Here is a 57135-nt window from a genome sequence, read left to right on the forward strand (position 1 = left end):
CCGAGCTTTTCACCCGATACCCATCCAGGGATGTATTTCTTCTTCTGCTCTTCCGTCCCGAACCGGTTGACCGTAACGGCTGGACCGATATTTTGCAGATTGAAGGGCAGCCGCCAGGACGGCGAAACCCTGGCCAGCTGTTCGGTCATGAGCACCGATTCCACATAGCCCATGCCATTGCCACCGTATTCTTCCGGCAGGCAACAGCCGAAGAACCCCAGGTCCCCCATTTTTTTAACGATCTCGGGTCTGAACCGGTGTTCCTTCTCATCCTCTTCCATGATGGGACGGATTTCGTTTTCGGCAAAACGCTTTGCCTGTTCTTGAACCATTCTTTGTTCTTCGTTCAGCAGAAAGTCCATGACCTCTCTCCTTGATTGTTCTTAAATGCCCTTCAAGTTGACGGTAACCTCTTGTCCTCCGCTCCCGCAGATGGTTCTCAAAGGATCGAAAGTTCCGCGCCGCACCATTTTGTGGACCAGCGTCACCATGATTGCCGCAGCGGGATAGGTGAGGGTGGGATCATAGGTCCCATTCCCCTTGCCACAAAGGTTACAGGGGGATTTCTCGGGCTGCGAGGAGGCGCTGCTTCGCTCCCGCAATCTTTTGACAATGTTGCAACCCAACGAACGGCACGACATCACCGTCAGTTGGTCCTCCATGACTTTCTTTGTCCAGGAAATCTTGCCGCTCTCCGCGGAGTCGTGCATCGTTCCAAGGGAGCCGATATTGTATCGCTTCCAGGATAATTTTTTAATTGAATTTAAAAGTCCCCGTCCTGTGGGCGGGGTCAGAGTTGTTTGGCTTGGCCTGAAATAAACCTGCTGTTACACCTCCATTTGGATTGTCCCCACAATTCAAGATGAAGGAGTAGCGAGTGAGCAGGTTTCGAAAAACATCGCATGTTATCTGGCATTGTCAATACCATATTGTATGGGTTCCGAAGTACCGTTTTCGGGTGTTGACCGGGTTCGTGTGTGGCCCGGCTTTTTAGCTCTCAAAAAGTGGGGACTATGTGGGGACTAAAATCGAGGAAACAAAAAAGGGACTGCATAGAGTCCCCTAAGTCATCGATTTTATTGGAGCCGGCGATGGGATTCGAACCCGCGACCTGCTGATTACGAATCAGCTGCTCTACCCCTGAGCTACGCCGGCCCAAGTGTGATTTGGCTTGTACCATGCGGACCCGGGGGTGTCAAGCGCTCGTCTTCGGATGTCCTGTACGGGCGGGGGGGGGGGGGGTGACAAGACGGCCAAATAGACATCTGCCCGTCTTGAAAGGGCAGTCCCCGGGCAGGCTGCATGATGAAGACAGGACGCTTTTAATGGGCTGTCGGATGTTAGCGGATGGGCCTGAATCGGATGGTTCCCATTCGGACTGCAAGCGCGGACAAAATCCGGGGCGAGGTCCTGGAAGCCGGGATTCTCTCAATACAATTCGAAAAAAGACTCCGTCCCGAGCGTCTTGACGAATCTTCCGAGCAGCTTGTTCAACCTGTCTGCCGCCCCGATGCCGATCCAGTCGTCTATGGACCCTTTAAAACAGTATCGCTCCGGCAAGAAAATCCGGCGTTCCTCATCCACCAGCCTGAACCTCATAACAGCCGTGTAGCTCAGCGATCGGATAATGCTTTCCTCCAGCCGGGACGGGGAAATCAAAATGAAGCTATCCGCGTAACTCGCCTTGAGTCCATCCACATCCTGATCCGATTCGTGAACCGTGATTGTCTTGCCCCTGGCCTGAACCAGATAGCGTCTCGATCTTTTTATACTTTTGACGGCGGTTTCCACCGCCGTCTTCTCGGCATCGGTAATCGATCGTGGTTTACAACGTTGAAGAAAGACTTGTGCTCTGAGCGGTTCCTCGTAGATTTCATAGCCATCTGGCAGCGATTCAACCAGATCCCCCTTGATCTTCATCGAGAAGTAGTATTTGGGTTTGCCGGTCTTTGTTGTTCCCCGGTGGAGATAGTAAGTCTGGCCCTTGCGGTTGACATATTGGAACGGCATGTGGACTGCTCCAGGATTAAGCGAGGTGATTCTCTTCAAGCACTTGCAGAAAACGCTCTTGACCGCCGCGTCTGCGTTTGACCAGGAACCCCGGTCGAGCCATTCTGCCTGGTTCATGGGTTCACTTCCTGATCGGTGGCGCCCACGGCTTCCCAAGCTTCCGTGGCAAAAATCGCTCCGAATCTCATCCTTTTCTTGTCTTGGGGTAAATACATAGCAAAATCTGATAAATCCGTATACCAAGAAACTGCCCATGAGTGTCGTATTTTTTCCGGGACCTTGTGCGACCAGGAAACATTCCTCTCGTCTCACGGGAAGAGGGGAGCCAATGCATTGAAATCGCCAGGGTTGGGCATTGCTCCCGCCCCCCCACGGGGTCAAGTGTGCCTGATCATCTGTTCAAGGAAGCGGGAGTTTGTCGACCGGGACCCTGGAACGTGTTGAGAGCAGCTCCTGCATCGTCGAAAAATGCGACGACCTTCTGCCGCCATCCGTCTTTGCTCTTGTCAATTGTGATTCAATGCGGCAAATAGTCAGGCATGCGTGCGATGATTCTTGCTGCAGGATTGGGGACCCGATTGCGGCCGCTCACTGGGGTCAGGCCGAAAGCCTTGGTTCCGGTGATGGGCATGACGCTCCTCAACTATTGGGTGGAGCGGCTCTACGAATCCGGCTTCGAAGCCGTCGTGGTCAACGCCTTTCATCTTGCCGATAGACTGGTTGGTGCGGTCGAGGAGGCTGACTGGCCCATGCCGGTGGAGGTGCGGGTGGAAAGGGAGCTCCTCGGCACGGCGGGGGGCATTCGCAATGCCCTTGATTTTTTTTCCGACGAGCCCTTTGTCGTGGTGAATGGGGACATTTTGTGCACGGCAGATCTGGCCGGTCTGTATGCGCAACACGTCCAGTCGAATCATTCCGTCAGTCTGCTGTTGCATGATTTTCCCGCGTTCAATAATGTCGCGGCAGAAGACCAGGCCATTGTGGGATTCGGCGGCGAAGCCGCGCAATTGCGCCAGCAGCGCGACGGTGTGCAACTCCTTGCGTTCACCGGGATTCATGTCCTCAGCGCCGGGGTTTTGAGCGGCCTTGAAGCCGGGGTCCCGCATGAAATCATTCCCCTCTACCAGGAGCTCATCCGGTCCGGCCATCCGCCGCATGCCTTGTTCGATAACGGCCTGCGGTGGCGTGAAATAGGCTCTGTGGAAGCGTATCGGGGGCTGCATGAGGAGCTCATCGAGCTGCCGCGGGATGTCTTTTCCCCCATGGAGTCGGGGCAAAGCCTCCGTTTGCATCCAACGGCTGACATCTCGCCGCACGCCGAATTGAGGGGCATGGTCGTGGTTGGCAAAGATGCCCGCATCATGCACGGCGCCATGCTCGAGAACACCATTTTATGGGATAATGTCGAAGTGCGGCCAAAATGTCGCATACGCAACTGCATCGTCGCCGACGGCCTGATCGTCGCAGGTGACCATGAAAACGCAATTCTGGTCGAGAGCCGACGATGAAACCAGTTGATCCCGGGGATAATTGTATCGAGCGGCTGGTCAAGAACTGTATCGAGGCGGGCCTGCTGAAGCCGGAGAAGGCCCAGATCACGGCGCTTCGGGGTGACGCGTCGGACCGCGGATTCTACCGTATCCGGCAGCATTCCGCCCATTTCATCGGCCTCATCTCGCCCCGCAAGGAAGCCGTAGGACTGGATGAAAACGACTCCTATTTTTTTATCGGCAGACACCTTGGAAAGCGCCGCCTGCCCGTTCCCCAAATTCTCTGGGCCGATCTCAAGCGCGGCCATTTCCTGCTGGACGATCTCGGCGATTATCACCTGCAAAGCCATGTAAAGCGAGGTTGCACCGATGTGGGTCACCTGTACCGGCATGCGGTGAGGCTGTTGGTCAGGCTCCACAGGGAGGCCCCCAGAGGTTTTCAGGCAGCCTTCTGTTTTGATACCGATCGATACACGCCGCCCTTTGTATACCACAGGGAACTCGAGTACTTCAGGAAGTCGTTTCTCAACAATTTCTTCGGCATGGACATAGGAGCGGAGGATCTGCGCAGCGATTTTGAGAACATCGCCGAGCAGGCCGGAATACATGGCCAGTCACAGGTGATGCACCGCGATTTTCAAAGTCGCAATCTGATGGTTCACCGCCAGGATCTATGGATTCTGGATTTTCAAGGAATGCGCTTCGGCCCGCCGGCGTATGACCTGGCGGCTCTGTTGCTGGACCCTTACGTTGCACTCCCGACATCGTTGCAGAATCGCCTGCTTGACTATTATTGGACGGGAGCCGGCAAGTTTCTGAGGTGCTCCTACCACCAGTTCTGTGCTTCCTATGAGGTGGTGCGGCTGTGCAGGAATCTTCAGATTCTGGGTGCCTATGGATTTTTGGGAATCACCAGAGGCAAGCGAGAGTTTCTGCAATACATCCCAACGGCCTGGCAGGAGCTCTGCCGTTGGCTGAAGGGGCCGTGCCGGAGACGCTATCCAAAGCTTGAAAGAACCGTTGCGCAGGCCCAAAGAAAGTTTTGCGTGACATCGGGCCGCCAAATTGTTATACGCGGCTTGCACCTTATGGGATGATAAGACTGAGGGGGAGGGCCTTTCCGAACGGGAATTCGCCGACCCCATGGTCAATTTTTTGCTTAGGAGAGGAATCAATGGCATCGAAAACGCAGAAAACCGAAAAAATAAGAAAGCGCAAACACATTTCCAACAAAATCAACCTGAAAAAAAGAGAAGCGTTGATACGCAGAAATCTGGACGTGCTCCAGAAGGTCGCGGCGGGCAGCCAGGAATCCGCCTGAGAGTGGTGGCCCTTTGTCATTCCCACCTGAGTACAGCTCCACACAATAGAGCGCCCGAAATGCAGGGGACTTGCGAGGGTGGTTGGAGTCGTGCGTTGCGCGTGACTCCAACCAAGGACTACGTTAGTCCGCTCGGCCCATGTTGGATAGAGTCACGCGTACCGCATGACGAAACCCAACCGCATGCGGGCATTTGACTGTGTGGCGCCGAGTCAGTCTGCAGCCAATTCTATTGCTTTGACCACATTGGTGGTCCCCGCTACCCCCACGGGAACGCCCGCCGTGATGACCAGCATATCACCAGGCCTTGCCAGTTCGTGTTCTAAAACCCAGGATTTGGCTTTGGCAAACATCTGATCCGTGTCCTCCAGGATCTCTATCTTGATGGGAATGACTCCCCAGGAAAGCGAGAGCTGCCGTTGCGTAGCCGGATTTGCAGTCAAGCCGGCAACAGGGCAGGGGGGGCGAAAGCGTGCAACGAGTCGCGCGGTGCTACCCGAGGAGGTCGTCGCAACGATGGCCGCCGCGTCCAGGTCAAGGGCCAGCCGGCAGGCGGCCCGACCGATGGCGGCGGCGGTCTTGGGCAGGAGCTTTGGGATGGTCCCGTCGGCCGACGCCGTTTCACCCAGGTAGGGCTCGGTGGCGAGAGCGACCCGGTTGAGTATCCGCACCGCCTCTACAGGATAGGATCCTATGGCGGTTTCGTCCGACAGCATCACAGCGTCGGTGCCATCCAGCACGGCGTTGGCCACGTCGGCTGCTTCGGCCCGGGTAGGGCGGGGGTTTTCCATCATGGACCTGAGCATCTGGGTCGCGGTGATGACCGGTTTGCCGGCATCCCGGGAGGCCTTGATGATGCGCTTTTGAATCATGGGCACATCTTCGAGGGGCATCTCCACCCCCAAATCGCCGCGGGCAACCATCACGCCGTCCACTTTGGCCAGGATTTCTTCCAGCCGCTCAACCGCTTGAGGTTTTTCAATCTTGGCGATCACCATGGGGCGCGGCTCGACGGAAGCGAGCACAGCCAGAACCGGATCGACATCGGCCGCTTTACGCACAAAAGAAAGTCCCACAAAATCAACCTGCTGTTCGATTCCGAGGGCGAGATCCCGGCGGTCCTTGTCCGTAAAGGCGGGTATTCTGAGATCGCTCAAAGGCAGGTTAACCCCCTTGTGAGACTGGATGGATCCTCCCACCAGGACCTGGCAATCGATGTGCTGAGAGCCTTTGCCCACCACCAGCAATTCTACGGTCCCGTCGGCCAGCAGGATGCGATCCCCACTTCGCACGTCTTCCATCAGATGAGGATAATTCACTGGAATGGCATCGGAATCCGAAGCCTGAGCAGAGATGAGCGACACCATTTTCCCCGTCTCCAGTTCCCGTTCCTTTACCGGAAGTCGGCCGAGCCGGATCTTGGGACCGCCGAGATCTTGCAGGATGCCGATTTGTTTACCCAATTCGGAAGAAAGGCGGCGAATGTTTCTCAGGGTCTGGCGGTGGGTTGCATGATCTCCATGGGAGAAGTTGAGGCGAGCGACGTCCATGCCCGCTTCGATGAGTGCTTTAAGTTTTTCAGGGGAATCGCTGGCGGGCCCGATGGTGCAGACGATCTTGGTTTTTCGCCGGATTGGACGAGAGTAGTTCATGGTGTCCCTTGTTTGGTCCGTTGGCACTCGTGCGCGCAAAACCCACACAGAGCCGGACAGGGTTGTGAGTTCATTGGTTTTTTCTATGGTGGATTCTGCATTCCGAATCCCCGCTTCCAGTTCAATGCAACGACTGCGGTCACACACCCCATTGTGCCAAGAGCAAGTGACTCCGGCAAAAAAGATCTTTCCCAAAATTGCATGTGCTTTGTTCTGTACGATCGTCGGCCGCCTCACCTGAAAAAAGCTCTATCGGACACAAACATTTTGCCGGGATTCATGATATTTAATGGGTCCAAAGCGCGCTTGATGGTCCACATGGTGTCGAACGCCGCATCCTCGATTTCCCAGCGGAAGAAAGGAGACTTGGCGATGCCTATGCCGTGTTCTCCGGAAAGCGTTCCACCCAGTGCCAGTACCGTCCTGAACAGTTCTTCCACCGCTTTTTCGGCGCGCTGGAGCTCGTCACGGTTTTTCTTGTCAAGCATGATGTTGGTATGGATGTTTCCATCGCCGGCGTGACCAAAGCAGACAATGATCAACTCGTATTTTTCGGCAATCCTGCGGGTGGCTCTGATCAATGCCGGTATTTCGGTGCGCGGCACCGTCACGTCCTCATTGATCTTGCCCGGTCTAATCCGCCCAAGGGCCGGGGACAGGGCGCGGCGCGCCTGCCAGAGGCGTTCGCGATCACTTTCCGTGTGCGCCGTCTCCGTCTCCGACGCTCCCGATTCACGACAAATTTGGTTGATGCGCACCATGTCTTCGCGTACCAGAACTTCGCGGCCGTCCGCCTCAATCAGCAGCAGCGCCTCCGCCTCGGTGGGGAGTCCCATGTGCAGGTGATTTTCCACCGCCCGGATGGAGGCTTGATCCATCAATTCCAGCGTGGAGGGGATGATGCGCTGCTTGATGATTTCAGAAACGGTTCGAGCGGCATCTTCCAGCCTGGGAAAGACGGCCAGGAGGGTCCTGGTGGTTTCCGGCGCCGGAACGACGCGTAACACAATTCTGGTGAATATCCCTAAAGTGCCCTCGGAACCGACCAGCAAACGGGTCAAATCATATCCGACCACGCCCTTCACGGTGCGGGTGCCCGTCCGGATGATCCGTCCGGTGGGCAGCACCGCTTCCAGCCCCAGCACATAATCTCGCGTGACCCCGTATTTGACCGCTCTGGGTCCCCCCGCACACATGGCGACGTTGCCCCCTATGGTGGAAAACTGAAGACTGGCCGGATCGGGCGGATAGAACAAGCCATAATCCAATAGCTCTTTTTGCAGTTGACCCGTCACCACACCCGGCTGCACAACGGCCAGCATGTTATCCGGATCGATTTCCAGGATGCGGTTCAATCGGTTGATGCAGATCACCATGCCCCCGGAGCCGGGCACGGCGGCTCCTACCATGCCGCTGCCGGCTCCGCGGGGATACACCGCCAGGTGCTCGCGATTGGCCAGCTTGACGAGTTGGGCTACCTGGTGCACATCGGCCGGAAAAACCACAAAATCAGGAATTCCCTTGAGGCGGCTGGCGTCATACCCGTAGCTGCATCGATCCTCCAATTGCTCCAACAGGTTCTCTTTACCAACGATATTCGCGATTTGATGCAACAGAACGGATTTTTTCATGCGACTGAACAGTTCAATCTCCAATGATTGCCGACACAAATGCTGCTTCATACCGATCGTGCGCTGTGTTACATTATAGCCGCGGCCGGTTGATTGCGCAATTAAACAACACAAAGACACTTGCACACAACACCGTTTGAGCACGAGGTTCCACGGGGGCAGGCAGTTTGCTGTCAACTGCCGCTACCTTGAAGCCAGAGGCAATGAATGAAACAGTCCAGCCCACATGAAGGCAAACGCATCCTGATCGTTGACGACGATGGGGGAGCGCGTGAGGCCCTTGAGCTCATCCTGGAGGATCATTATGAAGTGGAAACTGCTGAAGACGGACTACGCGCGCTCCATAAAATAAAGAACACCCAATTTGAACTCGTCCTGCTTGATGTCAACATGCCCAAGATTACAGGAATAGAGGTGCTCAAGCGCATCAAAAAATATGACGATTCCATCGACGTGGTCATGGTTTCGGCAGCCGATCGTGCGCGTGAGGCCGCCGATTCCATCAAATGCGGCGCCTATGACTACATCACCAAGCCTTTTGATGCCGAAAAAATAACCGCCTGTGTCGAAAGAGTGATGGCAAAGCGTGCTCTGGAACTGGAGGCGTGTTATTCGGGCTCTGAGATGAGCTGCTGTTTCGGGGATGTCGAAATAGTAGGGCGATCCAAGCCGATGGAACAAGTTTTTCGACTGATCGACAAAGTTGCGAAAACCTCCAGCAGCGTGTTGATCAGTGGAGAGAGCGGTACCGGCAAAGAATTGGTGGCTCGGGCTATCCATGCCAGGAGTGAACGGGTCGAAAAGCCTTTTGTGGCGATCAATTGTGCAGCCATTCCCCAGGAGTTGATTGAGAGCGAACTGTTTGGCCATGAAAAAGGCTCCTTTACCGGAGCCCACGTCAGAGCTATCGGCAAGTTTGAATATGCTGACGGCGGCACACTTTTTCTGGACGAAATCTCCAGCCTCAATCTGCCGCTCCAGGCCAAGTTGCTGCGAGTGCTGCAAGAACGGGAATTTACCCGGGTGGGCAGCCATCGGACCATCTCGGTGGATGTACGGGTCATTGCCGCCACCAATATGTGGCTCAATGAACTGGTCAAGTCGGGAGCGTTTCGGGGCGACCTCTATTTTCGACTCAATGTGATTCCCATTCTGCTCCCCCCTCTGCGCGAGAGGGAGGGGGACGTTCCTTTGCTGTGCAGTTATTTTCTAACCAAATATGACCACCTGCTGAACAAGAAGATCAAGGGCATAAAGGCCAATGCCATGAGTCTTCTGCAGGCCTATCCGTGGCCCGGCAACGTGCGTGAGTTGGAAAACATGGTGGAACGACTTGTCGTTCTGGCGGGTGATGGGCAGCTGATCGATGAGAATGATCTGCCTTTTGGATTTTTGACCAGTGAGGACCAGGCCGAGTGGGGGATTTCGGATCGGCCTTGGGACACCGGTCTCATTGAGGCTCGTCAGACTTTTGAGCGGCACTACATCATGCGGGCGCTGCAGCGCTGTGGCTGGAACCAAACGGATGCAGCCCGCCTTCTAAGAATACACCGCAACACACTCCTGCAAAAAATAAAGGTCTTGAAGATCCGTCCTGATGAGCCATCGCTTTTGTGAAAAACGCCCTTTTTGCCGGGATTTGCACCTCACCCCAGCCCATTTATACTGGTTTAGGATGAAAGGTATCAGTTTGTAGCCGATCGGCCATCTATCTTTGAGTGCACAGGATCGTGTGCACTGCACACGATCCTGTGCAACATGCCTTGATGTACCGTCTAGTGCCGCGTTCCCGGCCTGAGCCCCGATCCAGCGAGCACTGCTCCATGTGCACTGCCCACTCCCGAGCTATTCAAAAATCTTACTCATTCTGGAAATAACTATAAATTTCATCCACTTGTCAATATATCACGGGTACAGAATAGTTTGGTATGGAGCTTGCCTTGATGTATTGCACACATGAGAACTGTGAGAAACGCTTTCTGCAGCACAAAAATACAATTTATTCGATGATATTTCATTATGTTATGGTGTTAATCCGACGCTTTGAAGGGAGACGGGAATGAAGAAGATTGCTGTGCAACTGTTTGTGTGGGCTGCCGTGATTGCAACTTATGCACTGCCTGTTTTGGCTTGCGGAGGTGGAGGCAGGTAACAGGGCTTACACCTGCTGTTCCACAAAAATTGAAACAGGGTAAGAAAAAGCGCTGATCGGGTGATTTGCGCTTTTTCTTTTTATCAAAACAGGTTTTAAGGTATTAATGATCTGGTTGCGGGAGGTAAGGACTCGATTTTTACGTTGACCTAGAGAGTGATACGATGGAGCGTCGCCTTGTAGCGGTGGTGTGGCTTGTGGCGTTTTGCATGGGGGCCGGCCTGGGTTGCTCGAACAGTCATGCCGAAGAGACATCCCCGCGCTATGGCGGTTCCTATCGAGTGCCTTTGCTCAACAATCCACCCACCCTCGACCCCGCTTATGTGCAGGATATGTACGGGGTAGCAGTGGTCCAACAGCTTTTCGACGGATTGGTTCGCTTTGGTCCTGACTTGTATGTCGTTCCTGCACTCGCAGAAAACTGGCAGGTAAAGGACAAAGGGAAGACCTACCGCTTCTTTCTCCGCAAAGATGCGCAGTTCCACGACGGTCGACCGGTTACGGCGAAAGATGCGGCATTTTCCATCACTCGCTTGTTCAGAACCGATCCCAAACCCACTATTCTGCCTCATTTGCTCAAAATTTCCGGCGCTGCTGAGTATAGAGATGGAACAGCTAATCAGGTCTCCGGGTTGGAGGTCGAGAACGATAGCACGCTCAGCATACATCTCATAGAGCCCTACGCTCCCTTTTTGGTTGCTCTGGGCATGTACCAGGCGAAAGTGGTGCCGCAGGAAGTTGTCCACAGAGATGCTAAAGCCTTTGGACAGAGGCCTGTGGGCAATGGTGCATTTAGATTCGTGGATTGGCGGCCGAACAAGAATATTCGTCTGCAGGGCTTTGACCGTTATTATGGGGGGAAGCCATTTCTCGATGAGATTAATTATATCATTTACCCTGGGATAAATATCGAGGCGGTTTTTCAAGATTTTACCCAGGGCAGGCTGGAAGAAATGGAGGTTTACGGAGAGTTTCTTGAAGCTCTCAAGAAGCAAAAGGACCTCAAGTGGGTTCACCGTCCATCATTGAGCCTTCAATTTTACGGCATCAACTGCCAACATCCAAGATTGCGCAGCCGGGAGCTGAGGCTGGCTCTTACCAAGTCCATCGACAGAAAAGAGTTGATGACCCAGGTCTATGGCAACCTGGACGAACCTGCAAACCAGATTTTACCGCCCGGTCTTCCCGGCTACAACCCGTTGCAAGAGGGGGTGGTTGTGAATGTTGAAGCGTCGCGAAAGCACCTGGAAGAAGCTGCAGGGGAATCCGACAGCCGCGCACCGCTCGAGATCATTTCCAACAGTCAGTCGCAATACGCACAGGCCGAATTGAAGTTTGTGCAAGAAGCATGGGGCGCCTTGGGGATAGAGGCGGAACCGAAGTTCCTGCCCGATTGGAGTGAGTTTGAGCAATTTATTCAATCGGAATCCGTGCAACTGTACCGCTACGTGTGGTTTGCGGATCTGCCGGACCCGGACGACTTTCTAAGGTCCCTTTTTGCTTCGGATTCTCAATTCAATTACATGGGATATCACGATGAGCAGGTAGACCAGCTGCTCCAGACGGCCGTTGCAGAAATTGATCCCGTCAGGCGTGCCTCCATGTACAACGATATTCAGGCAAAAATTCTGGAAACGGCGCCGCTCATACCCATATCCCATTTCAGCATCAATATGGTATACCAGCCGCTCGTCAATGACGTGGAGGTAAGTGCACTGGGAGCCCATACGACCCTTTACCACCGAGTTTGGCTGCAGAAAAATCCCCCTCAATAATCCCCGGATCATCTCTTTCGCATGAAGAACTTGGCCGATAACGCTGATCTGGGGAAGAGACCTCGTTTTATCCCCCTCAAATACCGCTTTATCCTCATCAGTTCTCTGCTCCTGATTGTGCTGTTGGGGGCCATAGCGGTGATTCTCAGTATCTATCAGAGCGCCACCATTCGGAACATGGTTGAGCGGCGCGGCATTGCCATAGCACAAAGTCTGGCTGCCACTTCCAAGGCGGCCTTGGCAACCTACAATTACATCGCCATCGAACAGACGGTGAACCAGGCGGTACAGGATCCCGATACCCTGTATGTAATCATTCACGACAAGGAGGACCGGGTCGCCGGGTACAGCAGACGCCCCGACCTGCAGGGCGAATATCTGACAGACGCCGTCACCGAGAGGGCGCTTGCCGCTGCCGCGGCCCACTCGATTCAAAGAGGGACCTGGGGGGCTGAAAACATACCTGTGCTGGATGTCTCCGTTCCCGTCTTTCTGCCCGGGTCGGAGCTCAGATGGGGGACGATTCGAGTGGGAGTCTCCTTGCAGCCCATGTATCGCCAAATTCACCAGACCTGGTTGATCATTGCCCTGTTGGGTCTGGTGGCGCTGGCAGGCGGAGTATTGCTGTCGATTTGGGCGGCCGGCAGGATCACCCGGCCTCTGAATGCGCTGGTGCGAGCAACGGTGCAGGCAGCTCGAGGCAATTTGCAGCAGCGCATTGAGATTAGAACCAGAGATGAAGTGGAGGTACTGGCAGATAATTTCAACGCAATGATTGGAGAGATTCTCGCCCAGAGAGAGCAATTGAAAGAGCAACTGATAGAAATCAGGAGATTGCAGCGCTACACGGAGCAGCTGTTGAACACCATGAGTGACGGGCTTCTGTCCGTTACCAGAACGGGCAAAATTGCCACCATGAATCCTGCTGCTCGTTGCATGTCCGGCCTCGATGGCGAAGTCGCAAAGGAGCTCCATATCTCCCATCTGCAGGCACAGACTCCGGCGTTGTCGGATTATGTCAACGAATTGTTGCAGGAATCCTTCGGCAGCCGTCAGCAAGAGATCCACATCCGCGGGGTATCGCACCCCCGGGTGATTCTTGCCAGTTCCAGCGTGCTGCGCGATGCCGACGGCAACTTCGCCGAGCTCATCGTCAATCTCCACGACATAACAGAGCTCAAAAAGCTTGAAGCGCGCGTTCGGCAAACGGAGCGACTGGCCGCTTTGGGCACCCTTGCAGCCGGCATGGCCCATGAAATCAGGAACCCATTGTCGGCCATCAAGACCTTCGTTCAACTACTGCCAAGAAAGCTTGAGCGACCTGGGTTTTTGGAGAAATTCAACCGAACGGTCCCGCGGGAACTGGACCGCATCAATCGGCTCATCGAAGATCTTCTTCAGTTGGCCAGAGAGCCCAGGTACCATTTTGTTCCGGTCCATGTGCAGAGTCTTCTAAAACAATGTGTGGAGTTGTTTGACGAGGATCTAAAAAAGACCGAGATCCGTTGCCGCACGCAATTTCCTCAAACAGATTCAGGAGTGATTCTGGCGGATTCGGATCAACTCATCAAGGCCTTCCATAATCTGGTTCGGAATGCTGTTCAAGCCATGCCGGACGGCGGTGAATTGACCATTGAAGTTGCCCGGCGGGAAACCGTTCCGTTTGAAACGGTCATGAACGCCAATCAACAGGGTTGGATTCAGATTTCCTTCAAGGACACCGGGGCGGGCATCTCTGCTGAAGACGCCAGGAACATCTTCAACCCTTTCTTCACCACCAAGGACACCGGGACCGGACTGGGCCTGGCCATCACCCACAAGGTCATCACCGAGCACGGGGGTCAGATTGACGTGCAAACTATCAATGAGGAAGGAACCTGTTTCATCATCTATTTACCCGCCCTCAAGCGCTGATGCGCACGCCGTGGGTTGCTCCGCTTCTGCAGCCGAGCCGGCAAACTCCTCCTGCCCGGACGGTTGTGCAAAAAAACCTCACACCGCGTCAAATGATCGAGTCAAGAGCTCCTGGAGTACGAGTTTTGCATGATCTTGGAAGAAAACTGTGCAACCCCCCACCCCGACCTTTTTCCCCAAAGGAGAAGGGGTTTCAGGATGCAAGCGAACTCGACTCGATCAGAAAGGGAGAAACACCATGAGAGATCTGCAGAATCAAGTGATTTATGTGGTCGATGATGATCAGGGTATTCTGGATTCATTTGATGCAATGCTGGGGGATGACTACCCGGTGGTGATGTTCAACAGTGGAACCAAGGCGCTCGACGTGTTACAGGAAAAAACCCCGACTTTGCTTTTCCTGGACATCAAGATGCCCGGAATCAACGGGATCGAGCTTTTGAAATCTATTCATGAGAAAGGGATGTGCACCAAGGTAGTGATCGTGACGGCACTGCCCCAGGACAGCTATGAACAAATGGCGCGTCAATATGGTGTCTACAAGTATCTCAAGAAGCCGCTTGATGTGGACGAAGTGGAAGGCATTACCAGGAACGTGCTGCATTGAGCTTTCGCTCGACAACCGGCAGGAACGTTTTCCGGAAATCGCCGCAGCGCCCTGCAGCGAAGCCGCACCGTGTACTGTGGCGGCCAACCGTTGGCATTTGCCGCAGGTGTATTTGTTGTAAATTCTCAGGATAAAGTCTATTCTAAGCACGATGCTTTGGAGAGGGGCTTGCATATGGCTGTTACGCCCATATTGATCATTGATGACGAACCGGGAGTTGTTGAAGGGATCAAGTTCTTCCTGGAGGACGAAGGATACGACGTGCACGAGGCTCTCAAGGCTAAGGACGGGCTTGAGATCTTCCGCTCGGTCAACCCGGATGTAGTCGTAACCGACTTGCGTATGCCCGAAATGTCGGGAATCGAACTGATCAGTGAAATCAAAAAGCTGAATGCCGCCACGCCAATCATTGTCATCACCGGCTACGGTACCTACGATTCCGCTGTGGACGCACTGAAACTGCACGTATTCGACTTTATTAAAAAGCCGATTGACATCGATGTTCTCAAAACCGCCCTGGAAAAGGCCAAGGCGGAAGCATCTCAAGAAGCTGAAATCAGGCGTGAAATTGCTCAACTGAAAGAGCAGCTCGAGCTCTTTCGAGGCCAATGGCATGAGATGCTCACCAGGTTTTCCCAGTTTGAGCCCTTGATCCATACGGGAAGATCAATGGCGAGCATTCTGCACAACCTGAATAATCCGCTCACGAGCATTATGACTCAGTCGGAGCTGCTGCAAATATTTCATCCAGAAGTGCGCGATATTACCACGATTCATCAACAGGCGGTGAGGATGATGAAGATTGTCTCCACCGTCATGAGGAAGATGAAGGAGTGCAAAGAGACCATAGCTTCCTGGCTGCAGCTGAACGACATCCTGAAGGAGGAGATGTCCTTTCTCGAGTTGCATCCGTCTTACAAACTGCAGATTGATATCAAATGGAATTTGGCCGAAAATCTTCCTCTCTTTAAAGGGATAGCAAGTGATTTCAATCAGATTTTTGGCAACATCCTGCGAAACGCCGTGGAAGCCATGGAGGACTTGCCGAATCCTAAATTGCTGATTTCCACCTGGTATAATGACACGTCGATCATTGTGAGCATCGGGGACACTGGGCCGGGCATTTCCGCTCATCTGCTGGAGCGTATTTTCCAGCCGTTTTTCAGTACCAAGGCTTCCGGGAGGGAAAACAGGGGTGGCTTGGGAATGGGCATCGGGCTCTACTACTGCAGGGAATTGGTCCGCCAGTACGGGGGGGAAATCAAGGCCCTGAGCAAACCGGGCCGCGGTACAAGCTTTGTGATCAAGCTGCCCAATCACTCACCTTGAGGAGCCGTGTGCGGCATTTGGCCCGGCAGCCGGTAAGGACCTTACTGCGGCAACACAAATGGAGGATAAAGAATTTCGGTTATGGTTCAACTGGGATGCGAGTTATTGGCAAGTCAGCCACCTGCATGGTTGCGGACCCAAAGGCTTGGACTGCTGTCCAACCAGGCATCGGTAACGCACCGTTTTGAGCACGTGGTCGATATCCTTACTGGAGCCGGGGGAAAGCTCCATTGTCTGTTTTCGCCCCAGCACGGCTTTTTCGGCGAGAAACAGGCCAACATGCAGGAATCACCGGATGACTGGGACCGTGCGCTGCAGATTCCCATGGTCAGTTTGTACAGCCATGTGCGCCGGCCGCCTGCTTCCGTTCTGCAGAACATCGATGTGCTGTTGGTCGATCTGCAGGACGTAGGCACCCGGGTCTACACCTACACAACTACGCTGGGCCTGTGTATGGAGGTTGCCGCGGAGGTCGGCGTCAAGGTGGTGATCCTGGACCGCCCCAACCCCATCAACGGTAAGGTGCTGGAAGGGAACCTGTTGAGCCCCGATTGTCGATCGTTTGTCGGGCGCTACCCCGTTCCCATGCGGCATGGGTTGACCATTGGCGAGTTTGCTTTGTTTGTTGCGGGGCACTGCAACATCCCGTGCGACCTTGAGGTGATCCCGATGCGCGGCTGGCACCGCCGCTCCATGTTTTCAGGCACGCAGCTTCCCTGGGTTTTCCCTTCACCGAATATGCCCACCTGGGAGACGGCTCTCCTCTATCCGGGGATGGTCCTGCTGGAAGGAATCAACGTCAGTGAAGGGCGCGGCACAACGCTGCCTTTTCAACTGTTCGGAGCGCCCTTCATTGATCAAAAGAAACTCGTGCGCTCCCTGAATCCTCGTGCCCTGCAAGGCATGGTTCTCAGACCCGTCACCTTCGAGCCCATGTTCGACAAATGGCGGGGGCAAACCTGCTACGGATTTCAGATCCATGTGACCGACCCCGATCGATTTCGTCCGTACCGTTTCGGCGTGGCGCTCCTGCAAAGTCTGATGCGGGAGCATCCGGGCGACTGCCAATGGCTCCCTCCGCCCTATGAATATGAATACGAGAAGCTGCCGATCGATATTATCCTGGGATCTCAACAGGTGCGCAAAGCGATTGAGCAGGGGGTGAGCCTGGACGAGATGGAGCATGGTTGGGCCGGTGACATCGAGGTGTTTCAGGAACTGCGCAAAGATTGTTTGTTGTATGGTGACGGGGACTGAAGGCTCAGCCTTCCATGGTGAGGATGACCGCTTCGGCCACTTCCCGCATCGACTTTCGGGTATTCATGCTGCGCTTTTGCAGCCATCGATAGGCCTCTTCGCCGGGAAGCTGAAACCGTTTCATGAGCAGGTCTTTGGCCCTTTCGATGAGTTTGCGCCGTTCCAGTTCCTCCTGAATGACTTTTGTCTGCACCATCAGTTCCGTCTTTTCAATGGCCACAGCCGCCTGGTTGGCTACCGTGGTCAATACATTCATCTGCAGGTCGCTGAATGCGTGGGGGTGAGACGTGTAACAGTTGATGACGCCGATGACCCGCTCTTTGACCCGCATGGGAACAGACAGCATCGAAACCAGTCCCATTCTCTTGGCCAGGTCCTTCTCCTTGTAGTACGGGTCCGTTAATACGTTGGTTATGACATAGGGCCGGTTCTCCGCCACCACCTTGCCGACCACGCCTTCTCCTACGCGCAGCACCCGGTCTTTCAGGTATTCACTGTCAATGGACTGGGTCGCGCGCAGCCGCATGACGGCTTCCTTTTCGTCCAGCAGCCAGAGCGAACAGACGCTCGAGTTCATCACTTCTGCAGTCACCATGACGATGAGCCGCAGGATGTCTTCAAGGTACTGATCGGAGGTGATCGCTTTGCTGATGAGCGTCAAAGCCTCGATGCTCTTATCGTAGGCTTCCTGCATTTCTTCTGTTGCGGTTTCTTTGACTCCCAGTCCTTCCAGCAGGGACTGATGCAATATGGGCAATTTTTTGTGCAGTGCCTCCTGCTGCGCTTGTTGAATCTTGGTCTGCACATCCCTTGGCACGCGCGCCAGTTCGCCCGTCAGGTAATCCTCCAGCTGCCGCGTCGTGAAGTGTTGCGATGGCTGGGTTGCAGCAGACGGTTTCTGAACAATGAAGTCAGGGAGATCCAGGTGTTTCGCGATAACCTGCAATTCACTCGCCAACAGGTGGACGATTGGAAACAGGTCTGCCGCCCCATCGCCATACTTGGTGAAGTTGCCGATTTCCCAATCGTTTCGGGTCAATGTTCCGAGTACCGCGTAGCCGGCGGCAGCCGCTGACTGGTAAAGCACGGCCATATTGAGCCTGGACAGAAGCTGTCCCTGCGGTGCATCGGGGAAAATGTTGACAAGCTCCTCTGCCGGCCGTCCCAGGTCGATAACCTGATAGCGGAGTTGCAACCGTTTGGCCAACAGGAGCGCGGCTTCGTTCCGTTCGCTTGCATGCCGGGTCAGAAGGATCAGTCCGAGGCTCTTTTCTCCGAATGTTTTTTGGGCAAGCCTGGCGAGCACCATGGAGTTGATTTCCGGCCGCAGCTCAAATACGACTCCTTGAGCCTCCATATAGTCAACACTTTGTGAGAGCCAGCTGGCGATCCTTTCAATTTGTAACTTCGTTTCAATCGGCATGGTGTTCAAACAGTTGGAGGTGGAAACCTGATAAGGAGTCCAAGGCCAAGGAGACTTTCATGTATCTTCGAGGGCAGTGCAGGTGCTGCTTTTTCAATGAAGCCATTTGCCGATCCGATTCCAGCGAATATAGCTCTCGTCGGAATTCAGGGTAAAACTCCCGTCCCTGTTCCACGACCAGTAGATGATGAACGCCTTGCCTTTCAGGGCCGCGATGTCAACGAATTTCCAAAAGCGACCGTCGTAGCTTTCGTCTCTATTATCGCCCATAACAAACAGATGGCGCGGCGGCACCACAATCGGCCCCATGTTGTCCCGGGGACTCACACTGGCGGGAAGAATCTTGTCGTCACTGTGAACGGCGTACGGCTCCTCCACAAGTTGATCGTTGATGTACACCTGCTTATTCTGAATCTTTACGGTATCGCCGGGCAGACCGATCACGCGCTTGATAAAATCCTTGGAAGGATCGACGGGATACTCGAAAACAACAATGTCTCCCCGTTCGGGACTGCCAAAATTCACCAGTTCCTTGTTTGTGAAGGGTATCTTGATGCCGTATGTGAACTTGCTGACCAGGATGTGGTCCCCTATGAGCAAGGTAGGTTTCATCGACCCCGACGGGATCTTGAACGCCTGAATTACAAAGGCCCTGATAACCAGCGCGAGCAGAATGGCGACAATGATCGCTTCGGCATATTCTCTTAGGACGCTCTTGGAGCGGGTTTTTTCAATTTCTCTTTGACCGGTCAATGACAAATTATTCTCCTTGTTGCATGGGGCGATTATCCTGCCCTTGCAGAGGGCGAACGAGACGCAGGGGTCAGGAAATCTGAACAACACCTAAATAGCCTCTTGAAGGCTCAAAAGCAATGGTGGTAAAGTAAAAATCCATGGAAATGTCAATCAAAAATCGATCCCCCTCAGGTGCGGATGCGTCGCTCAATGTTGCGAAAAAAAGAAAACCTCATAGGGCTGGACATCGGCAGCCATTCCATCAAAATGGTCCGATTGAAAGAAAAAAACGGCATCATTCAGCTCCTGAACGCCGGGGTCGTTCCCACGGGCCCAGAGTCTCTGAGCACATCCAAAGGCAACCGGCAGGAGCGTCTGGCTAAGACTATTCAAAAGCTGGCCGCACATTTGAAGGTCAAGGGCAAGCTCATTGCCATGTCGATTTCCGGCTACGAGGTCATGATCAAGAAAATCGAGCTCCCGATGATGACTGAAGAAGAGCTTGAAGATCGCATGCACCTGGAACTGGGCCAATATATTCCGTATAACATCGATGAAGTGGAGGTCGATTACCAGATTCTCGATGTGGCCAAGGATCGACCGAGTTTCATGGAAGTTCTGCTGGTCGCTGCAAAGAAAGAATCCATTAATGATTACATCGACCTGGCCAGAATGGCCGGGTTTGAGCCAACCGTCATCGATGTGGACTTTTTTGCTCTGGGCAACGCCTATGAAGCCAGCTACGGGCTGACCGGCTCAGAAAACATACTGCTCATGGACATTGGCGCGGCCAAAACGGCCATGAATGTACTCCATCACGGTGTACCGATATTCACCAGAGACGTTCCTATCGGCGGCCGACAGATCACCGAGGCGATTCAAGAGAGCGCCGGAATTTCGGAAGAAGCGGCCGAACGTATAAAGCTCGGTGAGCCATCGCCGAAGATTCGGGAGACTTCGGTCCAGGAGGTTTTTGCCGACGTTGTGAGCAATTGGGTGAGCGAGTTCAAGCGGGCGGTCGATTTTTATTATCGAAATTATCCGGACAACCAGATTGAAAAAATATTCTTGAGCGGCGGCTCTTCACGAATTTCCGGACTGGCCGGAGTATTTCGGGAGGGACTGGGAATTCCCGTGGAAATTCTCAATCCATTGAAGGCGGTCAACTACGAAGAAAAGTATTTTGACCCGTCCTACCTCGACTACCTGGGGCCGCAGATGTGCATCGCCTTTGGCCTGGCACTGCGAAAGAATGTGGAAAAATGATTCAGGTAAACCTCTTACCCGTCAGGGCCCAGAAACGAAGAGAACATGTCAGACAGTTCGTGTCCGCCTACTTTTTGAGCATTGTGCTGCTGTTTTCAGTGATGGGCTACCTGTGGCTCTCCTGCCAAAATGAAGTGCAACGATTGGAGCGGCGTTCGAGTCAAGTGTCCAACGAGGTGAATCAGTACAGCAAATACGATGCAATGCTGAAGGAACTGGAGAGCAAGAAGGCCGTCAGTGACAAGAAAAGATCGATCATCCATGATCTGCAAAATGATCGCGACAAGGTGGTGCGGGTCCTGGCACTGCTCAGCGTGGAACTGCCGGCCGATAAGGTGTGGTTCGAGCGCTTGGCAATCTCCGGCAGCAGCATAACCCTCAACGGGGTAGCCTTGAGCAATGAAGCGATTGCGGAATTCATGCGCAATCTCGAATCTTCACCATATACCGTTCAAGGAAGTGTGAACCTGGTGTTGTCCCGGCAGGTGGCGCGAACCAACATGAAACTGCGCGAGTTCCAGCTTGCCTGTCAATTCATGCCGTTTTCCGCAATTCAGGAAAAATTGAAACAGAAGACCACAGAGAGTCCGCCCAAAGCGACTCCCGCTGACAAGACATGAAGCTTAGGCGTGGGGGCGCAGTCGCAGGAGATCGGCACGTACTTCAGCGTGGCCGTCACCCCGGCGAAATGCCTCCGATTCAACGGGATCACCAGCCTCGCTTAGCGCCCACGACCATAACTCATTGCCATGGCGTGGCGAGGGTAGTTTCCAACCATGCAAACACTGGCCGAATGGCAAAATCCCTAAAATCCCTAGACAGAGGATTGATTATCTGCTAGATAGTCTCCGTTCATGGAGTCGGGACGTGGCTCAGCCTGGTAGAGCGCTGCGTTCGGGACGCAGAGGTCGCTGGTTCGAATCCAGTCGTCCCGACCAATTTTTTCAAGTATTTATAGTTCGCCTCTGTTCTCTCTGCTTCATCTTTTTTCCCCAATGGGGATAAATCATGTCCGGTCGTGACACCCGCAGTGCCATCAAGTGGCACCGCTCACGCAACCGGCTATTTGTATGTTTTTAAGAATTCTATCTCCTGCTTGTGCTTTTCCGCCGCAGGACCTCCCTTTTCCAAGAGCTCCAGTAAATCCAGCAGCATTTCCTGCTTCTCCTTACTCAGCTCCACTATTCGAGCTACTTCCTTGTACCCTAAATCTCGTGCCAACATGGCCAGGTCCCCCCCCAAGTGCTTGCACAATGCGCAAACAATTCGACAGCTCAATCCTCTCTCCACGGATTCCATACACCCATCGGTTAACCGCCGATCGGCTCACGTTGATTGGCAACGGCGCCCTGGCTGGTGCGTTCGACCTCGTCCCGCACCAGGCGACGAGATGGTCCCACACCTTCAAATACGTTTCGTTCACATTATCCATAACGGCTCCAACCATAGGTTCCAAACTCGTGAGCCGCGCCATGCCCATCAATTCCTGCACAGTGTCTCATCACAACAAGACACGAATCTAGCACAACGTTTCCACATGGTACAGTTCTGAGAAAAAACCAACATGAACCTCAAGGATTATCTTCGAACTCAACGCATCTCCGCTGCAGCTATTGCAGCCAGGGCAGGAGTGCCTGTCTCCTCTGTAACTCGCTACCTATCCGGCAACCGGGACTCAGTGGCCCCGATCACCGCAGCTAGAATCAGCGCGCCCAAGCAACGGACTTGTGTCCGTCCAGGAGATCATTTTTCCACAGGCTTTAGCCTGTGGAACGATGCACCCAAACTGCGTGTCAGTCAATCAATTCAATGGAATAACAACAACCTTTGTCCCGTTTGATCCAGGTCCCGATACGGCCAAAACCATTTTGTCGGTATCAGTCAACCCGCTATTATCGGTAACGGTTAAGGTAACCTCGTAAAAGCCTTTTTCCAAATTCACCACTGTAGGCTTCATTCCGGTTGCCGTTTGATCAAAGCTCGAATTGGACTCATGCTTAAGTTGCCATTGGTAAGATACGATCACGCCACCCGGATCGTTTGATCCACTGCCATCTAAGGTTACTTTTTCATTGACGACTTGGTCAGGGCCTGCATTGGCAGACAATGGGCAACTATGCGGGGCAACGGTCCAGCTAAACAAAGCATTGCCTCTATAACCCAAGGTGAGTTGACGATCAGCATCAAATACTGGAATTCCCGTTTCTCCAGGGTCCTGGACGAACCGAAGAGTCATCGGGCCATAAATCATCAAATCCTGAGTGTAGATTCGTCCAAGCACATCACAATAGACACCAACATCCGGATTCGAAACGGTTGCTTGTTCTGGCAGACAGCGGTGGGAGTAACGGAGCGAGGACTCGTGCCTGCAAAAAGTATCTGCAGGAACGAATCGCCAATGAACACGGCCTGCAAGTAACCGTATCGCATTACCCAACTGGTGCAAGTAAATGGAATCCTATCGAGCATAGGATGTTCAGCGAGATTAGCAAAAACTGGGCAGGGCATCCTCTCGAAAGCTTTGAAACTCTGATCAATTTTGTCGAAGGCACGAAAACGAAAACCGGACTCCGTATCGCGGCATACCTTGATGATCGTCAATACGAGAAGGGGATAAAGATTCCTGACAGGGAGTTCAAGCGCCTCAACATTACAAAGAATAATGAACTGGCCAATTGGAACTACACGATTAAACCGTCTGTTGAGTCTCCATGAGCGACAAGGTGTCTTGTTGTAGAACATGTGAAGTTATTTTCGAGAGAACCCTTAGCAGTTGCATCGCTCAGAGTTGCTCCTTTCTCATTCCATTCACCATAACCCGCCATTTATTATTTCCTCTGCTTGCCAAATATCCTTTTAGAATGGTCCAGATCCAGGGTTGATACGATCTTTTCGATACGCCTCAAGGTTTCATTCTCTGGCATACGATGCCTCAGACAATTATTCGCATGCCGAACAGCTAAACAATCTCTTTCACAGCGGCTATCAGTTGCTCCTCATCGGGGATGTAGAAGCGCTCAAGAGGCGGACTCACCGGCACCGGGATGTCGGGTCCGGTAACCCGCCTGAACGGTGCCTTGAGGCTCGAGAAGGCCTCCTCTGTGACGAGGGCACAGACTTCACCGGAAAAACCGCCGGTGCGGGTGGCTTCATGAAGCACCACCAGGCGCCCTGTTTTGCGTACCGAAGAAATTATAGTCTCCCTGTCAAGCGGTACCAGAGTGCGCAAATCCACGACCTCTGCTTCAATTCCCTCCTGTGCCAATCCGGCCGCGGCCTTCAGGGCGACACCGAGCATTTTCGACCAGGTCACCACGGTCACATCCCTGCCCTGCCGTTTGACCTCGGCCTTGCCGATGGGAGTCAGGTATTCCTCAGCGGGGACCGGTTCGGGGACAAAGTAAAGCATCATGTCTTCTATGAAAACAACCGGGTTGTCGTCTCGAATGGCTGCTTTGAGCAATCCCTTGGCGTCGGCGGGAGTCGAGGGCATGACCACCTTCAGCCCCGGACAGTGTGCCACCCAGGCCTCCAGGTTGTGTGCGTGCTGGCAGCCCGCCCCAAAACCTGCTCCGGTCTTGATGCGCACGACCAGTGGAAAGGTCGATTTTCCTCCTGAGAGATATCGAAGCTTTGCCGCATGATTGACGATCATATCCGAGGCGAGGGTGAAAAACGGATTGAACATGATCTCCACCACCGGCCTGAGACCTGATACAGCGGCGCCCACCGCCAGCCCGGCAATAGCGGCTTCGGATACTGGCGTGTCCTTAACACGTGCGACACCGAAGTCTTTGAGCAGATCCGCCGTGGGGAGCATCGGATTATCGTGGATGCTCACCCCGACACCTTCCCCGGCAATGAAGACTCTTTCATCTCGCGTCATTTCTTCGCGAAGGGCCTGATTGACGGCTTGTCCCATTCCTAACTGCTGCATGGCGTTGGATTCCTTTCTTTATGATCCTCGACCCTTCAGATCCTACGTCCCACAATATTTGATTTGAACAGTCCCAAGTAATCTGATCCCGCCTATCCCGCTATACCTCGCCATGCTTTTGCACTTTACCCTGCCTACCCCGCGCGCCGGGCGCTAACCGGTCCCAAGACCACGCCGGATAGCGGCTGGGCATCAGCGGGGGCGCCGAAGCACCTCCGGAATGTCAACATTACTGGTTGTCGCAGCGCTACGAACCTCGCCGACCACCTGCAGGCCATGGCTCGGCCGCAAGATCTATTCTGCTGATGACGATGCAGACTCCAGTTCAGAGGCTTTCTTCAGAGCCCATTCAATGGCTTCGTTGTCAAATCCTGGCCTTGAGCGCATAAAAGCGGCCGCCTTTCGGTAGTACTCAGCGGCCATCTTATTCTGCCCCTTGGCTTCATAGACCGTTGCCAGTCTGTCGAGCCCGTCAACATCGTCCGGATATTGCTCCAATAGCTTGTGACACTGAGCTTCCGCTTCGTCCAGTTTCCCGGCTTGGATGAGATCAATGACACTATTCGATAGGTTGTCCAACTCCTCCATTTGGGCATGGATCTGTTTGAAGACATCTGAAGGAGCCTGCGGCGGCCGTGTCGCTGAGACCTGTTCGCGCAACAAACAGCATTTTTTGTACTTCTTTCCACTTCCACAAGGGCAGGGCGCATTGCGGGATATCTTACTCATGGGTAACGCAACTCCTTTGTTGAAAAACCGTTGCCAAACATAGCATCTGGCGCGTCGGGCGCCGGCGGTTTTGCGCTTGCGGGCGGCGCCAGGTTGGAGTAAACGAACGGCTTTTTCGGAAACCTCTTCGATCATGACTATTCGCTCAAGTGGGAGACGCCATGTTTGCTCCATTTACCCGCTCAGATATTAGAAAATACAGCTTGAATGTGCTGCGAAACAAGATCCGCTGCGGTTTGCCCTCCTGCCCCGTCTGCAATACTCAACCGTATTTGTTCAGGCGGCATCAGGCACGCCCCCGCAAATTCCGCATTCTATGCGACGCATTGGTCCAGGTGGTAAAATGCCTTGTCATTCGGTGGAAATGCCCCGGCTGCCATAAGACCTTCACCGAACAGCCTCCTTTCGCGCTTCCCTTCAAGCGTTACACCAGCGACGCGATACTTCATCGCTCGGCAAGCTATCTGGAAGATGAGACGTCGACCTATCGGAAGACAGTCCTGGAAGAAGGCTCGGAGATCTTCCATGCCTCGACGGACGAAGGAAATACGCCGGTCGATAAAGTCCTCTCCCACACAACCCCTTACCGCTGGATCGACACTCTTGGCCGCTTCAAAGAAATCCCGCGCCGCGCTCTGGACCTCATCTTACAGAAGGATCCGGCGACAAAAGTCTACCGGGATCTCGCCGCGCTAACGATCTCCCCCAATAAGTTCGTGAAAACCGCTCGGGAAGAAACCCTCAAACGCTCTCGCCGGCTCGTCCACCTGGAGGCGGTATTCCGAGTTGTTTTTGGTGCTTCAATTTTCCCCTTCTTTGCAACAGGCTGCGCCTGGCAATGATTTATGCTCGCCTCCAACCATAAAACAAAGGAGGCGTTATGAAGCAAAAAGATGAAAAATGGGCCCTGTTCTGGTGCGATCTCCTTCGCCCCGTTCTCTTCGACGAGGTGGAGCCGGAATCGATCCAGGATTTTCTCAAAGAGATCTCTCAAAAGGAGATGGTCTTTCCCGGCGGACGTACCGGCAAGCCCTCCCTTTCCACCCTCAGGCGAAAGCTGAAGCGCTATCGAACCGGAGGATTCGATGCTCTCGCAAGAAAAGACCGCCATGACCGCGGCCATGCCAGGGCCGCACCCGCAGAAATCATTGCAACCGCCATCGAGCTTAAATGCGAGCAGCCCAAGCGCTCCCCTGCCACCATCAACCGATTCCTAAAGGACCTCTATGGCGTTACGCTCTCCCGCTCTACTTTGTATCGCCATCTTAAAGGTGCGGGCGCAACCCGCCTCAAGCTCGGCGTTGTCAAAAACAAGGTGAGAAAACGTTGGACCAGAGACCATACCCATGATCTCTGGGTTGGGGACTTCGAGGAAGGCCCCTATGTTGTTTTCGGCCGGGAGGTCCTGCCCACCTATCTTTCCGCTTTCATCGACTGCCACAGCAGGTATATCGTCGAGGCCCGCTACTACCTGCGCCAAAGCCTCGATATCCTCATCGACTCGCTGCTGCGCGCCCTGGCCAAGCATGGCGCCCCCGGCGAACTCTACCTCGATAACGCCAAGGTCTATCACGCAATCGGCCTCAAGGCTGCCTGCTACCGGCTCCACATCCGGCTTCGCCACCGGCCGGCCGGGGACCCTTCCCCGGGAGGACTCATTGAGCGCTTCTTTGAGACCGCCCAAGACCGGTTTGAATCCGAGGTGCGGGCACAAGATGCCATAAGCCTCGATGATCTCAACCGAGCTCTCAGCGCATGGATCTCGGTGGATTATCATAGCTCCATTCATTCCGAGACCGGCGAGACTCCCAAGGACCGCTATCATACCGGACTTTCCGTCATCCGCCACGTGGAAATGGACCAGGTGCTCGCTTCCTTCCTTAGAAAGGTCACTCGGGTCGTCCACAAGGATTTTTCCGACATTAGCCTCGATAAGCGGCTCTACCGGGTCGATCCAGCTTTAAGGGGAGACAAGGTCTGGGTCCACTACGATCCCTTCTCGTCTTCAGATAGCGTGAAGATCTTTTCCCTGAAAGGCGAATACCAGGGATCGGGCGTGCTCCATCACCGCGAGGCCGAGCAACCGCCCCTTCCCGCACAAGCTCGGGGAAAACCCAAGCATAACCTCATCGATCTCCTCGTTCGCGAGCACCGGGAGCAGCTCGCCGCAAACACTCGCGGCATCGATTACCGCAAGGTCGTCTCCGTGCGGCCGTGGCCGTTTCATGCCTTTGTCAAAGCCTTTGCCCGGCTGCTCGGAAAAGAAGTGGGCATCTCCGCCTTCACGGCACAGGAGCTCGAAACGCTCAAAAAACTCTACAATCAAAACGTTCAGCTCACAGAATCCGTGCTCACGCAGGCCTTTGCCCGAGTGCCTAACAAGTCGTTCCCCCACCTCGTCGGTGAGCTCAAACAAATCCTACAGCAAAAGGAGTAACCACCATGTTCCTCGATCATTTCAAAATGAACAGCCATCCCTTCCAGGAACGCCCTCCCGTGGAATGGATCCTCAACGACCACCGCATCTCCCAGTCCCTGGCCAGACTCGACTACTTTGCCCGGCAAGGGACCCTGGCCCTCCTCATCGGACCAACCGGTGCCGGAAAATCCACACTCTTAAGGCTCTTCATCCATAACCTCTCTAAAAACCGCTACCGCCCCGTTTATCTCCACTTCACCGGAATCCCGTCATCCAGCCTGCTTCGCCTAATCGTGACTCAGTTGGGAGAAGCCCCCCGGCGAGGCAAGGATCATCTCTTTTTACAAATTCTCGATCGCACCGCAAAAGAAGATCTCTCAACGGTGCTTATCATCGACGAAGCCCACCTTATAGATCCGCAAGCTTTGACCGATCTGCGCCTCCTGGTTAGCTCAGCCCTCGATACCGATACTCCCGTAAAGATCGTCCTCAGCGGTCAGGAGCCCCTCGCCAAGCTCCTTGCCCGTGCCTCTCTTAGCGATCTTGTCAACCGAATCACCGTCCGATGTCACCTCGGCGCCTTAACCTCGGACCAGACCACCTCCTATATCGACTCCAGGATGCGTTTCGCGGGGAGCAACGAGAAGGTCTTCGAGCCCGAAGCCAAATCCCTCATCCATGACTATGCCAGCGGCATCCCAAGGCAGATTAATAACATCGCTACCGCCTGCCTCCTCAATGCCGCCGCCCAAAATCTCAACAAGATCAACGAAGCCCTGGTCACCGACACCATGGCCGAATTCCGCCTTCCCTAGGAGAAGACATCATGACAAAGCTCTATTCCAAGCAAAAACTCCGGATACTGCGTAATCAGATCCCCATCTCCCGGCTCATCTCTGATTTTCTGCGCATCCCCTGCAAAGTATCAGACGGGTATTTTCGCTTTCTATGCCCCCTGTGCTCTGAGTTTCAAACCGCCACCAACCCCAAAACCAACCTGGCCCGGTGCTTCCGGTGCCAGAAAAACTTCAATCCCATCGACATGGTCATGGCCGTCAAATGCTGCAACTTCCGTGAGGCTGTTGAAATGATCGACGGCTTACAAGACTGCTAAAATACTCACGTCTTCCCTCACAAGCTCCCACCAACTTGTGGGGGAGGACATCTTCATCTAAACTGGGACTCTCAGAGTCAAATATTGTGAGACTTAGCATCAGAGATCTCGGGAGGAGCTTATACAACAATATCAATTTATCATCTTACGTCATTCCCGCATGCTTCCAGCGGGAATCCATGAAAAAAAACGCCTCTTTAAATTCCCGCTTTCATGGGAGTGAAGATCTGCAGGCATTCTCGGACACCCTCACTAGTCTTTGTCCGGGAACTCCCTCTCCCTTGAGGGAAAGGGCCGGGGTGAGGGTGTAATCAGGCAGTTGGCGTAATGAAATTGCACCTTCTTACCCGACCTCTCCCTCTCAACGGGAAGAGAAATACTGAGTTTCCGGATAAACTTCTAGACAAAAACATCTTCCAATGCCTCTTCCGGTTTGGGATATGGGCTCTCCTCGGCGAAACGCACGGCTTCTTGCACCACCGCACCGATCTCTGCTTCCAGAGCCGACAGTTCTTCTGCGGTGATCAGTCCGAGGGCGAACACTTCATCGCTGAGCCTCGGGATGGGACATTTTTCCTGCCATGCCGCGATCTCATCTTTTGGCTGGTAGAGCTGATGGTCGCTTTCCCCGTGCCCGCGGCAGCGGTAGGTCTTGCATTCGATGAGGGTCGGACCATTGCCTGCAATGGCGCGCTCCCGGGCTGTTCGGGCAGCCTCATAGACCGCCAGCACATCGTTGCCGTCTACGATTTCCCCAGGCATGGCATAGGCTGAGGCCCGGTCCGCAATATCCTTCACCCGGGTGTGCTCCTCATAGCGCTGGGCGCCCGCATACAGATTGTTCTCACAGACAAAAACAATAGGGAGGCTCCAGAGGCTTGCAAGGTTCAACGACTCGTGGAAGGAACCCTCATCGGCCGCCCCGTCTCCAAAAAAGCAGACCGTTACGGCTTTTTCCTTCTTATACTGCTGCGAAAAGGCCACGCCAACGGCTATGGGCAGTCCGCCTCCAACCACGGTCGTGGTGCAGGGCGCATTGACTTCCGGCACGGCTAGGTGCAGAGTACCACTCTTTCCTTTGTTGCAGCCGGTGCTTTTGCCGTAGATTTCGGCCATGATCGCTCTGGGATCCGCCCCCTTGGTCAGAAGATGATTGTGGCTCCGGTGGTTTGAGATAATAACATCCTCCGGGCTGAGCGCCGCGCAAACGCCGGAACCCACCGCCTCCTGCCCGGTGCACAGAATCATCATTCCGGGGATTTTTCCCTCGTTTTTGCACAGCTCCGTCAACGTCTCCTCAAACCGGCGGGTGAGGAGCATTGACCGAAGCATTTCGATTTTCTTCTCTTTCGCTACCTCCATGGGTCCTCCTTGGGGTTCGGGTCCGCTTACCCCCTGTTTGATCGACCTGCTATTTTATGCAAGCATCCCAGCAAGCGCTCCTGACGTTCAAAATCAGATAGATTAAGAACCTGTTTGTTCATGACCCTCAATATCCATTTCTCTTGAATAGCTGTCAAATTCAAAAGATTCTACACATCACGATAGGGAATCGACATCTCTTCCATACGGTGACTTATACAGCTGGCAGATTTGCGCCAGAGCAGACGTCATTAATCCGTGGGAAGCCATTAAGAATAAAACGAATGCATTCAGAAGAAAATGAGCCCTAGATGTGCACAGGGTTCGCGAGCAAGCTCGCTCCTACATTGGTGAGTACCTCTAAGGAGGGGTAGGAGCGAGCTTGCTCGCGAAAGGGTGTGATCTTCTGCCCCGCTGCACCGGAATTCCCACCAGGTGTTGCATTATTGAACATCCATTATTCTCAAACGACTCCGAGAGGCAGACTCGGAAACAGAAAAGAGAGTGGTTTCATCCTGATGCAAAAAGTTGTAAAGTCCATAAATCCAGTTGCGGTTGTTGAATTCTATTGCTCTAACACATTGGCTTATCGATACCGACCATGAACACAGAAGAACTGAAACAGCTTGAAAACGATCTGTGGCGAAGCGCCGATACGCTGCGCGCCAATTCCGACTTGAAATCGACCGAGTATTCCACACCGGTGCTGGGGTTGATCTTCCTAAAATTCGCCGACAACCGCTACCGTCGGTTCGAAAAGGAGATTCTGCGGGAATACACGAAGCTTAAAGGCACCCGGCGGGAAAAACCATTGAGCGATATCGCCATCGAGAAGTGCGGCTTTTATCTGCCGGATCATGCCCGCTACGATCACCTGCTCAACCTTCCCGAAGAAGCGGACCTTGCCAGGGCCATCAAAAAGGCCATGGAAGCCATTGAAGAATATAAGCCGGAACTGCGCGGCGTGTTGCCACAGGACGAATATTTCCGATTGACCCGAACCGATAAGACCATTCCCGCCCAGTTGTTAAAAAATTTCTCCAATATTCCGCGCAATGCCGATGGCGATATGTTCGGCCAGATCTACGAATATTTTCTGGGCAACTTTGCCATGGCCGAAGGCCAGGGCGGCGGCGAGTTCTTCACGCCCCGTTCGGTGGTGCGGCTGATGGTGGAAATCATCGAGCCGTTCGGCGGCACCGTGTTCGATCCGGCTTGCGGTTCCGGCGGCATGTTCGTGCAGTCGGCCAAGTTCATCGCCCGCCACCGGGAAGAACTGGTCAACGGCAGCGGCGGAGATATTTACGTCTACGGTCAGGAAAAGACCCTGGAAACGGTCAAACTGGCCAAGATGAACCTGGCCGTCAACGGCCTGCGCGGCGATATCAAACAGGCCAATACCTATTACGAAAACCCGCACGACAGCTTCGGCCGCTTCGACTATGTGCTCACCAATCCTCCCTTCAACGTCGATGACGTGAGCCTCAGCAGCGTGGAAAAAGACCGGCGCTTCAACACCTACGGCATTCCGCGCAAGACGAGCAAAGCGAAGAAGAGCGAACAGGGCAAGGAGACCGTGCCCAACGCCAACTACCTGTGGATCAATCTCTTTGCCACCTCGCTGAACGAAAAGGGCCGGGCCGCCTTGGTCATGGCCAATTCGGCCTCCGACGCGCGCCATTCCGAAGCCGACATTCGCCGCACCCTGATCGAAAACAATCTCATATGTGGCATGCTGACCCTGCCCTCCAACATGTTCTACACCGTCACGCTGCCAGCCACTTTGTGGTTTTTCGACAAGGCCAAGGAAGATGACCGGATTCTGTTTATCGATGCCCGCAACATCTTCACCCAGATCGACCGGGCTCACCGGGAATTTTCCGAGGAACAGATCAACAACATCGCCATCATCAGCCATCTGCGCCGAGGCAAACGGCACAAATTCGTGCAGCTCATCGACGGCTATTTTGCGCAGGGCATGGCCAAGCTGACTGAAAACAAGGCGCGAGTGGAGCCTGTTTCCGAGCAACTGCTGGAGGTGCTGGAAAACGGCGGCGGTAAGCAGGCGGTGGCCGATCTGCTGGCACAGTGGGCCAAACTCGGGAAACTGCAGGCCCAATACGATGAGTATCTCGCCAAATACGCCGATGAAACATCCATCAGCAAAAAGAATACGGCCCAGCATACTCTGCGGGCAGCCTTCGATCCCTTTTTTACCGCCTTACATGACGGGCTGAAGCAGCTCGGCAAGATCATCCGCCGTCACGAAAAGGAGCAGGCCGAAGCCGCCAAAAAGGCAAATAAGCGGTTGGCCGTGAACCGAAGGACCAAGGCCCTCAAATCCGCCCTGGAAGAACTGCAGGCGGAAGTCAAAAATGCCGAGAGCTTTTTCAAGCACATCCATTGGCTGCAGGAACGCTTCCCCAAAGCGGAGTATGAGGACGTTACCGGTCTGTGCAAACTGGCCACTCTGGAAGAGGTGAAAGAGCAGGACTATTCCCTCAATCCGGGCCGCTATGTGGGTGTGGTGATCGAAGAGGATGGAAAGACCGAGGAGGAGTTTATTGAGGAAATATTGGCTTTGAATGATGAGCTTCTCAGACTCAATGAAGAAGCGCATGATCTCGAAGAAATTATAGCCAATAATGTTCAACAGATTGCAGGGAATCCCTGATGGAATGGCTGCTTGAGACGCTGGGAGAAATTTGCCGAAAAGGTGGTGGTAAAATCCAAACCGGACCTTTTGGCTCCCAATTACATCAGTCTGATTATCGCCGAAATGGAATACCAGTTGTAATGCCGGCAGATATAGTTGGTGGTAAAATCGCCATTACCCGAATTGCCAGAGTATCAGAAACCCAAGTAGAGCGCCTTAAGAAGCACAAGCTTTCCAAAGGCGATATCGTCTATGGCCGTCGCGGTGACATTGGTCGTCAAGCGTTAGTCAGAGAAGAAAATAGCGGCTGGTTGTGCGGAACAGGATGTCTAAAGATTTCACTCGGTGATGGTCCATTGGCTTATGAATACTTGCATCGTTATCTTTCAACCCCAGAGGTTATCGGATGGATTGAAGGACAAGCAGTCGGAGCCACGATGCCAAATCTGAATACAGGGATTTTGGAGCGCATCCCCGTCTTCTATCCGCCAACCAAAGAGTCCCAAAGAAAGATCGCTGCCGTTCTCTCCGCCTATGACGACCTGATCGAAAACAACAAACGCCGTATTGCACTGCTGGAAAAAATGGCCGAGGAAATCTATCGGGAATGGTTTGTGCGCTTTCGTTTTCCCGGCCATGACAAGGTGAAATTCGAGAAGGGTGTGCCGGGGGGATGGGAGGTTCTTCCTTTTTCAAAAGCAGTTCTGATAAACCCAGTAGAGAGAATTTCCAGAGATGTTGAGAAGCCGTACATTAGAATGGAAGACCTTTCTGTATCATCAATGTATTTTCTTTCTAAAGAGATGCGAACAGGAAATGCTGGGTCAAAGTTCAGGAATCATGACGTTCTGCTTCCTCGCATAACCCCCTCGTTGGAAAACGGCAAACGTGGCTATGTGATGACACTTGAAGAAGATCAAGTAGGCATTGGTTCGACGGAATTCATTGTTCTTAGAGAAAAGATATTGACGTCAGAACACATTTACCTCCTTACTTGTTCCTCCGATTTCCGAAAGCATGCGGAGTTGAGCATGGCAGGCGCTTCAGGACGACAACGGGTACAGGAAAATTGTTTTGACTTCTTCCTGGTTAACGTGCCTCCCCAGGAGATAAGGAGCCGGTTCACACAGATCGTAAGACCCTATTTTTCTGGAATTAAAGCTTTATCGAATGAGAACATAAACTTATCGTCAACTAGAGACCTTCTCCTTCCCCGCCTCATCTCCGGCAAACTCTCGGTCGAAAACCTCGACATTCGATTCCCGCCCAGCATGGAGGAAGCCGATGGTGAAGCGTGAAAAGACGGAGGCATCGGTTTTACAGCTGCCAGGGATTGAAGACCTGCGGGTAGGCTTGGAAGTCCTGCACGTTGCGGGTAACGATGGTGAGGCCGTGGCATTGGGCGGTGGCCATGATAAGAGCATCCATGACCGAAATGGGCCATCCGGCAAGCTCGGCTCGGGCGGCGATCTGAGCCCAGGCACGGAGTTCGGCGGTAGCGAGCGGCAGAATACGGCCGGCAAAGCGCTGCTCCACTTTGCCGAGCCAGGCGGTGAGTTTCCGGCTGCGGAGCGGGTCCGTGGCAGCCAGCTTGAGGACTCCCTTCTCGATTTCCCCCAGGCTGATGACGCTTATGAAAAGACTATCCTCGTCTTGTTCGTCCAACCAGGCGATGACGTGCGGCGCGGGGGCCTTCCTGGCGTATTCGGAAAGAACGCAGGTGTCGAGCAGCCAGCTCATAGTTCCAGCTCGCGGCCGGTGTCGCCGCTGCGGGCGAGGTCGAGGTCGTCGATGGCAAGCTCGGGATCGAGCAGTGCGCTGGAAAGCTTTTCCCGGTGGCGGGTGAGGCGGGCGTATTCTTCCACCGAAACCACCACCGCCGTCGGCTTGCCGTGCACCGTCACTACCTGCACTTCACCGGCGGCTGCCCGCTTGATGAGTTTGCTCAGATTGACTTTGGCTTCCTGCAGTTGCCATTCACTTTTCATGGAAACTCCTTTCTATTCTGGTCTGTCTGGTCAGAATATAGCATTGAGCTGATAGGTGGGCAATGGCTAACTTCATTTCCGAAGATCAGATCGAACAGGCTATTTTGCAGAAACTGCAGCGGTTCGGGTTTGCATTGCTGAACTGCTCCACCGTTGATGCAGACGATCTGAGCGACCGATCGAAGCGCACCGACAAGCGCGATGTGATCTTCGTGGATAGGTTGAAGGAGGCGGCGGTCCGACTCAACCCGACCGTTCCTGAAACCGCCATTGATGAGGCGCTCGCGCAACTAATCGACAAACGGCAGGCCATGTCCCCCATCGCAGCCAATCGGGAAATCGATGGTCTGATCCGGGACGGCATTCCGGTGGAATTTGAAAATGCGGACGGCAAAAAGGAGCAGGCACGGGTCCGGGTGATCGATTTCAACCATCCTGAAGCCAACCGCTTCCTCGCCGTATCGCAGCTCTGGATCAAGGGGGAGCTCTACTATCGGCGGCCGGATATTCTGCTCTATGTCAACGGCCTGCCGCTGGTCTTCATCGAACTGAAGAACTCCAACGTCAAACTGAAATCCGCCTATGAAGACAATCTCACCAACTACCAAAAGGACATCCCGCAGCTGTTCCTGACCAACGCCTTCTGCATCCTCTCCAATGCCATCGAGACCAAAGTGGGCAGCTTCACCGCGGGCTGGGAATACTTTTTCAACTGGCTGCGGGTGGAGGAGGAAAAGGAGAAGGTCGACCGGGAAAAGATCAAGCGGGAAGGCACCAGCCTGGAATATGCGGTGGCCGGGCTGTGCGCTCCGGAAAAACTCCTCGATTTCATCGAAAACTTCATCATCTACTACCAGGAGACCCAGAAGATCATCGCCATGAACCACCAGTTCATCGGCGTTAACAATGCCTACCGGGTGTTTCGAGAGCGTGAAGGGCGGCAGGGCAAGCTCGGCGTATTCTGGCACACCCAGGGGTCGGGCAAGAGTTTTTCCATGATCTTCTACGTGCGCAAGATCTTCCGCAAGCTTCCCGGCAATTTCACCTTTGTGGTGATCACCGACCGCGAGGATCTGGACGGGCAGATCTACCGCAATTTCCTCAATACCGGCACGGTCCAAAAACACGAGGCGGCCCAGCCCAAAAACAGCGAGGAAATGCGCAAATTCCTCGGCCAGAACAAGCGCATTGTTTTCACGCTGATTCAGAAATTCCGCTACGAGAAAGGCAAGGATTATCCGTTGCTCTCGGACCGGGACGATATCGTCGTCATTGTCGACGAAGCGCACCGCACTCAGTACAAATCCTTGGCCGAAAACATGCGCCAGGGCCTGCCCAACGCCCAATACCTGGCCTTTACCGGCACGCCGCTGCTGGGGCGCGAACGCAAAACCAATGCCTGGTTCGGCGATTACGTCAGTGAGTACAATTTCCAGCAGTCCATGGATGAAGGGGCCACGGTGCCTCTCTTCTACCAGAAGCGGGTGCCCGAGGTGCTGATTCAAAACGAGGATCTGAGCGACGAGTTTTACCAGATCCTGGAAGACGAAAACCTGGATGAGACTCAGCAGGCCAAGCTGGAAAAGCAATTCGCCCGCGAAATCGAAGTGATCAAGCGGGACGACCGGCTGGAAACCATCGCCCGGGACATCGTTTCTCATTTTCCCCACAGGGGTTACCTGGGCAAAGGCATGATCGTTTCGGTGGACAAGTTCACCGCCGTCAAGATGTACGACAAGATACAAACGCTCTGGAAAAAAGAGATCAAAACGCTGCGGGGGCGCAGAAAGAAATCTACCAACGAACTGGAAAGGCTTCGGCTGAAGAAGATTGTGGACTACATGCGCCAGGTGGAGATGGCGGTGGTGGTCAGCTCCGAGGCCGGCGAAGAAGAAAAATTCAAGGCCCAAGGGTTGGACATCAAGCCGCACCGGACACGCATGGAGCGGGTGGATGAACACGGCCATGATATTGAATACAATTTCAAGGACCCGCAGCATCCGCTGCAGTTGGTCTTTGTCTGCGCCATGTGGCTGACCGGCTTTGACGCGCCGACCGTCTCCACCCTATACCTCGACAAGCCGATGAAGGACCACACCCTGATGCAGGCCATCGCCCGCGCCAACCGGGTGACTTCTTTCCAGATCAACGGGGTGGTGAAGCGAAACGGCGAGATCGTCGATTACTACAATGTTTTCCGCAACATGAAAAAAGCCCTCAAAGATTATGCCCAGGGCGAAGAGGGCCTGGAAGCGGCGCCGGTTCGGGACAAACGGGAACTGTTCCGGCTGCTGGACGACGCCGTCGAACAGAGCACGGCCTTCTGTCGCGGAAGAGAGATAGACATTCCCCGAGTGCTCGAAAACCCCAACGTGTTTAAGAACATCGGGCTTTTCAACGATTATGCCGACATACTGCTCGGCAACGACGAATGGCGCAAAAGCTTCAATGTTTACGAGAATACCATCTCATCGCTCTACGAAGCCTGCAAGCCCGAGATACTCGGACGCGATACGGTGCGACTGGTTGCCGTCTTTCAATACCTGCGCGGGGTGATGGAAAGCATCATCGACCGGCAGGACATCGGTGCGGTGAATCTGCGCATCGGAGAATTGCTCGATGAAAGCGTGGTGGTGGACCAACCGGAGAAATTTATCGCCGCCCACGACAAGCCGGAATACCAGATTGTCCAGACCGGCAAAACCTGGGACCTCAGCAAAATCGATTTTGAAAAGCTCAAGGAAGATTTCCGCCACGCCACGTATAAGAATATTGAAATCGCCGATCTGCGCACCTTCATTGACGGCAAGATCGAACAGATGCTGCAGCAGAATATGACACGGACCGATTTTGCGCAGAAGCTGCAGGAGATCATCAACGCCTATAACTCAGGCGGTTCATCGACCGAGAATTATTACGATGAATTGATGAACCTTGCCAGGGGGTTGAAAGACGAAGAGGAGCGGCACATTCGGGAAGGTTTGAGCGAAGACGAACTGGAGCTCTACGATCTGCTCAAGAAAGACCGAATGACGGAGGAAGAAAAGAAAAAGGTCAAGCTGGCCGCCAAATCCCTGCTGAGAAGACTTCTGGAGGAGCACCCGAAGGTGCTGGTTCAGGACTGGCATCGGGATTCCCAGACCAAATCCATTGTCCGCTCCGCCGTTGAGCGGGTTCTGGATGAAAGATTGCCTCCGAGCTATGATCGTTTGTTGTTCAAGGAAAAATGCGATAATGTCTTCCATATGATGCTGCAATACGCCAACAGCGGCCGCAAGTGGGCCGCTTGAACCGAACAAGGAGGCGCAGCTCATGACCAAACGCATAGCCGATTTGCCGAAGCATGACCGGCCACGGGAAAAAATGCAGAGCAAAGGGGCCATCGCCCTGTCTGATGAGGAACTGGTGGCCATCCTGCTTGGCTTTGGCACCAAAGGCCATGATGTGATGAGCGTAGCCAAAAGGATTGTCAGGCTGGTGGACGACCACCACGGCAGGCCCGACCTGGCTGATCTGCAAAGGCTGGAAGGAGTGGGTCCGGCCAAGGCAACGCTTATCGCAGCGGCCCTGGAATTCGCCCGCCGTCGCATCCGGCCTGAAGGTGTGAAGATCAAGACGCCGCTCGACGTCCTTCCCGAGGTTCGCCATTATGCCGACCGCAAGCAGGAACATTTTCTCTGCATTTCACTGAACGGCGCCCATGAAATCATCGCCACCCGCGTCGTATCGATCGGTCTGGTCAACAAAACACAAGTCCATCCGCGTGAAGTCTTCGCCGACCCTATAACGGACCGGGCTTCGGCGGTTGTCCTTGCCCACAACCATCCTTCCAGCGATCTTACTCCGAGCAAAGAGGACATCCTACTCACTCGGCAGCTTAAGGAGGCCGGTGAAACCCTCGGCATCACCGTGCTGGACCACATCATTTTCAGTCAGAAAGGGCATTACAGTTTCCTGGAAAACGGCTGTTTGTGATGAAAATGGGGAAGGTCGAGATCAATTGCTATTATTTGTTGCTAAATTGTTTTATGAAAGATGGTGCATCGGAGAAAATGATTGGGAAGTATGGTTAGCCTTTTGTATGATATGAGTCGTCACGTCCACATGAAAGAGATCTGATGGAGTTTTGCATGAAAGTTTTTTTGTTGTTTTGTTGCTCACCATATTGATGGGCTGTGCGTCCAGTGATAACGGCAAGGGAACGGATCCACAAATAAAGTACGGCGGGACCATGAGGACGACAATACAGTCCAGGTCCGGCATGTAGGCAAGGCCGGGAGACATGGCGCTAGGAGGTTACCGATGGACCTGTGGCACCAGTCTGGATCGAAAGTGCGCCGGCGTTTCTCAAAATAGTTCTAGCGATTACGCCTTTTTGGTAAAGACGATCCCTCACAGCCGATAGAGTTTTTGCAGGATGGGACTGGTACGGATGGCAGCCCTAATCTCCATACTGTTCGCCGAGCCAATCCGAGATGCTGTTTTCCAAATCATGCAAAGCTTGGTCGATGGTCGTGTATCCTCGTTTACCTTCCCAAATTAGGCCGCCTTCATCCAACGCCAGTACAAATGAGGGCATCCCATCGATTTGCCCAATTTCTATCCAACCATGAGATTTTACCCATTCACTAATGCGCGGGTATGATTCCTCAAAAGAGCCATTCATTGTCTGATCCGAGTTTTGCGGCTGCTTTGCCATGTCATTGCCTCTTCGTGCTCAAATAGGTCACTCTTAGACTCCATATTCATCGAGGCAAGGGTGCTAAAGATCGATATGTTCCCCTTCCCCGGGAAACCTACTATCTGCTCCGCCGATATTGGGTCACCCACCGCAATCCCGTCTTCGTTTTTCCTGCCTTGGGTAGAGGCGGCAACGAAGCCCCCACTGCCCAAAAGCACATAGTTCTCGACAGTCTCCAGGGAGCCTTCAGACGGGCCAAATTCGATGCTGGCATCAATAAACGCAGAGTCTCCGTGCATACCCTCAGGCACTGCTATGCTGCCCACCTGTTGGAAGCGGGAGTGAATCCGAGGGTGGTTCAACGTTACTTGGGGCATAGTCGCATGGAGACCTCTATGGTCTACTTCCATCTCACTCAAAAGGGAACCGAGGAAGCGGTGAATCTGATCAACCAGACCATGAAAGGATTCGCCCATGACTTCGATAAGTGAGATCTTTCAAACCTTCGGCCCAGACTATGTCGAGCGCTTTACCGAGAGCATGCCTCCGGAGCATCGCAAAGCCATCAATGCCATCATGGCATGCCGCACTCAGCAGGCCGGAATCAGCTACTACGAATGTGCCGAATGCGGACACCCCTGTCTGGTTTATCGCTCCTGTGGCAACCGGCATTGCCCCACATGCCAACATCACAAAACCCGCCAATGGCTGGAAGCACAAATCAGCCGGCAGCTGCCGGGACATCATTTCATGATCACCTTCACGGTACCGGAAAAGGTGCGCCGCTTCATCCGCAGCCACCAGCGGCTTGCCTATGCCGCTCTTTTCAAGGCTTCCTCACAAGCACTGAAGAAGCTCTGCCAAGATGAAAGGTACCTGGGCGGTGATCTGCCAGGTTTCTTCGGAGTCCTTCATACCTGGGGGCGGACTCTGGAATACCACCCGCACATCCATTACGTTGTCGCCGGCGGAGTGCTTGCCACCAAAAACGGCCTCTCCTGGCACTCGTCGCGTATCGATTTCTATCTGCCGGTAAGAGCTTTGTCCAAAATCTTTCGTGCCATGTTCCGAGACGAGATGCAAGTCGCCGGGCTCCTCGATGAGGTCCCGCCCGGAGTGTGGCAGGCCGGCTTTAACGTCAACTGCCAGGCGGTCGGGGAGAGCTCGGCCGGCCTCAAGTATCTTGCTCCCTACGTTTTCAAGGTAGCCATCTCCAACAACCGCATTGTCAAAGTGGAGAATGGAGCCGTCACGTTTCGCTATAAAAAGCCCCACAGTGAGCGCTGGAGATACATGACCCTGCAGGTCATGGAATTCATCCGCCGTTTCCTCCAGCACGTATTACCGACAGGATTCATGAAGATGCGCTATTTTGGCTTCCTGAATCCCAACTGCAAAGTGACCATCGAGACCGTCAGCGCCCTCATCGAGCTCTCTTACGAGTTTACCATCGCTTCATCCAAAATGGAGCTGGAGCCGTGGCAGCCGATGTTGTGCCTTCATTGCGGAGGGAAACTTAAACTACAAGCCATCGCCTTAGCCAACGGGATGCTCATCCGGCCGGGATAAGCTCCACCGTTCCAAGCAATTACCTCTCACCGTCGGGCTATTCCCCTTTTGCTTGCCTGAAGGGGCACACTATACTTGCGCTCAGCTGGCGTTCAAGCCCTTGTAAAAACTCTCTGGTACGGGTCGTCCGATGGCAATTGAGCTTCACCCTATAAAGCAACCGTGGTATTCTGGGCTGCTTGAACCCAGGATTGAGGGGAGCAGAAAGGGTTGGAAAAGACTCAGCCCTTCCTGCTCCCCTCAATCCTTATTCGTTAGAGCTGTGACACATGTTGAGACAAAGCGCGTTTCTATCGTTTAACCGTCAGGACTATGACATGACCCCCGCTCCATCGGTAAAGCACCAAAGGGTTGCGGGCGAGGTCTTCCGTCTCATCGTAAACCACCTCAGAGACAAGGGGCTTTGACACGAGGCATTTATCGCGCCGACGGACGTCGTCTTGGCGGATGATCAGGTTGTTCAGCCGCACGTTTTCCTCGTATGCGATGAAAAGAAGATCCAGGATAAAGCCATCTTCGGTGCACCGGACGTGGTGTTTGAAATCCTGTCCGAAAGTTCAGGGAAGAAGGACCGCAGCAAGAAAATCAGGCCTTATCGCGATTGGGTGTTTTGGAGTATTTCCTGGTGGATCCTGAAAACGAGCTGGTCGAAAAGTAGGTGTTTCCTCATTGACCCAGCTTTCTGCCAAGATTGAACGCTTTATCATAGTAGTATTCGGCTCCTCGATGCTCAACCGCCCCTGCATACATATGGCCCACCGTTCTTGCATTGAGCGCATCCCGGATGGTTCCCCTAATGAGCGGTGTAGCTTTATCACAGAATATCCGGTAGATGGGCGGAACAATCCCCGAGACAACAATAATGACGGCTTTTCTCCTTTTATCCGATCGGGGAGAAGGAATCCCTGAAACCGTCAACACTCTTCTCCCGGGCTTGGCAAACGTCCAGCAGATTCTTTCAAGAAACGCCATCAGTATGGCTGTGGCAAATCCCATGTGTACGGGAGTTCCGAAGATAACAGAATCGGATTTGAGAAGGTCCTCGTTCAGATGCTCCATGTCATCCCGAATCTGACATGGAGCAAGGGGGCCTTCTGTCTGACTGTCCCTGCAGGCAAGGCAGTTTTTGCAGTATTTGATGTCGTAATCAATCAGGTTTATTTTCTTTACGGCACAACCGGGGCGTGCCGATTTGACTCCTTCTATTGCCTTGTCAACCAATAGATCGGTGGCTTTCCCCTTGCGCGCACTCCCAACGATTGCAAGAACATTCATGGGATTGTCTACCTTCAAAATTAGGATTTGACCCCGCAACCCTTTGTGTTGCCTAAAAAACCACCCATGGGACCGGCATCCGGCAGGTGAGGCAGACTCACTGGAAGCCGGTGCTCGGCGGAACGACGACGGCAGTTTGGCCCAACAAGGATCGCTGAATTTGAGCCAGGGTGCAATGGTCGTCTGCTTCCCTGAGAGATTCCGTTATCTCCCATGGCATACTGTTCCTCCCACCACTCCATGCATTTAGCAGAGCCGTGGTAACAAAGTCAATTGCTGCGGGGGAGGGTTCGCTGCTTTCAGCGAGCGATGCTTGCAGGTCAAACGGGATGAATGTAGGACTGTTGTGGGGAAAAGGGTTTCAGATCCCACGCGGTTTTCCCGGGAGTCAGGTGGGGGCACCGGCAAGTTCTGTACCGGAGCCCCTCGGGAGCAGGTATTCGTATGGGTTGATCAATGGGGATGTTGCTTTCCTGCGGTGATCTCCTCGATTTGGGTGCTGTAGCCCATGGGAAGCTTCTTGAAACGACCGCCATGGATCACCGGGTCTCCCTGGTACCCCAAGCCTTTGAAGTCGATATAATCTGATGTTCCAACGAGATGACTCACGTCCCTCCCCTTGGAGGCCATGTGGCTGAAGTCGGTGCCTTTCTGAGCAATCTGCTTGAAGTCCACTTCCTTGCTGTCCTGGTGGCAGCGATTGCAGGTGCGCTCGCCCTTGAGGCTTTCGTGGCACTGCACGCAGGATAGCGCCATCTCCGCCGGCATGACTTCGTGCTCGATCCCCCAGTGCATGCGCGTGTCCACCCATTTGAATTTGCCGCTGTAGGGCAGGCCGGATCCTGGCAGTGCATGCACTGAACCTTGACAAAGGTAGGGATGAGCTGGTCGCGCTCGTCGCGACGGCCCGGGTAGTAGCGGTTGATCACCGTATAGGCATGCTCATCCGGCCGCCGTTTTTTGTCAAAAATCGTGAGATCGTCGAAGGGCTGTTGCGGCTGAGGCAGATCGTTGACCGTTTGGCAGGCCTGCTCACACTTGCGGCAACCTATGCAGCGGGTGAGATCGACCAGACATGCAAGCGGGTCCGCCGGTGCCCGCGACTGCCATGCCCCGGCAGGTTGAACGGCTGCGGCAATACCCGCCCCTGCAGCCCCCGCCACGGTAAAAAAACCCCGTCGGCTGAGTTCCATGTGCATTCGCTCCTTGTGATAAAAATCGTTTCTCAGTCATACCAAGAACTGTGCCAAAGGATCTTATCCCGCACCCCCCCGGCTCGCTGTGCTGCTGCAGAAGACGTTTTGCTCAAGGTCCTGCACAAACAATCCAGCTTTTTGCATCCTGAACGACATAGATTTGAACAACTGTCACGAAGGATTTACAGGTGGAGCAATAATTGCACCATCCTGGACACATTTGATCACAAACCATAACTATTGGTTTATACGGCACAAATTTTATGGCTTCGCAGGGCCGTATGAGTCCTGAGTGTTTAGATAATTTAAATAGGTGTCTGAACAAGTGAACAGTTGTCCAGAAGACCTTTTGGGGTCAAAGCGAGCTCATCGGTCTAAAGGAGGCTGATTCTCCATTTCACCCGGAGGACCGGGTGAGAGTCCGGCAAGCTTCCCCATCGAGCCCGTCTGCCGGACAGGGGGGGTGAGGACAAATGCCGGCAGGAAACTCAACTGGGCTGCTGTGGCCTGCTATGATATAGATGACAAGGAAAAATTTGGGGACTCCGAAATGCAAACGGCGGCGAACATTGTTCTGACAACCATAATGACGGGGAGGTGAGCGAATGGAACGGAATCGGTCTGATTTTCTGGAGGCCCTCGGGCATCTGGAGGAGCCCATGGGGATGTTTTATACGGATGTGGAGCCCGCAGAGGGATTCACGCCGAAACAGGGCGCAGCCTTTTCCTATGAGATGGAGCAGCGCGCAGAGGTTGACTGGAGAGTTTTGTGGCAGAACTTCAGCTGCGTTATGGGCAATATTTGGCTGGCCCGCAAAAAGAACAACGCCGCCTATTTCGACGCGCAACATTATGGCTGCGTGGGTGGCTCCTTCTATCTTGGCTTTCACAAACCGCAGCTCGACTTCATTGCTCATTACATCTCCACCGGTTGCGCGGATCAGACTCAAGGCGAACGGTATCTGCGTTCGCCGGATTCGGCCAGGCGGTTTTTTACCGAAATCGATCCGCGACCGGCTCCGGCCCGATTTTGTGTGTTCAAGCCGCTAAGCCGGTTCCAGCAGGGGGAATCGCCTGAAATAGTTACTTTTTTTGTGAGAGGAGAGGCTCTGTCAGGCCTGTGCGTGTTAGCCACGTTTGTCACCGATGACTTTGAAGTGGTGGCGGCTCCGTTTGGTGCCGGCTGCAGCTTCCTTGTGACATGGCCTCTACACTATCTGGCTCAGGGCAAATTTAAGGCCGTTCTGGGCAGTCCTGATCCATCCAACCGCAAGTTTTTAAAAACGGACGAGATGACTTTTTCCGTGCCCTATGAGATGTACCTTCAGATGCTGAGCTCCTGGCGGGAGAGCTTTCTCGCGGGTGCAACCTGGGAGGGAGTCAAGAAAAAGATACGCCGCAGCCGGCAAGTCTGGGGAGAGCTCGATGAGTGACATTCGAAGGAAGCGGCTGAATTTGCTGCAGGAACGGTCATGATAATTTACTATGGGCTTGCCTGGCTGCCGATGGTTGCAATTGCCGTCTTGAACGGTGTTGTGCGCGAGTATGCATACGCAAAGTACCTGTCTGAATTGCGGGCCCATCAGGTTTCCACCTTGTCGGGCCTGTTCTTTTTCGGCGTCTACATGTTCCTGGTAACGCGTGCCTGGCCGTTTGAATCTGCCTCACAGGCAGTGTGGACAGGGTTGATGTGGCTGGTGCTGACCGTCGGGTTTGAATTTGCATTCGGCCATTACGTGATGAAGCACTCCTGGGAAGAGCTTTTTCACGACTACAACATTCTTGCGGGTCGGTTATGGATACTGGTGCTGCTGTGGATATCCACGGCGCCTTATCTGTTCCATCTCCTCCGGACTTGTCAGCGGTCGTGAAGTCGTGCAAAAGACAAAAAATGCTCGATCTTTTCCGCGTTTGAACTTGACAGCAAGGCACTCTATTGGCACAAAGTAACAAGGGCGAAGTAAGGATCCCTTCACCAGAAATCCTCCGCAAGCCTTTCTGTGTTAATGGGAACTTACTTCGCCCGACTGTTTCATAACATCCGTTGCCACTCTTAGCAAACACGAATTGTTGGGGCGATGCCTACCGGTACCTGCCCATCCTGAAAATCCACAGGGAACAATCCGTCGACCGGCACTTTTCAACCTCAACCCGCGAACCGGTCATGCAATCAAGGCACTTTTTCCTGATGGCGCAAAGGCAATCCTTTTGTGCGAACTTCTTGTTCCCGCCGTAACGCAGCTGATAAAATGGACAATTTTTCGAACTGCACTGGATGATTTCCTTGACCTGGTTTGCTGAACACCACAGACAGCGTTCTCTTATGGCACGCAACGGAGAGAATGTGAGCTGTCGGCAATAGTCCTTCATGTCCCTTCGTCTCGCTTGATCTTCCCGAAAATTCAATGGTGCTGTGAACCCCTTTACTACACCTGTTTAGTGCAGCACCACACAATCAAGCGGCCGCATTCCGTAGGTTGGGTAGAATCACGCGGTACGCGTGACGAAACCCAACACGGGCTGGGCGAACTGACGTAGTCGTTGGGTTTTGCTGCGCTCAACCCAACCCTGCGCCCGTGCAGCTCCGCTGCATTCCGGGCACTCTATGGTGTGGCGCTGTACCTGGCGGAGGCCTCGGACAGCGTTCTAATACTGCGGCGTGGTTTCGTCAAACGTTTTGCACAGGCAGACGCTTCCTCTCTGTTGCGGCTCTCACTCGGACCTGTTGAGCCCTGCAGCGAGGATCCGGCAAAGGCAAGAACTCCAGGGTACAGAAAACCATTTCCAGTTGGTCAAAGGATCTTTCGCCGGCCACAAAGTACTTGGAAAAGCTCCCGGGTTTGTTTTTAATATGCGGGTGTTCTCGAAAGCTCTGTCAACCTTCAGACTGATTATGCAGAAAAACGATAAACCATGCACCTCCTCGGTCAACTGTCAAGAATCGCGTGGGGTACAAAGCCCCTGTTTGAAATAAAAGATTTATCCTACCGATATCCCGATGGCCGTCTGGCTCTGCAAAGCATTGACTTGACGATCTACTGCGGCGACCGAATTGCTTTGGTGGGGCACAATGGGGCGGGAAAGACCACTTTGATACAGCACCTCAATGGCCTCAAGCATGGTCAGCAGGGTACGGTGTATTATCGAGAGGCGCCGCTGACAGGGGAAAACCTGAAGCGTGCCAGGCTGGAAGTGGGTATGCTCTTTCAAGATCCTGACGATCAGCTGTTCTGCAATACGCTATATGAGGACATCGCGTTTGGGCCGTACAATCAGGGATTGAATGGAGATGCGGTGGTGGAACGCGTGCGTATGGCCGTCGAGGAGGTTGGATTAACCGAGCTCACCTACAAGCCTCCGCATCATTTGAGTTACGGGCAGAAAAAAAGGGCCGCGTTGGCAACCTTGCTCGCCATGAACCCGGATGTCTTGATACTCGATGAGCCGACCGCCAATCTCGATCCGAAGCAGGAGAAGATCTTCATTGAGCTGCTCGAGAGATTTTCCGGCACACTGGTTTGCATCAGCCATGATCTTCCTTTTCTTTATACGCTCTGTGACAGAGCCGTGGTTTTGGAGAAGGGCAAAATTCATCACGATTACAGCATGAGAGAGCTGGTTTCGCATCCGGCTTACCTGCGCGACCACGGGCTGGATTTCACATTCCGCTTCAGTTGTTGTCAGGAAAATGGCGGACATGACCGTGCGCATTTTCACGGCAAGAGCTCCGATCGGTTCCCGCCAGAGCTTTGTGCCGACGGTCGGGTCGCAGGTGCAGCAAGCGATTGTGAGCCGTTGATTCGTCTGAATGATTTCTCCTGCTTTTACCCCGATGGAACCTGCGGGGTGCGCAACGTGAACCTGCAAGTTCCGGCGGGCTCCAGCGTTGCCGTCGTGGGTGAAAACGGGGCAGGCAAATCCACGCTGGTACGATGTCTTATGGGTATTCTCGACGGGGCCGGCGATTATTTTTTCAACGGCAAACCGGTCACGAGGCGTTCCCGCAAGGAACTGTGGCGACATGTCGGCATGGTCTTTCAGGACCCTGCCGACCAGCTCTTTTGCCCATCCTGCTGGGAAGAAGTGGCGTTCGGCCCGAGACAGTTGAAACTGAGTTCAAAAGAGGTGCGGCATCGGGTGGAGGAGGCGCTTTCTCTGGTGCATCTGAGGGGGTATGAAGAGCGCATTCCCCACCATTTGAGTGCGGGAGAGCGCAAGCGGCTTGCGCTGGCAGCCATATTGAGCATGCGTCCGCAAGTGTTGTTTCTGGATGAACCGAGCGCCAACCTGGATCCCCAGGGCGAGCAGCTTCTGCTCGAAATTCTAGCCCGCATCGATGCGACCAAGATCTTGATAACGCATGATATTTTCCTGGTTTCCAGGCTGTGCGAACGAACCATCGTGATGCATGGAGGGATGGTGATCCGTGATTATCTCACAGAAGAATTTGAACGGGACGACCATCTGATTTCCGTCAATGGCCTGGATTACAAATTCAAGAATGCGTGCTGCCAGGAGATTCTGGATCTGCAGAAAGGGGCGCTAAGTGTTGCCGGCGGTTAGCGTGCCCGCCCCAAAAAACCACATCCGCCGTTTACTTGGCAGAAAACCCTGCACAGGCAGCGCAGCTAATAGAGGCGCAGTTGTTGATTGGAGCGGAAGGCGGCTCCCAGGTGTTCATACGCCAGCCGGGTTGCGACCCTCCCCCGTGGGGTCTTGTTGAGAAACCCCTCCTGGATCAGATAGGGTTCGTAGACATCTTCCAGCGTGCCTTTTTCTTCCGAAACGGCGGCGGCCAGAGTATCAATGCCGACCGGGCCGCCATCGTACTTTTCGATAATGGTCTGCAGAATTTTGCGGTCCATTCGATCAAATCCCTTGTGGTCCACTTCCAGCATGCCGAGGGCGTAGTCCGCCACTTCACGGGTGACCTTCCCGTCGGCGCGTACTTCCGCATAGTCTCTCACGCGCCGCAACAGGCGATTGGCAATGCGCGGAGTGCCGCGCGATCGCCTGGCAATCTCATGGGCACCGCTGGCATCGATGGCAATTCCCAGGATGCGCGCGGAGCGTGTGACGATGGTTTGCAGGTCTGCGACTTCGTAAAACTCCAGGCGCAGCATCACGCCGAAGCGGTCGCGCAAGGGCGGCGAGAGGAGTCCGGCCCGGGTAGTGGCACCGACCAGAGTGAAAGGGGGCAAATCCAGTTTGATGGTGCGGGCGGAAGGGCCTTGTCCGATGATGATGTCGAGCTTGAAATCCTCCATGGCGGGATAGAGGATTTCTTCCACAATGTTGTTGAGTCGGTGAATTTCATCAATAAAAAGGACGTCGCCCCGGTCCAGGTTGGTGAGGATGGCGGCCAGATCACCGGGGCGCTCGATCACCGGCCCGGAGGTGCTGCGCATGTTGACCCCGAGCTCATTGCTCACCACCGTGGCGAGCGATGTTTTGCCGAGTCCCGGATAGCCGTGCAGGAGGACGTGGTCGAGGGGTTCTCCGCGTTGTTTGGCTGCGGCGATGAAGACGGACAAATTCTCCTTGACCGTGTTCTGGCCGATGTACTCATCCAGCCGCTGAGGGCGAAGAGAGTTTTCGATCGGCAGGTCTTCATCCGTCGGTTTGGGTTCAATGACTCGGTCGTCCATCTGCCACTACCTGTATCTGCATGTCTTTCAGTTGCGTGTGCTCGCTCAACGGCATGCCGTTGAGCCGTTGCCGCCAGGGTACCTGCAATTCACTTGACGGAGTCGGAACTGCGTTTCAACCACCTTTTACTATCGTCACGCCAGCACGCGCAAGGCTTCCTTGAGAAGACTTTCCAGTGCTGGAGTGTCTCCGAGTTTTTGTTGGACTCTTTTGAGGGACTTGTCGATTTCGGATGCGCGATAGCCCAGGTTCAGCAGGGCGGAATAAGCATCTGAGAAGACGTCCTGGGTGCCGGCCGGCGGCGCAACCAATTCCTCTTTAGCCGGTTTGATCTTGAGCTTGTCGCGCAATTCCAGAGCAATACGTTCGGCAATCTTTTTGCCGATTCCCGGGATATTTTTCAGGCGTCTGTGGTCTTGCTGCAGAACGGCTGCTCTCAGACCATCGGGCGTAATCCCCGAAAGAATGCCTATGGCCAGCCTCGGTCCCACTCCGTTGATCGCGATGAGATGGAGAAACATCTCCTTTTCGGCCAAAGTTCGGAATCCGTAAAGCTGCAGCATATCCTCACGCACATGGGTGTGGATGTTGAGGCTGATGGTTTCGCCGACGGCCGGCATGTCATAAAAGGTGCTCAAAGGAACATGAACACAGTATCCAACGCCATTGACATCGATAATCAGGTAGTCGGGAGATTTGTGCTTCAGCTTGCCAGCTAGGTACCCGATCATAGAGTTTCTCCGTCGATAGTGCCCCAGGACCGCATCCGAGAATGATGACCTCACGCTCCCCTCGCCCTCACTCGAACCCTCTCCCCTCAAGGGGGGGAACCCAATACATTGGAATCGTTCGGGTTTAGATACTGCGCCCCCGGCACGGGGTCAAGTGTGTCTGACTATCGGCCGCAAGCGGGCGGAGAGGGAGCTGAAGGTCTCGCTGTAGTCCCGGCCGGTGCCGACCATCATTTCTGGCGCGAGTTTACCCAGCGTTTCCGGGATGCGCAGGTATTGAGGTGGCAAATGGCGGCGGCCAGCGCATCGGCCGCGTTGGCATTGAGGGGTCCGTGCAGTCGGAATAAATACTGGATCATCTGCACCACCTGGTCCTTACTGGCCCTGCCATAACCAACAACCGCCTGTTTGATTTGCAGCGCACTGTATTCGTAGATCGGCAGGCCCGAGTTGACGCCTGCCATGATGGCGGCGCCTCGCGCCTGCCCAAGCTTCAAGGCACTCTTGACATTCTTGGCAAAAAAAACATCTTCTATGGCCATGCACTGGGGCCGGCAATCCCGTATGACGGTCGTCAGCTCTTCATATATCATCTTCAGCCGCTCCGGGAAGGAAAGACGTGCCGGCATGCAGACGGTGCCGTTGGAAATATGCTGCAGCTGATTCCCGCTACTTTCCACCACCCCATAGCCGGTGAAGCGCGAACCAGGATCTATGCCGATAACACGGAACATTTTTCAGAAGCCTTTGCCGGCTTAAAGCCTGATTGGTGAATCGAATCACGCAACTTCATTCAACAGCTCATCTGCAATATCGAAATTTGCATAGGCGTTCTGGACGTCCTCACAATCGTCCAGGGCGTTCATCAACTTGAGAAGTTGCTGCGCGGTCTTTTCGTCTTCGATGGCCACGGTGGTTTGAGGCACCATAGTCACTTCGGCCATGTCGTATTGCAGCTGTTTTGCGTCGAAGGCGGCCTTAACCGCTGCAAAATCTTCCCAGGCGGTGACGACCTGGTACTGGTCCTGCTGATCTTCCACATCTTCCGCCCCCGCTTCCAGAGCTGCTTCCATGAGCTCTTCCTCGGATATCCGCTGTTTGTCAAAGACAATGGTACCTTTTTTGCTAAACATCCAGGCGACACAGCCGGCTTCCCCCAGGCTGCCGCCGTTTTTGCTGAAAATAAAGCGGACATCACTCGCTGCCCGGTTTCTGTTGTCCGTCATTACCTCGACCAGTATGGCAACACCTCCCGGGCCGTACCCCTCATAATTGAATTCTTCATAGGCAGTGCCTTCCAGTTCCCCCGTGCCTTTCTTGATGGCCCGGTCAATGTTGTCTTTGGGCATATTTTCTGCCTTTGCTTCAGCAATGGCGGTTCTCAGACGCGAGTTGGCATCCGGATCGCCCCCGCCGAGGCGAGCTGCAATGGTGATTTCTTTGATCAGTTTGGTGAAAATCTTGCCGCGTTTGGCATCGGCAGCGGCTTTTTTGTGGCGGATGGTGCTCCATTTGGAATGTCCAGACATGATGCTACTCCTTATCGATCGGCTTCTTAAAACGCATCGCCAGTATATAAATCTCTTTGCTTATTTTCCTTGACGCATCGGGCTTCACCACTTTCACCCACTCGAACTGCCTTTTGACTTGCTGCAACAGATCGTGGAATTCGGAGCCCTGGAATATTTTAGCAAGAAAGTGGCCCCGCGCTTTCAAAGTGACTGTCGCAAGATTGAATGCTTCCTCGAACAGCAGAGCGGATCGTGCGCTGTCGGCTGTGCGGATGCCGGAAGTGGCCGGAGCCATGTCGCTCAATACAACGTCAAAAGGCGCATAACGTCGTCTTAACGTCTCCCTGAATTCAGAGTCGGCCATATCTTCTTTAAAGGTCACGACATTCTCTGGAAAGGCATGGTGTATTTCCTTGAGGTCTACACCGACAATCAAGCCCATGGGTCCGACCACCTGGCTGGTGAACTGAATCCAGGAACCGGGTGCAGCGCCCAAATCCAGGACGCGATCTCCAACCCTGAGTATTTTGTACTTATTTTGTATTTCCTTCAACTTGAATACCGCGCGAGCAAGATAATGGTGCTTTTTCGCCTGCTGAAAGTAGTGGTCGCGGAATTTGTAGTTCATTTATAACACCTTTAAATAACTTTGTTTTATGACGCATTGCTATATATCACAGAATAGGATTTTTTGTAAACAGCAGGCTGGTGGCCGAACACGCCGGCATGGCCGGTTCGGCGGCGGGCTGCGGCGGGCGAAGCGGAAGGGAGGCGCGTTCCTCATAAAGTTTTGGCATCATCCGCTGGTGACAATACGAGCATCCACCACGAGCGCCCGGTCGGCGTAGGCCATCACCGGATTCATGTCCATCTCTACGATGTCTTCTCGAGCCAGGCTCAACCCTGCCACCTTGTCCATCAAGTCGATCAAGTGGTCGTCACCCACGGGCGGCAGGTTGCGGAAACCCTTTCGCAGTTTCGGCCAGGTTTTCAATTCGTTCAGCATTTCGCAAAAGTCAGACCGGCGGGCGGGCAAAAGCCGAAAACTCACGTCTTTGAAAAGTTCCAAAAATACACCCCCAAGGCCGAGGCTGATTACCAGACCGAAACCGTCATGCCGCTGAACTCCGATATAGAATTCCGCACCGGGAGGTGCCATGGGTTCAACGATGATCGCCGCTTCGCCATGGAGTTTTTGTCGAAGTCTGATCAGTTCGTCATAGGCTCTCGCCACAGCCGACTGATCCTCCAGGTTCAGAAAAACTCCTCCAACTTCGGTTTTATGCGAGTAACGGCTGCTGGAAAGCTTGAGCACCAAAGGGTAGCCCATTTGTTCAGCCGCATCCGCGGCGTCCTGCAGCGAGTCGATTATCCTGGTTGGGACGATCGGTACCTGAGCCTTTTCGAGCAGTTCCTTGGCTTCATGTTCCGGCAGAATCATGCGAATTTCTCCTTGTGCCCAATGTAGTGAGAGCAAGCACGTGCAAATGAGGTCTAACGGTCACACATGCGACGCCGATTGAGCAACGCGTTCAATGCCATGGCGCCGTCTTCGGGCGTGAGGTAGGCGCAGATGCCCTTGGCTGCGCATTCTTCCAAATGCGGCCGTACCTCAAATGGATTGGCCAGCAGCACCAGCACCATGGGTTTGGTTACTGTTCGCTGCAGCTGCTCCAGTTCCGGCAGCGGCAGGCGTATCTGGCGGTTGTAATTCCATACCAGAAAATAGGCGTCATAGTCTTCCGCCGTCAAAGCCTGCAGGACCCGACTGTAGACATGAGGCAAAAAACCCGGACCGGTCAAATCGACGGGGTTCTGAGTTGCAACAGCGGTTTTTTCGCCGATGATCTTTCTGACCGCCTCCTTGGTTGCCGGCGAAAGATCGGGCAGTTTCCACCCGTTTCCAATGAGCATGTCCATGGCTACAATGCTCGGACCCGCCGTGAAGGTGAGGGCGCATAACCGGTTTCCCCCGGGCAACTGCAGCATGCTCAGGGCTTTTGCACTGACGGCGGCTTCCCAGGTTGATTGGACTTCGACCAGGCCGGCTTGTCGAAACATGGATCGATACAGGTCATATTCCCCGGTCAGGCTGCCGGTATGAGTCGCCGTAGCCCGCGAAACCTCCTCGTGCTTGCCCGCCTTGTAAACCACCACCGGTTTACGTGCGGCCACCTTGCCGGCGGCTTCATAGAAGGCGCGGGGAGCATGCAATCCTTCAATGAACAAACAGAACGTCCTGACGGCCGGATCGTCGCTCAGGGCTTCCAGGTAATCGCCGAAGTCCACGACACTGCAGTTCCCGGCTCCCACAAAGTGGCTGAGTCCGCACTGCAGAGAACGCAGACACTGGCCAAGTGCCGTTCCAACACCGCCGCTCTGGGAGATCACCGCAACGGGACCGGGGAACGTGTCGAGATGCCAGAAGATGCTGTGCATCCCATGATGGAAGCTCGAAATTCCAAGAGTGTTGGGGCCGATTACCGGCATTTGATAATGCTCCGCCAGTGCCTTAAGGCTCTCCTCCAGCTCCTTGCCCCCGGCTCCTACCTCCTTAAAGCCTCCCGCCACGATGGTAACTGCTCCGATGCCCAGTTGGGCGGCTTCTTCGGCCATTTTCAGCGCCAGGTTCTGGTTGAGCAGGAGGATAGCCAGGTCGGGCGGCGGATCAATGGCTTCCAGACTTGGATAGCATTTCTTGCCAAGCAGGGTCTCGTACTTGGGATTGACGGGGAAAATATCTCCTTGAAAGGAGCTGCCGAGCAGGTTGATCAGGGGCCCTATCCCCACCGAATGCTGATCCTGGGAGGCACCGACTACGGCAATTCGAGTCGCATTGAAGGCCCTTTTCAATTTTTCCATCATTGTTGATGATATGGTCATGGCATCCTCCAAGATGATTGCATGCATAACGAAACGGGACCATAGCGGAATCCGCCGTCGAACGGAAAAGCCGGATTGCGGTCATACCGTTGCTTTTCGGCAATGGAACCGGAAAAACAAGCTTGCACACTATAGGGCAGATCGGCGTAAACTGGAAGGCGAAAAAACGACAGGGATAACGAACCACGGTTGCTATGGTCGATGAGTCATTGATTCTCTTTTATGGTTGCTCAACCGAAAACATGGGGGCAACGGGTGGAGGTATGATGCAACGAAACATCAATGGCAAAATTATCAGGCTTATCCAGGGCGATTTGACTGATCTCGAGGTGGACGCCATTGTCAATGCAGCAAACTCGCAGCTCATTCTGGGAGGCGGTGTCGCAGGAGCGATCCGCACCAAAGGGGGACCGGCCATCCAGGAAGAGTGCAACCGCATTGGCGGCACGACGGTGGGCAATGCGGTCATCACCGGCGCGGGCAATCTCAAAGCGCGTTACGTCATTCATGCGGTTGGCCCGCGTTACGGCGCGGGGAATGAAGACGAAAAACTGCGTCAGGCCACATTGAACAGTTTCGCGCGGGCGTCCGAAAAGGGTCTCAAGAGCATTGCGCTGCCCGCCGTGAGCACGGGCATTTTCGGTTTTCCCAAGGATCGGTGTGCCCGCATCATGCTCAAAGCGAGCATGGAGTTTTTGCAAAAGAAGGATACCAGCGTGGATGAGGTGATTTTTTGTCTGTGGTCCCGGGAAGATCTGCGGGTATTTCAGGAAACCCTGCGATCCATGACCGAATGAGTGCAGTTGTGCGCAGATTGGCACGAGTCAATGGCGGTCACAATCGGAAGCCGGATCAGCACGACACCTTGTGCAACACATTGGCGGCTTGCTCACACTGCGGTGTGACGATCTCATCCATGTAAAAGGGCCGGTCCGCGCCAAACTTTCGAGCAACCGGTTTGATGAGCGGAACAAATCTCAAGATGCGCTGAACCATAGACGCGGGATGGTGCTACGCAAGGAGAGACCATACGGGAAATCAAGGTCGGCGCGGCGGCACAATTTGCCAAGACGGTGAGTGAGGTGGACGTTTACCTCTATGCCGGGTTAAGTGACGATTTCAATCCCGCTCACATCAATGAAGCCCATGCGCGCAAACCCGTTTTCAAAACCAGGATCGCGCACGGCATGCCGGCGGCGGGATTCATTTCAGCTGTTCTGGGGACCCAATTGCCCGCACCGGGCAGCATTTACATTCGCCAGGAACTGAATTTTCTGGCGCCGGTCCACATGGGAGATACCATCACTGCACGGGTGGAAGTGGTTGAGGTCGACAACGGAAAAAAGAGAGTGCGAATGCGCACCACTTGTGTCAATCAGAACTCGGAAACAGTGCTGGACGGAGAAGCGGTGGTGAGCCCTCCGCGCAGATGAAGCCATTCCCGGGAACATGCCTTCAAGCGGATGGAGGAACCCCGTTGAAGGCATTGGGGCGGAGTGGAAGCTGAGAATGCTAGAGATCGATATGTTCCCCGGGTTGCAGCACGGTCACTTCGGTCGATGTTTCGGCTTCGACGCGCTTTTTCCAGGCGACAGGATCCTGCTTGATCACGTCAAAAGTGTCGTAGTGAATCGGAACGACCTGCCTGGGCTCGAGCAGCTTGACGGCGCGCAGGCCGTCGTCCGGACCCATGGTAAAATTGTCTCCAATGGGCAAAATCGCGAGATCAAGCCCTTCTTCGCCAATCAATTTCATGTCGTAGAACAGACCGGTGTCGCATGCGTGATAGATTTTTTTATTCTGAATGGTGAACAGAAAGCCGCACGGATTGCCGCCGTAAGATCCATCGGGAAGCGCCGAGCCGTGCTGAGCAATGGTCAGTTTTGCACGCCCCCAGGGATAATCGAAACCTCCTCCAATGTGCTGCGGATGCAGGTTGCTGAGTCCCTGGCCGGCCAGCCAGTTGTGGATTTCAAAATTGCTGACAACGGTGGCCCCGGTCCGCTGGGCGATCTGCACGGTATCGCCCAGATGATCCCCGTGCCCGTGTGATACAAAGATGTAGTCGGCGGGGACCGCATCGGCGCTGACGGCAGCAAGGGGGTTCCCGCTCAGAAACGGATCGATCAGCAAGTGGGTGTCGCCTGCTTGAATGAGAATGCAGGCATGGCTGTACCAGGTCACTCTAATGCTCATTTTGTCCTCCTTGTTTTCCGGTTGATTGGTCATCTCCAAAGCATGGAGACTCACCCATTTATACTAAACCATCGAGCAATCTTCCAGTGAGTTGCCCTTGATTTGTATCGGGGTAAGGTTTGCCGTTTTGCGCTGTATTCTCTTCTTGACAGGCACTGCGGCTTTGCATAAGGTGAAGCGTCGCCAAGTGACTGGCAGCGATCGTCAGCTGGTCTCAGTTACACCGGCACTGGTCAAAGAGAAACCGGGTGATCTATGGCCGCAGCCCCTGGTGGATTGAATGTGATGAGGAGTAGCCGAATGAAGAAGTTTTTGCTGCTGGTGGTAGTGCTTTTGCTGGCTCCCAATGTTTATGCCGGCGGCCCTCCTCCGGATAAGGTCGCGCATTTTTCAGGCGGTGTTGTCTCAGGACTTATTGCCACAGCGGTAGCCAATGAATTTGTGCCGCGCCACAGGCTCATAGCAGGCATAGTGCTGGGTACGATCCCGGGAATCATAATAGAAGCCGAAAATTCAACCTACTCGGCAGGATTTTCCGAGGGCGACCTGCTGGCTCATTTTTTGGGTTCAGTGGTGGGCTCAGTGATCTCGGATAAACTCATCCTGAAATTTCTGGTGGACGAAAGGGGCCCCAACAAGGCCTACGGCGTGCAGGTCGGCAAAAGGTTCTAGCGGCC

The 57135-nt window shown here is 54.0% G+C and carries 53 protein-coding genes, 2 tRNA genes and 3 pseudogenes (1 of these 58 only partly in view); 31 read left to right on the forward strand and 27 right to left on the reverse strand.

All coding sequences use genetic code 11. From position 1 onward, the window contains the following. Both acd and K1V27_RS06465 read right to left on the reverse strand, forming a co-directional pair. A protein-coding gene (acd, locus tag K1V27_RS06460; RefSeq protein WP_258928789.1) for a glutaryl-CoA dehydrogenase Acd crosses the window boundary here: on the reverse strand, window positions 1-362 show its 5' portion. It extends 796 nt beyond the left edge of the window; the window shows 362 of its 1158 coding nt (coding positions 1-362); its start codon is at window positions 360-362; its stop codon lies off the left edge, out of view. Window positions 363-383: 21 nt separating this feature from the next. After that, window positions 384-662, reverse strand: a complete 279-nt coding sequence (locus K1V27_RS06465) for a hypothetical protein (protein WP_258928790.1) — start codon at window positions 660-662, stop codon at window positions 384-386. A 215-nt stretch (window positions 663-877) separates the two neighbouring features. Between K1V27_RS06465 and K1V27_RS06470 the strand changes: the two are divergent. After that, window positions 878-970, forward strand: a pseudogene (locus K1V27_RS06470) (transposase); the annotation flags it as partial. Window positions 971-1080: 110 nt separating this feature from the next. Here K1V27_RS06470 and K1V27_RS06475 read toward each other — a convergent pair. Then, window positions 1081-1155, reverse strand: a tRNA-Thr gene (locus K1V27_RS06475). 273 nt (window positions 1156-1428) lie between these two features. After that, entirely contained in the window at window positions 1429-2127 is a 699-nt protein-coding gene (locus K1V27_RS06480; RefSeq protein ID WP_258928791.1) for a hypothetical protein, read from the reverse strand. A gap of 431 nt (window positions 2128-2558) precedes the next feature. Here K1V27_RS06480 and K1V27_RS06485 point away from each other — a divergent pair, with 431 nt between their 5' ends. The 3 genes from K1V27_RS06485 to K1V27_RS06495 all read left to right on the forward strand — a co-directional run bounded on the left by K1V27_RS06485 (window position 2559) and on the right by K1V27_RS06495 (window position 4821). Further along, a complete protein-coding gene (locus K1V27_RS06485) occupies window positions 2559-3518 on the forward strand; it encodes a sugar phosphate nucleotidyltransferase (RefSeq protein WP_258929057.1) in 960 nt (319 codons plus the stop codon). Continuing rightward, window positions 3515-4597, forward strand: coding sequence for an aminoglycoside phosphotransferase family protein (locus tag K1V27_RS06490; protein ID WP_258928792.1), 1083 nt, complete (start codon window positions 3515-3517; stop codon window positions 4595-4597). The genes K1V27_RS06485 and K1V27_RS06490 overlap by 4 nt, the downstream gene beginning before the upstream one ends. 77 nt (window positions 4598-4674) lie before the next feature. Next, window positions 4675-4821 (forward strand): hypothetical protein, encoded by a 147-nt coding sequence (locus tag K1V27_RS06495; protein ID WP_258928793.1) that lies wholly within the window; start codon window positions 4675-4677, stop codon window positions 4819-4821. A gap of 212 nt (window positions 4822-5033) precedes the next feature. Here the strand turns inward: K1V27_RS06495 and pyk are convergent, their stop codons facing one another. After that, window positions 5034-6473: a pyruvate kinase gene (pyk, locus tag K1V27_RS06500; protein ID WP_258928795.1), complete on the reverse strand. Its 1440-nt coding sequence runs from the start codon at window positions 6471-6473 to the stop codon at window positions 5034-5036. A 233-nt stretch (window positions 6474-6706) separates the two neighbouring features. Then, window positions 6707-8104: an FAD-binding oxidoreductase gene (locus K1V27_RS06505; RefSeq protein WP_258928798.1), complete on the reverse strand. Its 1398-nt coding sequence runs from the start codon at window positions 8102-8104 to the stop codon at window positions 6707-6709. Between the two features lie 207 nt (window positions 8105-8311). Between K1V27_RS06505 and K1V27_RS06510 the strand changes: the two genes are divergently transcribed. The 6 genes from K1V27_RS06510 (at window position 8312) to K1V27_RS06535 (ending at window position 17138) form a co-directional block, all read left to right on the forward strand. Next, complete coding sequence (locus K1V27_RS06510; RefSeq protein ID WP_258928800.1) at window positions 8312-9721, forward strand: sigma-54-dependent transcriptional regulator; 1410 nt, start codon at window positions 8312-8314, stop codon at window positions 9719-9721. A 699-nt stretch (window positions 9722-10420) separates the two neighbouring features. Then, on the forward strand, window positions 10421-12031 hold the full coding sequence (locus K1V27_RS06515; RefSeq protein ID WP_258928801.1) for an ABC transporter substrate-binding protein: 1611 nt from the start codon (window positions 10421-10423) through the stop codon (window positions 12029-12031). A gap of 21 nt (window positions 12032-12052) precedes the next feature. Then, window positions 12053-13945 (forward strand): ATP-binding protein, encoded by a 1893-nt coding sequence (locus tag K1V27_RS06520; RefSeq protein WP_258928802.1) that lies wholly within the window; start codon window positions 12053-12055, stop codon window positions 13943-13945. A 238-nt stretch (window positions 13946-14183) separates the two neighbouring features. Continuing rightward, window positions 14184-14552 carry a response regulator gene (locus K1V27_RS06525; protein ID WP_258928803.1) on the forward strand — a complete coding sequence of 123 codons (369 nt, stop codon included), beginning with the start codon at window positions 14184-14186 and terminating at the stop codon, window positions 14550-14552. 174 nt (window positions 14553-14726) lie between these two features. Beyond that, window positions 14727-15881: an ATP-binding response regulator gene (locus tag K1V27_RS06530; RefSeq protein WP_258929058.1), complete on the forward strand. Its 1155-nt coding sequence runs from the start codon at window positions 14727-14729 to the stop codon at window positions 15879-15881. 105 nt (window positions 15882-15986) lie between these two features. Beyond that, window positions 15987-17138, forward strand: a complete 1152-nt coding sequence (locus tag K1V27_RS06535; protein ID WP_258928804.1) for an exo-beta-N-acetylmuramidase NamZ family protein — start codon at window positions 15987-15989, stop codon at window positions 17136-17138. Window positions 17139-17142: 4 nt separating this feature from the next. Here the strand turns inward: K1V27_RS06535 and nadE are convergent, their stop codons facing one another. Continuing rightward, on the reverse strand, window positions 17143-18561 hold the full coding sequence (gene nadE / locus K1V27_RS06540; protein WP_258928805.1) for an NAD(+) synthase: 1419 nt from the start codon (window positions 18559-18561) through the stop codon (window positions 17143-17145). A gap of 93 nt (window positions 18562-18654) precedes the next feature. Beyond that, the gene (gene lepB / locus K1V27_RS06545; protein WP_258928806.1) at window positions 18655-19320 is read right to left on the reverse strand and encodes a signal peptidase I; all 666 of its coding nucleotides are present in this window, start codon (window positions 19318-19320) and stop codon (window positions 18655-18657) included. Window positions 19321-19506: 186 nt separating this feature from the next. Here lepB and pilM point away from each other — a divergent pair, with 186 nt between their 5' ends. The 3 genes from pilM to K1V27_RS06560 all read left to right on the forward strand — a co-directional run bounded on the left by pilM (window position 19507) and on the right by K1V27_RS06560 (window position 21500). Continuing rightward, entirely contained in the window at window positions 19507-20562 is a 1056-nt protein-coding gene (gene pilM / locus K1V27_RS06550) for a type IV pilus assembly protein PilM (RefSeq protein ID WP_258928807.1), read from the forward strand. Then, window positions 20559-21182 carry a PilN domain-containing protein gene (locus K1V27_RS06555; protein ID WP_258928808.1) on the forward strand — a complete coding sequence of 208 codons (624 nt, stop codon included), beginning with the start codon at window positions 20559-20561 and terminating at the stop codon, window positions 21180-21182. The genes pilM and K1V27_RS06555 overlap by 4 nt, the downstream gene beginning before the upstream one ends. A 241-nt stretch (window positions 21183-21423) precedes the next feature. Then, window positions 21424-21500: transfer RNA gene (locus K1V27_RS06560), tRNA-Pro, on the forward strand. Between the two features lie 124 nt (window positions 21501-21624). Here the strand turns inward: K1V27_RS06560 and K1V27_RS06565 are convergent. Both K1V27_RS06565 and K1V27_RS06570 read right to left on the reverse strand, forming a co-directional pair. After that, window positions 21625-21786, reverse strand: a complete 162-nt coding sequence (locus tag K1V27_RS06565; RefSeq protein ID WP_258928809.1) for a hypothetical protein — start codon at window positions 21784-21786, stop codon at window positions 21625-21627. 577 nt (window positions 21787-22363) lie between these two features. Continuing rightward, window positions 22364-22843 (reverse strand): PKD domain-containing protein, encoded by a 480-nt coding sequence (locus K1V27_RS06570; protein ID WP_258928810.1) that lies wholly within the window; start codon window positions 22841-22843, stop codon window positions 22364-22366. On the opposite strand from K1V27_RS06570, the gene K1V27_RS06575 reads away from it, so the two are divergent. After that, window positions 22753-23277, forward strand: coding sequence for an ISAzo13-like element transposase-related protein (locus K1V27_RS06575; protein WP_258929060.1), 525 nt, complete (start codon window positions 22753-22755; stop codon window positions 23275-23277). The two genes, K1V27_RS06570 and K1V27_RS06575, sit on opposite strands and share 91 nt — an antisense overlap. Before the next feature lie 244 nt (window positions 23278-23521). Here K1V27_RS06575 and K1V27_RS06580 read toward each other — a convergent pair whose 3' ends face one another. Then, window positions 23522-24499 carry an alpha-ketoacid dehydrogenase subunit beta gene (locus tag K1V27_RS06580; protein ID WP_258928811.1) on the reverse strand — a complete coding sequence of 326 codons (978 nt, stop codon included), beginning with the start codon at window positions 24497-24499 and terminating at the stop codon, window positions 23522-23524. Between the two features lie 294 nt (window positions 24500-24793). Continuing rightward, window positions 24794-25363, reverse strand: a complete 570-nt coding sequence (locus K1V27_RS06585) for a tetratricopeptide repeat protein (RefSeq protein WP_258928813.1) — start codon at window positions 25361-25363, stop codon at window positions 24794-24796. A 26-nt stretch (window positions 25364-25389) separates the two neighbouring features. Between K1V27_RS06585 and K1V27_RS06590 the strand changes: the two genes are divergently transcribed. Genes K1V27_RS06590 through K1V27_RS06605 form a run of 4 tightly spaced genes read left to right on the forward strand, consistent with a single transcriptional unit; the run spans window position 25390 to window position 28761 of the window. After that, on the forward strand, window positions 25390-26070 hold the full coding sequence (locus K1V27_RS06590; RefSeq protein WP_258927475.1) for a DUF6431 domain-containing protein: 681 nt from the start codon (window positions 25390-25392) through the stop codon (window positions 26068-26070). A 38-nt stretch (window positions 26071-26108) separates the two neighbouring features. Further along, window positions 26109-27665: a helix-turn-helix domain-containing protein gene (locus K1V27_RS06595; RefSeq protein WP_258927474.1), complete on the forward strand. Its 1557-nt coding sequence runs from the start codon at window positions 26109-26111 to the stop codon at window positions 27663-27665. A gap of 5 nt (window positions 27666-27670) precedes the next feature. Next, the gene (locus tag K1V27_RS06600) at window positions 27671-28462 is read left to right on the forward strand and encodes an ExeA family protein (RefSeq protein WP_258927473.1); all 792 of its coding nucleotides are present in this window, start codon (window positions 27671-27673) and stop codon (window positions 28460-28462) included. An 11-nt stretch (window positions 28463-28473) separates the two neighbouring features. Continuing rightward, window positions 28474-28761, forward strand: coding sequence for a CHC2 zinc finger domain-containing protein (locus K1V27_RS06605; RefSeq protein WP_258927472.1), 288 nt, complete (start codon window positions 28474-28476; stop codon window positions 28759-28761). 399 nt (window positions 28762-29160) lie between these two features. Here K1V27_RS06605 and K1V27_RS06610 read toward each other — a convergent pair whose 3' ends face one another. Next, window positions 29161-30123 carry a thiamine pyrophosphate-dependent dehydrogenase E1 component subunit alpha gene (locus K1V27_RS06610; RefSeq protein ID WP_258928814.1) on the reverse strand — a complete coding sequence of 321 codons (963 nt, stop codon included), beginning with the start codon at window positions 30121-30123 and terminating at the stop codon, window positions 29161-29163. 601 nt (window positions 30124-30724) lie between these two features. Here K1V27_RS06610 and K1V27_RS06615 point away from each other — a divergent pair. Next, window positions 30725-32797 (forward strand): type I restriction-modification system subunit M, encoded by a 2073-nt coding sequence (locus K1V27_RS06615; protein WP_258928815.1) that lies wholly within the window; start codon window positions 30725-30727, stop codon window positions 32795-32797. Next, window positions 32797-33348, forward strand: a pseudogene (locus K1V27_RS23145) (restriction endonuclease subunit S); the annotation flags it as partial. The gene K1V27_RS06615 and the pseudogene K1V27_RS23145, both read left to right, overlap by 1 nt. 748 nt (window positions 33349-34096) lie before the next feature. On the opposite strand, the gene K1V27_RS06625 reads toward K1V27_RS23145, so the two are convergent. Together K1V27_RS06625 and K1V27_RS06630 are read right to left on the reverse strand one after the other, a co-directional pair. Continuing rightward, a complete protein-coding gene (locus K1V27_RS06625; RefSeq protein ID WP_258928817.1) occupies window positions 34097-34519 on the reverse strand; it encodes a type II toxin-antitoxin system VapC family toxin in 423 nt (140 codons plus the stop codon). Continuing rightward, on the reverse strand, window positions 34516-34767 hold the full coding sequence (locus K1V27_RS06630; protein ID WP_258928818.1) for a type II toxin-antitoxin system Phd/YefM family antitoxin: 252 nt from the start codon (window positions 34765-34767) through the stop codon (window positions 34516-34518). The genes K1V27_RS06625 and K1V27_RS06630 overlap by 4 nt, the downstream gene beginning before the upstream one ends. 62 nt (window positions 34768-34829) lie before the next feature. On the opposite strand from K1V27_RS06630, the gene K1V27_RS06635 reads away from it, so the two are divergent. Beyond that, window positions 34830-38057, forward strand: coding sequence for a type I restriction endonuclease subunit R (locus K1V27_RS06635; protein WP_258928819.1), 3228 nt, complete (start codon window positions 34830-34832; stop codon window positions 38055-38057). 22 nt (window positions 38058-38079) lie between these two features. Continuing rightward, a complete protein-coding gene (gene radC / locus K1V27_RS06640; protein WP_258928820.1) occupies window positions 38080-38742 on the forward strand; it encodes a RadC family protein in 663 nt (220 codons plus the stop codon). 466 nt (window positions 38743-39208) lie between these two features. Here the strand turns inward: radC and K1V27_RS06645 are convergent, their stop codons facing one another. Continuing rightward, the gene (locus tag K1V27_RS06645; RefSeq protein WP_258928821.1) at window positions 39209-39466 is read right to left on the reverse strand and encodes a hypothetical protein; all 258 of its coding nucleotides are present in this window, start codon (window positions 39464-39466) and stop codon (window positions 39209-39211) included. Window positions 39467-39510: 44 nt separating this feature from the next. Between K1V27_RS06645 and K1V27_RS06650 the strand changes: the two genes are divergently transcribed. Both K1V27_RS06650 and K1V27_RS06655 read left to right on the forward strand, forming a co-directional pair. Then, window positions 39511-39939 carry a tyrosine-type recombinase/integrase gene (locus tag K1V27_RS06650; protein ID WP_258929062.1) on the forward strand — a complete coding sequence of 143 codons (429 nt, stop codon included), beginning with the start codon at window positions 39511-39513 and terminating at the stop codon, window positions 39937-39939. Beyond that, the gene (locus tag K1V27_RS06655; RefSeq protein ID WP_258928823.1) at window positions 39923-41017 is read left to right on the forward strand and encodes an IS91 family transposase; all 1095 of its coding nucleotides are present in this window, start codon (window positions 39923-39925) and stop codon (window positions 41015-41017) included. Before K1V27_RS06650 ends, K1V27_RS06655 begins: the two co-directional genes overlap by 17 nt. Window positions 41018-41307: 290 nt before the next feature. On the opposite strand, the gene K1V27_RS06660 is transcribed toward K1V27_RS06655, so the two are convergent. Next, window positions 41308-41487: a hypothetical protein gene (locus K1V27_RS06660; protein WP_258928824.1), complete on the reverse strand. Its 180-nt coding sequence runs from the start codon at window positions 41485-41487 to the stop codon at window positions 41308-41310. Between K1V27_RS06660 and K1V27_RS22760 the strand changes: the two genes are divergently transcribed. Then, entirely contained in the window at window positions 41458-41712 is a 255-nt protein-coding gene (locus tag K1V27_RS22760) for a Uma2 family endonuclease (protein WP_353740535.1), read from the forward strand. The two genes, K1V27_RS06660 and K1V27_RS22760, sit on opposite strands and share 30 nt — an antisense overlap. Here K1V27_RS22760 and K1V27_RS06665 read toward each other — a convergent pair. After that, window positions 41684-42292, reverse strand: coding sequence for a flavodoxin family protein (locus K1V27_RS06665; protein WP_258928826.1), 609 nt, complete (start codon window positions 42290-42292; stop codon window positions 41684-41686). The genes K1V27_RS22760 and K1V27_RS06665 overlap by 29 nt on opposite strands. A 453-nt stretch (window positions 42293-42745) precedes the next feature. Next, window positions 42746-43129: pseudogene (locus tag K1V27_RS06670) on the reverse strand (hypothetical protein); the annotation flags it as partial. Window positions 43130-44093: 964 nt separating this feature from the next. Here K1V27_RS06670 and K1V27_RS06675 point away from each other — a divergent pair. The 3 genes from K1V27_RS06675 to K1V27_RS06685 all read left to right on the forward strand — a co-directional run bounded on the left by K1V27_RS06675 (window position 44094) and on the right by K1V27_RS06685 (window position 48051). Then, a complete protein-coding gene (locus K1V27_RS06675) occupies window positions 44094-44921 on the forward strand; it encodes a DUF169 domain-containing protein (protein WP_258928829.1) in 828 nt (275 codons plus the stop codon). Between the two features lie 39 nt (window positions 44922-44960). Next, window positions 44961-45359 (forward strand): hypothetical protein, encoded by a 399-nt coding sequence (locus tag K1V27_RS06680; RefSeq protein ID WP_258928830.1) that lies wholly within the window; start codon window positions 44961-44963, stop codon window positions 45357-45359. Window positions 45360-46401: 1042 nt separating this feature from the next. Then, window positions 46402-48051, forward strand: a complete 1650-nt coding sequence (locus K1V27_RS06685; protein ID WP_258928831.1) for an ABC transporter ATP-binding protein — start codon at window positions 46402-46404, stop codon at window positions 48049-48051. A gap of 65 nt (window positions 48052-48116) precedes the next feature. On the opposite strand, the gene ruvB is transcribed toward K1V27_RS06685, so the two are convergent. From ruvB to K1V27_RS06720, 7 genes are all read right to left on the reverse strand, one after another. Continuing rightward, on the reverse strand, window positions 48117-49136 hold the full coding sequence (gene ruvB / locus K1V27_RS06690; RefSeq protein WP_258928832.1) for a Holliday junction branch migration DNA helicase RuvB: 1020 nt from the start codon (window positions 49134-49136) through the stop codon (window positions 48117-48119). A 135-nt stretch (window positions 49137-49271) separates the two neighbouring features. Continuing rightward, complete coding sequence (ruvA, locus tag K1V27_RS06695; protein WP_258928833.1) at window positions 49272-49868, reverse strand: Holliday junction branch migration protein RuvA; 597 nt, start codon at window positions 49866-49868, stop codon at window positions 49272-49274. 230 nt (window positions 49869-50098) lie between these two features. Then, window positions 50099-50602 carry a crossover junction endodeoxyribonuclease RuvC gene (ruvC, locus tag K1V27_RS06700; RefSeq protein WP_258928834.1) on the reverse strand — a complete coding sequence of 168 codons (504 nt, stop codon included), beginning with the start codon at window positions 50600-50602 and terminating at the stop codon, window positions 50099-50101. A 45-nt stretch (window positions 50603-50647) separates the two neighbouring features. Continuing rightward, window positions 50648-51397: a YebC/PmpR family DNA-binding transcriptional regulator gene (locus tag K1V27_RS06705; RefSeq protein ID WP_258928835.1), complete on the reverse strand. Its 750-nt coding sequence runs from the start codon at window positions 51395-51397 to the stop codon at window positions 50648-50650. 4 nt (window positions 51398-51401) lie between these two features. Beyond that, a complete protein-coding gene (locus K1V27_RS06710) occupies window positions 51402-52007 on the reverse strand; it encodes an RlmE family RNA methyltransferase (RefSeq protein WP_258928837.1) in 606 nt (201 codons plus the stop codon). Window positions 52008-52175: 168 nt separating this feature from the next. After that, entirely contained in the window at window positions 52176-52820 is a 645-nt protein-coding gene (locus K1V27_RS06715) for an acetate--CoA ligase family protein (protein ID WP_258928839.1), read from the reverse strand. 53 nt (window positions 52821-52873) lie between these two features. Then, entirely contained in the window at window positions 52874-54262 is a 1389-nt protein-coding gene (locus K1V27_RS06720) for an acetate--CoA ligase family protein (protein WP_258928840.1), read from the reverse strand. Window positions 54263-54525: 263 nt separating this feature from the next. On the opposite strand from K1V27_RS06720, the gene K1V27_RS06725 reads away from it, so the two are divergent. After that, on the forward strand, window positions 54526-55059 hold the full coding sequence (locus K1V27_RS06725) for a macro domain-containing protein (RefSeq protein ID WP_258928842.1): 534 nt from the start codon (window positions 54526-54528) through the stop codon (window positions 55057-55059). Window positions 55060-55290: 231 nt separating this feature from the next. Then, window positions 55291-55695: a MaoC family dehydratase gene (locus K1V27_RS06730; protein WP_353740543.1), complete on the forward strand. Its 405-nt coding sequence runs from the start codon at window positions 55291-55293 to the stop codon at window positions 55693-55695. Between the two features lie 79 nt (window positions 55696-55774). Here K1V27_RS06730 and K1V27_RS06735 read toward each other — a convergent pair whose 3' ends face one another. After that, window positions 55775-56458: a metal-dependent hydrolase gene (locus K1V27_RS06735; RefSeq protein WP_258928844.1), complete on the reverse strand. Its 684-nt coding sequence runs from the start codon at window positions 56456-56458 to the stop codon at window positions 55775-55777. A gap of 300 nt (window positions 56459-56758) precedes the next feature. Between K1V27_RS06735 and K1V27_RS06740 the strand changes: the two genes are divergently transcribed. Further along, complete coding sequence (locus tag K1V27_RS06740) at window positions 56759-57130, forward strand: hypothetical protein (RefSeq protein WP_258928846.1); 372 nt, start codon at window positions 56759-56761, stop codon at window positions 57128-57130. The last annotated feature ends 5 nt before the right edge of the window (window positions 57131-57135 follow it).

Origin of the sequence: Desulfoferrobacter suflitae, from assembly GCF_022603395.1 — a bacterium.
GTDB lineage: Bacteria > Desulfobacterota > Syntrophobacteria > Syntrophobacterales > Syntrophobacteraceae > Desulfoferrobacter > Desulfoferrobacter suflitae.

Coding starts and splice junctions, on each gene's coding strand:
- K1V27_RS06635 (WP_258928819.1), top strand. CDS start 34,830: ATGGCTAACTTCATTTCCGAAGATCAGATCGAACAGGCTATTTTGCAG.
- K1V27_RS06725 (WP_258928842.1), top strand. CDS start 54,526: ATGATGCAACGAAACATCAATGGCAAAATTATCAGGCTTATCCAGGGC.
- K1V27_RS06490 (WP_258928792.1), top strand. CDS start 3,515: ATGAAACCAGTTGATCCCGGGGATAATTGTATCGAGCGGCTGGTCAAG.
- K1V27_RS06645 (WP_258928821.1), bottom strand. CDS start 39,466: ATGGCAAAGCAGCCGCAAAACTCGGATCAGACAATGAATGGCTCTTTT.
- K1V27_RS06505 (WP_258928798.1), bottom strand. CDS start 8,104: ATGAAAAAATCCGTTCTGTTGCATCAAATCGCGAATATCGTTGGTAAA.
- K1V27_RS06705 (WP_258928835.1), bottom strand. CDS start 51,397: ATGTCTGGACATTCCAAATGGAGCACCATCCGCCACAAAAAAGCCGCT.
- K1V27_RS06590 (WP_258927475.1), top strand. CDS start 25,390: ATGTTTGCTCCATTTACCCGCTCAGATATTAGAAAATACAGCTTGAAT.
- K1V27_RS06615 (WP_258928815.1), top strand. CDS start 30,725: ATGAACACAGAAGAACTGAAACAGCTTGAAAACGATCTGTGGCGAAGC.
- K1V27_RS06530 (WP_258929058.1), top strand. CDS start 14,727: ATGGCTGTTACGCCCATATTGATCATTGATGACGAACCGGGAGTTGTT.
- K1V27_RS06715 (WP_258928839.1), bottom strand. CDS start 52,820: ATGATTCTGCCGGAACATGAAGCCAAGGAACTGCTCGAAAAGGCTCAG.
- K1V27_RS06510 (WP_258928800.1), top strand. CDS start 8,312: ATGAAACAGTCCAGCCCACATGAAGGCAAACGCATCCTGATCGTTGAC.
- K1V27_RS06600 (WP_258927473.1), top strand. CDS start 27,671: ATGTTCCTCGATCATTTCAAAATGAACAGCCATCCCTTCCAGGAACGC.
- K1V27_RS06740 (WP_258928846.1), top strand. CDS start 56,759: ATGAAGAAGTTTTTGCTGCTGGTGGTAGTGCTTTTGCTGGCTCCCAAT.
- K1V27_RS06685 (WP_258928831.1), top strand. CDS start 46,402: ATGCACCTCCTCGGTCAACTGTCAAGAATCGCGTGGGGTACAAAGCCC.
- K1V27_RS06485 (WP_258929057.1), top strand. CDS start 2,559: ATGATTCTTGCTGCAGGATTGGGGACCCGATTGCGGCCGCTCACTGGG.
- pilM (WP_258928807.1), top strand. CDS start 19,507: ATGTTGCGAAAAAAAGAAAACCTCATAGGGCTGGACATCGGCAGCCAT.
- K1V27_RS06520 (WP_258928802.1), top strand. CDS start 12,053: ATGAAGAACTTGGCCGATAACGCTGATCTGGGGAAGAGACCTCGTTTT.
- K1V27_RS06720 (WP_258928840.1), bottom strand. CDS start 54,262: ATGACCATATCATCAACAATGATGGAAAAATTGAAAAGGGCCTTCAAT.
- K1V27_RS06710 (WP_258928837.1), bottom strand. CDS start 52,007: ATGAACTACAAATTCCGCGACCACTACTTTCAGCAGGCGAAAAAGCAC.
- K1V27_RS06465 (WP_258928790.1), bottom strand. CDS start 662: ATGGAGGACCAACTGACGGTGATGTCGTGCCGTTCGTTGGGTTGCAAC.
- K1V27_RS06675 (WP_258928829.1), top strand. CDS start 44,094: ATGGAACGGAATCGGTCTGATTTTCTGGAGGCCCTCGGGCATCTGGAG.
- K1V27_RS06735 (WP_258928844.1), bottom strand. CDS start 56,458: ATGAGCATTAGAGTGACCTGGTACAGCCATGCCTGCATTCTCATTCAA.
- K1V27_RS06515 (WP_258928801.1), top strand. CDS start 10,421: ATGGAGCGTCGCCTTGTAGCGGTGGTGTGGCTTGTGGCGTTTTGCATG.
- ruvB (WP_258928832.1), bottom strand. CDS start 49,136: ATGGACGACCGAGTCATTGAACCCAAACCGACGGATGAAGACCTGCCG.
- K1V27_RS06480 (WP_258928791.1), bottom strand. CDS start 2,127: ATGAACCAGGCAGAATGGCTCGACCGGGGTTCCTGGTCAAACGCAGAC.
- K1V27_RS06625 (WP_258928817.1), bottom strand. CDS start 34,519: ATGAGCTGGCTGCTCGACACCTGCGTTCTTTCCGAATACGCCAGGAAG.
- nadE (WP_258928805.1), bottom strand. CDS start 18,561: ATGCCGATTGAAACGAAGTTACAAATTGAAAGGATCGCCAGCTGGCTC.
- K1V27_RS06595 (WP_258927474.1), top strand. CDS start 26,109: ATGAAGCAAAAAGATGAAAAATGGGCCCTGTTCTGGTGCGATCTCCTT.
- K1V27_RS06495 (WP_258928793.1), top strand. CDS start 4,675: ATGGCATCGAAAACGCAGAAAACCGAAAAAATAAGAAAGCGCAAACAC.
- K1V27_RS06655 (WP_258928823.1), top strand. CDS start 39,923: ATGACTTCGATAAGTGAGATCTTTCAAACCTTCGGCCCAGACTATGTC.
- K1V27_RS06665 (WP_258928826.1), bottom strand. CDS start 42,292: ATGAATGTTCTTGCAATCGTTGGGAGTGCGCGCAAGGGGAAAGCCACC.
- K1V27_RS06585 (WP_258928813.1), bottom strand. CDS start 25,363: ATGATCGAAGAGGTTTCCGAAAAAGCCGTTCGTTTACTCCAACCTGGC.
- K1V27_RS06630 (WP_258928818.1), bottom strand. CDS start 34,767: ATGAAAAGTGAATGGCAACTGCAGGAAGCCAAAGTCAATCTGAGCAAA.
- radC (WP_258928820.1), top strand. CDS start 38,080: ATGACCAAACGCATAGCCGATTTGCCGAAGCATGACCGGCCACGGGAA.
- K1V27_RS06605 (WP_258927472.1), top strand. CDS start 28,474: ATGACAAAGCTCTATTCCAAGCAAAAACTCCGGATACTGCGTAATCAG.
- K1V27_RS06610 (WP_258928814.1), bottom strand. CDS start 30,123: ATGGAGGTAGCGAAAGAGAAGAAAATCGAAATGCTTCGGTCAATGCTC.
- K1V27_RS06525 (WP_258928803.1), top strand. CDS start 14,184: ATGAGAGATCTGCAGAATCAAGTGATTTATGTGGTCGATGATGATCAG.
- K1V27_RS06555 (WP_258928808.1), top strand. CDS start 20,559: ATGATTCAGGTAAACCTCTTACCCGTCAGGGCCCAGAAACGAAGAGAA.
- pyk (WP_258928795.1), bottom strand. CDS start 6,473: ATGAACTACTCTCGTCCAATCCGGCGAAAAACCAAGATCGTCTGCACC.
- ruvC (WP_258928834.1), bottom strand. CDS start 50,602: ATGTTCCGTGTTATCGGCATAGATCCTGGTTCGCGCTTCACCGGCTAT.
- K1V27_RS06580 (WP_258928811.1), bottom strand. CDS start 24,499: ATGCAGCAGTTAGGAATGGGACAAGCCGTCAATCAGGCCCTTCGCGAA.
- ruvA (WP_258928833.1), bottom strand. CDS start 49,868: ATGATCGGGTACCTAGCTGGCAAGCTGAAGCACAAATCTCCCGACTAC.
- K1V27_RS06680 (WP_258928830.1), top strand. CDS start 44,961: ATGATAATTTACTATGGGCTTGCCTGGCTGCCGATGGTTGCAATTGCC.
- K1V27_RS06565 (WP_258928809.1), bottom strand. CDS start 21,786: ATGTTGGCACGAGATTTAGGGTACAAGGAAGTAGCTCGAATAGTGGAG.